Below are 56,398 nucleotides of genomic sequence, written 5' to 3'. Positions count from 1 at the left end.
TGCCGTCGCGGCTCAACCCGCGCAGCCAGCCCAGGTGGTTCAGGCCCACGTAGTCCGGCGAGGTCCGCTCCGGGTCGTACCCGAGCGCGCGGGCGGCCCGGCGGGTCAGGCCGGTCGGCGAGTCGCAGATGCCCACCACGCGGTCGCCCAGCACCTGCTGCATCGCCTCGGTGATCATGCCGGCGGGGTTGGTGAAGTTGATGACCCAGGCCCGCGGGCTCACCGCCGCCACCCGTTCGGCGATGTGCACGGCCACCGGTACGGTGCGCAGACCGTACGCCAGGCCACCCGGCCCCGTCGTCTCCTGGCCGAGCAGCCCCAGGTCGAGCGCCACCCGCTCGTCGGCGGTACGGCCGGCGAGGCCGCCGACCCGGATAGCGGAGAACACGAAGTCGGCGCCGCTCAGCGCCTCGTCCAGGTGCGCGGTGGCGGTGACCTCGGGCGCGCCCGGGTAGCCGGCGGCCATCTGGCCGAGCACGTGCCCCATCGCGGCGAGCCGGTCGTGCGCCGGATCGTGCAGCGACACGGAGTCGATGCGCCGATCGCGGGCGTCGGGCGACAGGGTGTCGCGCAGCAGGGCGCCGTAGACCAGCGGTACCCGGAACCCGCCGCCGCCGAGGATCGCGAGCTTCACACGCGGAGACCCTAGCAGCGCGTTATTGGTTGCGGTCGATTTGCCGGGTCGGCAGGATGAGGTGAGTTGATGTTCCTGCCGAAGGGCGCACGCCGTGGGGGACGCCGTGTACGACCCGCTCGCCGGTCAGCGGACGGCGGACGGTCCCGACTTCGACGTGCTCCTCAGCGGCACGGTCTTCCTCGACATCATCTTCACCGGCCTGCGGTCCATGCCGTCGGCCGGTACCGAGGTGTGGGCGGACGGTATGGGATCCTGCCCCGGCGGCATCGCGAACCTGGCCGTCGCGTCCAGCCGGCTGGGCCTGCGCACTTGCCTGGCGGCGGCCTTCGGTGACGATGACTACGCCGACTTCTGCTGGCGTACCCTCGCCGAGCAGGAGGGCGTCAACCTCTCCCGGTCGCGTCGCTTCTCCGCCTGGCACTCACCGGTCACCGTGTCCCTGGCGGTCGACCGTGACCGCAGCATGGTCAGCCACGGCCACCCGCCGCCCGTCTCCGCCGACGACATGATCGGGGTGCCGCCCCAGTCGCGCGCGGTCATGGTCGAACTCGGCAACGGCGCGCTGGCGGAGCCCGCCTGGGTCGAGCCAGCCCGCGCCCAGGGTGCGCTCGTCTTCGCCGACGTCGGCTGGGACCCCACCGGCGATTGGTCGCCCCGGGTCCTGGACCAGCTCGCCCGGTGTGACGCCTTCCTGCCCAACGCCGCCGAGGCGATGGCGTACACCCGGACCGAGACCCCCGACGACGCGCTCTACGCCCTGGCGGACCGCGTACCGCTGGCGGTGGTGACCAACGGCGCGCAGGGCGCGCTGGCGATCGACGGGACCACCGGGGAGGAGGCGCACGTACCCGGCCTTCGGGTCCAGGCGCTCGACCCGACCGGGGCCGGCGACGTCTTCGGTGCCGGGCTGGTCGTCGGCACGCTCGCCGGCTGGTCACTGCGCGACCGGCTGGCCTTCGCCATCATGTGCTCGGCACTGGCCGTTCAGCAGTTCGGCGGCTCCCTGGCCGCCCCGGGCTGGGGTGACATCGCGGACTGGTGGCACGAGCTTCGCGACACCCCCGGCGGCAACTCCTACCGGGCGGCGCTGCGCCGCCGGTACGAGTTCCTCGACGAGATCGTGCCCACGGTGCCGGTCGGTGCGGTCCACCGGGCCGCCGCCACCATCGCGCGGCACGCGGACGTGGCGGGGCAGGGCGCCGCGACCCAGCCCGTCCACCAAGCAGGACGAAGGAGTATGGCATGAAGTCCTTCAGGTCGAGGACACTGCTCGCCGTCGGCACCGTCGCCGCCCTCGCGGTCACCTCGTGCACCCCCGGGTCAGGCTCCACCAACCCCCAGCCGGTCCCCACCGGCGCGGTCAGAACCGACGCGGCCGCGCTGGGCAACGTCACCCTGACCGTCTGGGACCAGGAGGTACGCGGCGGTCAGGCCGCCCAGATGGAGCAGCTCAACAAGGAGTTCCAGGCGAAGTACCCGAACATCAGGCTCCAGCGGGTGTCCCGCTCCTTCGACGACCTGAAGACCACGCTGCGGCTCGCGCTCAGCGGCAACGAGGCGCCCGACGTGGTGCAGGCCAACAACGGCCGCTCCGACATGGGCGAGTTCGTCAAGGCCGGTCAGCTGCTGCCGCTCGACCGGTACGCCGCCGCCTACGGCTGGAACGGCCGGTACCCCGAGACGGTGCGCCAGTACTCGTCCTACAGCGCCGACGGCAAGGCCTTCGGCAAGGGGAACCTGTACGGGCTGCCGCAGGTCGGCGAGGTGGTCGGCCTGTTCTACAACACGTCCAAGCTCGCCGCGCTCGGCCTCCAGCCGCCCAGGACCTGGCCGGAGCTGGAGAGCGCGATGGCCGCGGCCAAGGCCAGGGGCGAGGTACCGATGATGTTCGGCAACCTGGACAAGTGGCCGGCCATCCACGTGTTCGGCACGATCCAGGGCCGCACCTCCCCGCCCGGCGACATCACCACGCTCGCCTTCGGCCGCAAGGGCGCGTCGTGGAAGAGCGCCGGCAACCGGCAGGCCGCCCAGCAGCTGACCGACTGGGCCGGCAAGGGCTGGCTCGAGCCGGGCTTCAACGGGATGGGCTACGACCCCGCCTGGCAGGCGTTCAGCAAGGGCACGGGGGTCTTCCTTCTCGGCGGGACGTGGTTACAGGCCGACCTCGCGGGCGCCATGGGCGCAGGCGTCGGGTTCATGCTGCCGCCGCCGGCGAAGGCCGGTGACAGGCCGATCGCCACCGGCGGCACCGGGCTGCCGTTCGCGGTCACCGCCAAGAGCAAGCACCCCGACGCCGCCGCCGCATACATCAACTTCATCACCAGCGAACACGCGATGAGTGTGCTCACCAGCACCGGGAACCTGCCGGTCGCCGACACCTCGCGGCAGAGCGCCGGCGCCGGCCTGGCGAAGGACGTCCTCACCGCTTTCGGGGACGCGGCCGGCGCGGGCGGGCTCGTGCCGTACCTGGACTACGCGACGCCGACCATGTACGACACCCTCACCGCCTCGCTCCAGGACCTGCTGGCCAGACAGAAGACGCCGGACCAGTTCCTGGACTCGCTGCAGAAGGATTACGGCGACTTCTCCACGTCCAACGGATGAAGGCGCGGACAACGAGGGGGAGCGGCCTCGGGTACCTCTACGTCGCGCCGGCCCTCGTCGTGTACGCGGCGTTCCTGCTGTACCCGCTGGGCCGGTCGGTCCAGCTCTCGTTCTACGACTGGGACGGGCTGACCCTCGGCCGCTGGGTCGGCCTGGCCAACTACGCGGACGTGCTCACCGACGACGGCCTGCGGGGCGCCTTCGGGCACGCGCTGGTCCTCATCGTGTTCTACGCGCTCGTACCGTTGTGCGTCGGGCTCGTCCTCGCCTCGATCCTCAACCGCGCGAAGGTACGGGGACTGCCGTTCTTCCGTACCGTCGTCTTCCTGCCACAGGTCGTCGCCGCGGTGGTCATCGCCGTGGCGTGGCGGCGGATCTACGCCCCGGACGGTCCGCTGAACTCGCTGCTGCACACCGTCGGTCTCGGCTCGCTCGCCCGGGCCTGGCTGGGGGAGTACGACGCGGCCCTGCCGGCGGTGGGCTTCGTCGGCACCTGGTTCGAGACCGGGCTGGTCACCGTGCTGCTGCTCGCCGGCGCGAGCCGGATCTCCCCGGAGCTGTACGAGGCGGTCCGCCTCGACGGCGCCGGTCCGGTACGGGAGTTCTTCGCCGTCACGCTGCCCTCGGTGCGCGGCGAGGTCGCCGTGGCACTGACCCTCACGGTCATCGCCGCGCTGCGGACGTTCGACCTGGTGTACGTGACCACCCGCGGCGGCCCGGGCACGTCCACGTCGGTACCGTCGTACGAGGTGTACCACCGGGCCTTCGAGCTGGGGAAGGTGGGCTCCGCCGCCGCCGTCGGCGTGTGCCTGACCGTCGTCATCTTCGCGATCTCGCTGGCGATCACCCGCGTCGGTGACCGGGACGCGACGTCATGATCTCCCGTGCGGAACGCTCCGCGAACTACGCCATCCTGGCGCTGTTCGCCGTGTTCGCGCTCGCCCCGATCGGTACCGTCCTGGTCACCGCACTGGGCCCGGATGACGCCTCCAACGGCGGCGGGATCGCGAACTTCGCCCGGGCCTTCGGAGCCGGGCACTTCGGCACGTACCTGCGGATGAGCCTGCTGGTGTCGGTGTTCGTCGTGACGGTGAGCGCGGTCCTGTCCATCCTCAGTGGATTCGCGCTGGGCACGATGCGGTTCCGCGGCTCGACGGTGCTGTTCTACGTCTTCCTCCTCGGCATCATGATGCCCAGCGAGGCGATCGTCGTGCCGCTCTACTTCGACCTGCGGGCGCTCGGCCTCACCGACACGTTCTGGGCGGTCGCCCTGCCGCAGGTGGCGCAGTCGGTCGCGTTCGGCACGTTCTGGATGCGGGCGTTCTTCCGTACCAGCAGCCGTACCCTCGTCGAGGCCGCCCGCCTGGACGGGGCCGCCCCCCGCACCATCCTGTGGCGGGTGCTGGTGCCGGTCGCCCGGCCCGCGGTCACCACCCTCGTCGTGCTGACCTTCATGTGGACCTGGAACGAGTTCCTCATCCCGCTGGTCATGGTGACCGCCGAGGGTCTGCGCACCGCGCCGCTCGGGCTGGCGTTCTTCCAGGGCCAGCACACCCAGGGGTTCACGCTGCTGGCGGCCGGCGCCGTGATCGTCGCGACCCCGGTCGTCGCGCTCTACCTGTTCCTGCAGCGCCAGTTCATCGCGGGCATGCTCGGCGGCGCGGTCAGGGAGTAACGAGGCCCGCACCCAACCAGGGAGGCAGCTCATGAAGGCTTCGCGCAGGCTCGCTGCGCTGGTGACCGCCGCTGTTCTCGCACCGCTGACGGTGGTGGCGTCTGCTCCGGCTGCGAACGCCGCCGGGACCGGGACCTACCACGCGGACCGGAGCGTCAAAATCAACGTCATGGGTGAGTGGGCCCACCCCGACGACGACACGAGCATCATCGGCCCGTGCGGGGTGTGGCCCCAGCGGTACGGCGTCAAGTGCGGGATCATCATGGTCACCCGCGGCGAGGGCGGCGGGAACGCCGTCGGCCAGGAGCTCGGCCCGGGCCTCGGGCTGCGGCGCGAGAACGAGGACCGGGTGGCGCACTACCGCTCCGGTACGGTCGACATCTTCAACCTCGACCGGGTGGACTTCTTCTACAACCAGAGCGCCCCGCTCACCCAGTACTTCTGGGACCACGACGAGACGCTGCGCCGGATCACCCGCATCATCCGGATGACCCAGCCCGACGTGTACGTAGGCTTCACCCCGACCCTCGCCGCCGGTCACGGCAACCACCAGCAGGCGGGGCGCTACATCTGGGAGGGCGTGCTCGCGGCGGCCGACCCGAAGATGTTCCCCGAACAGCTTCGCGGCCCGAACGCGCTGAGCACCTGGCAGGTCAAGAAGGTCTTCTCCGGTGGCAGCACGGCCGGCACCGGAGGCACGACGACGGCCGCCGACTGCACCACGGGTTTCGTCCCTGCCGCCCTTGACACTGTGGCGGGCGTGTGGACCGGGTACGACTCACCGTACAAGTGGCCGGCCGGAAACCTGCAGGGCAGGCCCGCGGGCAGCCCGAAGAGTTGGCAACAGGTCGCCGACGAGGGGCGGCTCGCCTACCCCACCCAGAGCAGGGTGATGTACCAGGGCAGCTCGAACCCCGCGTGCCCGCGCTTCGGCATGACCGAGGCGTTCGTACCGTTCCAGCCGAACCTGCGCGCCGACGGCTCGCCCAACCCCCTGGCCGGCGCCGACGACGCCGCCCTGCTCGGCGCGGCCAGGCCGGACCCCGGCGGCCTGCCGCTGGGGACCCTGGAGTACCTGACGTTCTCCCGCTTCTACAATGTCGCGTCGACGCCGTTCCAGGCGACGTTGCACCTTCGCGCGCCGCGGGGCAAGGCGATCAAGGGTGGCCGGGCGGCGTTGACCGTACCGAGCGGCTGGACCGTCGACGGCCCGAAGACCGTCGGGACCGTCTCGGACAAGGCCGAGACCACCGTCAGCTTCACGGTCACTCCGGTGGCAGGTGCCGCGCCCAACCAGAACGCCCGGATCTCGGCGCTGTTCACCAGCGGCACATCCACCGGGTACACCGACAACGTCGTACGCATCGTCACCCCGGTCGAGGGCCGGTTCCAGCGGTGGGGCAACTGGGCGGAGTACGACGGCTGGCTCGCCGATACCGCCCCCCAGGCCGCGCGACTCGGCCGCTCGCCCGCCGTGCAGAGCATCGGCGTCGGCGCGACGCAGCAGGTACCGGTGGTGGCGCACAACTGGTCCGCCACGCCGCAGAGCGGGTCGGTCTCCCTGACGCTGCCCGCCGGTCTGACGGCCGACGCGACGGCCAAGCCCTACGGCCCCCTCGCCCCCGGCGCGGAGACCACCGTGACCTTCACCGTGACGAACGCTTCGCTGCCGGCGAGCCAGGCCGTCGATGTCCCCATCACGACGACGTACGCTTCACCGGCGGGTACGGGCAGCGAGACCCTCAGCCTCAGCAGCGTGCCCTCGACCACCATTCCGGCGGTCGCCGCGGCGCCGGCGGTGGACGGTGTCGCGTCGGCGGCGGAGTACCCGGGGCCGCGGCTGGACCTCGGCCGGATCTGGCAGGGCGCCTCCGGGTGCAGCGGCGCCGCCGACTGCGGCAGTGCCGGCAACTACGCACAGGTCAGTCGGTCCGACGACGCGCTGTACGTCTTCGTCCACGTCCGCGACGACTACCAGTCGTACGCGGTGACGCCCGCCGAGTGCGTCGGTCACTGGCAGGCGGACTCCGTCGAGATCCTGCTGGACCCGCGGGGGACCGCCTCGCAGGACCGAAAGGACACCGCCAACACCTTCAAGCTCGGCGTGTTCCCGTACACCGACGACCCGCAGAACACCAACGGTAACGGCGCCAACGGGCCGTGCTGGTCGCGCGACGCCGACAACCACCAGGGCTACTCCACCGGCCCCCTGGTCAGCGACGCGCCCAACGCGCCCGGCGTCCAGGTGGCCACGACCGCGCGTTGGGTCGGCTCCAACAGCACCACCGTCGACCACGCGTACGCCGGCGGCGGGTACGACCTCGAGGTGAAGATCCCTCTGGCCGACCTGCCGGCTGCGGTCGACCCGTCTCACCTGGGGCTGAACATCACGCCGTACGACAACGACAACACCGCCGCGGTCGGTACGACCACGCTCCGGCACATCGACATGAGTACCCGGCTCGGCTGGTCGGCGTTCGGTAGCGTCCAGTCCGACCCGTACCGGTGGGGCCGGGCGACCCTGCCGGGGTACACCCCGCCCGCCGGGCGGCCGGTGACGGCGCCCCCGCCGAACGTTTCCAACCCCAACCTCAACGGCGCCGAGTCGCCGCAGACGATCTGGCAGTCGGCCCGTGACGGCGTTCCGATCTCCGGACGGGTACCGGCGCCCGCCGGCGACCGGATCAGGATCGGCCGCCCGGTGCTGACGCCGACCGCTGCGACGTTCGACATCACCGCAACCGGGCCGGGCACGGCGCGGGTGTTCCTGTGGACCGGCGACGTGGGAGCGATCCCGGTGTACCTGACGAGCTGTTCGCCCGCGGCCGACCCGCCGCCGGACTACGGCCTGACCCCGTGTGCCGTGTCGGACGGTGGCATCCCGCCGTGGTCACCGGATCTGAGTGGCCACCTGGTCAAGCAGGTCACAGTGAATGTCCATGATGGACGGCAGCGGGTCAGCATCCCGTTGACGGCAGGGGCGCCGGCCCCCGAGCGGGTGCTGGTGTCGTTCGAGACGCCGAAGGACGAGGTCCAGGCGCTGGACGTACCGATGCGCCGGTGATCCCGTACCCGACGGCGTCCCCTCCTGATCACCGGGAGTCTGCGGCGTCATGGCGCCGCAGACTCCCAGTGATCACGAAGAGCCGAAGTGCTCCAGGGCGACGTGGCTGGACCAGCTGATGTGCTCGCCGACCAGCTTCGCGGCGAGGTCGCCGTCCCGGTCGCGGAGCGCGTCGAGGATCGCCCGGTGTTGCTGGTTGGCGGCCTTGATCTGCTCCGCGCGGTAGGCGTAGTGCGAGCGGTAGCTCGCCGTCACGGCGAGCACCTGACGCGAGATGGTCTGCAGGAGGTCACTGCCGGTGGCCACACTGATACAGCTGTGGAAGTGGAGGTCGGCGTGTGCCTGGTCGGCGGCGGTGGCCCGGGCACCGAGCCGGCGTAGCCGCGCGTACGCCTCCTCCATCTGCTCGAGATCACGCTCCGTATGACTCTCCGCGGCCATCCGGGCCGCGTGCGCCTCGATGACCGCGCGGAGCGCGTAGATCTGGGCGATGTCACGGGCGGTGACCGCCCGCACCGTGGCGCCGCGGTTGGGGATGAGATCGACCAGTCCCTCACCCTGGAGGATGAAGAGTGCTTCCCGGATCGGGGTACGGCTGATGCCGAGCTCCTCCGCGAGAAGTCTCTCCCGGAGCGGCTGCCCGGGCTTCAACTGCCCGGCCAGGATGGCGTCTCGCAAGATCCGCGCGACGCCCTCGCTTGTCCGCTGGGCCAGGGGCGGGGTCGCCGCCGACAAGTCCATAGGGTTGCTGCTCTCCATCCGTAACGGCTCGGGGTCGAACGGTGCCCTCGGTGCCACGTCAGCATCAGGATACGGGCTGGTAGCGCGGCGGTGGTGCCGTAGTGACGAGGGCAGCCCCGGAGGACCGGTCCACCGGCCCTCCGGGGCGTGCTCGTGCTACCCCGCAGAGCCGACGGGCTGTGGTGCCACGTGAACCGCTGCACCCTCACCCGGTACCGGGATCGCCGGCGGGTCCAGGTCGTCGCCGAAGTTGGTGGTACCCCAGTGGGCGGCGTCGAGGCCGATGACCTCGGTCTCCTCGCTGACCCTCAAACCCCCGAAGCGCTCGAAGACCAAGCACATGATCAGGCACGGGATGCCGGCGGTGGCCATGGCGGCGAGGACGCCGACCAGCTGCCACCACGGGGTGATGACCGCGTGGCCGAGCGCGTACTCGCCCTCCAGCCCGGGGAAGCCGCCGGTCGGAGTACCCCACGCGATGAAGCCGGTGAGGATGGCGCCGACGATGCCCGGGCCGAACGCGAGCGGGAGGACCTTGGGCTCGTCGATGCGCAGGCGGCGCAGGACGGCCGTGGTGCCCAGGCCGACCAGCGGCCCGAGCAGGCCGACGAGCAGGCACTTCAACGGCGTGCCGACGTCGAACAGGGTGCCGTTGATGACCATGCCGGCGATCGGGCCGAGGAACGTCCAGCTCGGTTCGCGCCGCTTGTACGCGATGGCCGCGCCCATGAGCCCGCCGCCGATGAGGCCGGCGATCACGTTCGTGACGACGAGCCCGAAGCCGCTCTCGGTGTAGGAGATGCCGAAGAAGCCCTTGCCCGGCACCGCGTACCCGGAGCCGAGTGCGACGAACGGGGCCGCGAAGGTGATGAGCAGGACCCCGGCCGCCACGAAACCGACGTTGTGCGGCACCGGCTTCGCGCCGCTCGCGTGCGGTGTGAACGCGCCGAGACGCGGGCCGATCCGCCACGCCATGACCAGCACCCAGGTACCCGCGAAGACGTACAGCGGGAAGACGCCGTCGAAGTCGTGCACCCCCCGGTTGGTCAGCGGGGACACCGAGCCCCAGCACAGGTAGCCCACGAGCGGCGACAGCACCGCGCCGACCACGAACGACATGATGTACAACGGCCTGGCCTTCGCGCGCTCCACCACGCCGGTGTGGATGAGCGCCATCGCGGCCATCGAGAACGTCACGAAGAAGACCAGGAAGACCTGCAGGACATCGGCCTCGGGCGCGATCTTCGGATCAATGTGGACGGCCGGCGTGGACGCGAGGCTCCCCGCGATCCACCAGTCCTTGACGGCCGTCCTCAGCGGGTCCGGCACGCCGAAGGCCTGGTTGAACGACCACTGCCAGATCGCGTATCCGCCCAGCAGGGTACCCACGCCACCGATCATGGCGGCCGTGATCTTCTGAACCCAGGTGTCGAGCACGTTGCGCCGCCGGACGAGCCCCATGTCGATGAGGCCCAGCCCCAGGATGACGACGATGACAGCGAATGCGGCAAGCGTGTACAGGAAGGCTAAGAGTAGGACTTCCGTTGACACCTGCTCCGGGAATGACTTCATTGCTCTCCCTCAACGAGGCGGCGCCCGCTTCGTGCGGGCGGGGGGTGAATTCGGGCGTTGGCCGCGGTTGCCGAACTCGCCAAGGTATTGCCTGGTGCCGTGCCGGTTCTCCGTTCTCCCAGGGCCCGGTGCGAGCTCTCCGAGGGCTCCGGGCGAGACCGCGACTCGCTGGAGATCCCTAGACAACGATGTGGGCGGACGGTATACATGCATGCCATCGGGTCGCAATACTTTCGATCAATTCACTTCCAGGAGCACCCCGTGGTGGACCCTGAAACGCTTGCCACGTACGACCGCGCCGGGTTCGGTGCACCGGTGCGGCGTGGAGTGCGACCGGCCGTTCTGGTCGTCGACTTCAGCTACGGCTTCACCGATCCGGCCTATCCGACCGGCGCCGACATGAGCGCGCAGATCGATGCGACGCGGCAGCTGCTCGACGCCGCGCGCGACAAGGACGTTCCGGTCGTCTTCACGACGATCGCGTACGACAAGGGCCAGCTGGCCTCGGTGGAATGGCTCAAGAAGGCCCGCGGCATGGCGGCCCTGGAGGCCGGCAGTCGCCTGGTCGAGATCGATACCCGGCTGTCGCCTCGGGAGGACGAGGCGATCGTTGTCAAGACCGGCGCTTCGGCATTCTTCGGTACGCCGCTGGCGTCGATGCTGGCCGGTCTGCGGATCGACACCCTGATCGTCACGGGCGCTACAACCAGCGGCTGTGTCCGGGCCAGCGTCGTGGACGCCGTGCAGAGCGGCTATCCGACGCTCGTGCCGCGGCAGTGCGTCGCCGACCGGGCGCAGGCGCCACACGACGCGAACCTGTTCGACATGAACGCGAAATACGCGGACGTTATTGATCTTGATGAGGCTCTCGCGTACGTGCGGGGCCTTCCGACCTCGACCCCTTCAGACGCGGAGGTGCCGGCATGACCGTCACGAACGAGAACCCATCAGGGGCAGGGCAGGACGACGCTGCCCGGTTCACCAGTCCCTTCGACATCGAGGCCCCGGCGGGTGCGGAGGGCTGGGAAAGCCTCTACCCCTACTACGCGCTGCTGAGCGAGGACCGCCGCGCCCGGGACGACGGCAAGTTCTGGTTCTTCGACGGGATGCACAACCCCGAGCCGCTGTACCCGTTCGACACCATCATGACCGAGAACTGGTGGGTCGCGGTCAGCCAGATGTCGACCCGGGTCTGGCCGGTCCCGCCGGCCCTCGGCATCGATCACCGCATCATCAACGGCTACCTCTACGTCAGCCCCAACGCGGTCACCGACCCCGAGGAGATCGCACGCCGGGCGGAGGTGTTCGGCGTCCGCGCCGGCCACTACTACGGCAACTGGGACGAGATCTATGACAAGTGGGAAGTCAAGGCCAAGGACTGCATCGAGCGGCTGAAGGCGATCGATTTCGCGCCGCTGCCGGACATGGAGCCCGAGAGCAGCGTGTTCGAGCACACGGGTACGTACTCGTCGTACCGGCTGCTCACCAGCTATGGCGACCTGATCCACAACCTGTTCGAGATGGGCTCGTACCACTTCGAGATGCTCAACCTCGGGTACGGCGCCTACCTGACCTTCCGGGAGTTCTGCCAGCAGGCGTTCCCCGGCATCACCGACCAGACCGTCGCCAGCATGGTGTCCGGCATCGACATCCTGCTGTTCCGTCCGGACGACGAGGTCCGCAAGCTGGCGAAGCTAGCGGTCGAGCTGGACCTGGCCGAGGTGATCACCTCCCACGAGGACCCGCACGCCGCGCTCGCCGCCATCGGCGCGCACGCGAGCGGCGAGCAGTGGCTGGCCGCGTTCGAGCAGGCCAAGGAGCCGTGGTTCTGGTTCTCCACCGGCGCCGGCTACACCCACAGCGACCGGGCCTGGATCGACGACCTGCGCCTGCCGTTCACCGCCATGCGCGGCTACATCGAGGCGTTGACCCGCGGTGAGGACATCCGCCGTCCGCTCGACGCGATCCTCGCCGAGCGCACCCGCGTCACCGGCGAGTACCGCTCCTACCTGCCGAGCGACGAGGACCGCGAGGCCTTCGACGGCCTGGTCGAGATCGCGCGCAAGGTCTTCCCGTTCGTGGAGAACCACAACTTCTACGTCGAGCACTGGCACCACTCGCTGTTCTGGTCGAAGGTGCGTCAGCTCGGCGAGGTCTTCGTGGCGCACAACTTCTTCGACGACCACGAGGACATCTTCTTCCTGCACCGCAACGAGGTGTACAGCGCGCTGTACGACCTGATCATCGGCTGGGCCACCGGTACCGAGGCCCGCGGCGTCACCTACTGGCGCCCCGAGATCGCCCGCCGCCGGGCCATCCGCGAGACCCTGTCCACCTGGTCGCCGCCGCCGGCGCTGGGCGTACCGCCGGAGGAGATCACCGAGCCGCTGACCGTCATGCTCTGGGGCATCACGCCGGAGAGCGTGCAGGAGTGGCTCGGCGTCGGCGCCGACGGCGAGGGCAGCGGTGTCCTGCGGGGCGTGGCCGCCTCGCCAGGCAAGGTGACCGGCCGGGCCCGCGTCATCACCGACCCGGAGCAGATCCACGAGGTCGAACAGGGCGACATCCTGATCTGCCGCATCACCGCGCCGAGCTGGGCACCGGTGTTCTCCAAGCTCGGCGCCGCGGTCTCCGACGTCGGCGGCATCATGGCGCACACCGCCATCGTGTCCCGCGAGTACGGCCTGCCGGCCGTCGTCGGCACCGGGTTCGCCACGATCACCATCAAGACCGGCCAGCTCGTCGAGGTCGACGGCAACCAGGGCACCGTGCGGATCCTCGAGGAGGCCGAGAAGTGACATCCCCCCATGTTCTGTGGATCGACGACCCGGCCGCTCCGGGCAGTCGGCTGCTGGGCGGCAAGTTCGGCAGCCTGGCGGAGATGACCGAGGCCGGCTTCGCGGTACCGCCCGGCTTCGGTATCACCACCACCGCGTACCGGCACTTCCTCGAGGCGGCGGGGCTGGCCGATCGGGCCCGGCAGGTACGGGAGCAGGCGGCGACCGCCGACCTCGCCACGGTCAGCGCGCTCAGCGCCGGGTTCACCGCCGAGATCGAGGCCGCGCCGCTCCCCGCCGATCTGGAGGAGGCCGTGCGCGGGGCGTACGCCGAACTCGAGCGGCGTACCGGCATCGAGGCGCTGCCGGTGGCGGTGCGCTCCAGCGGCGAGTCCGAGGACCTGGCCGGAGCGAGCTTCGCCGGCCAGTACGACACCTACCTGTGGGTGCGGGGCGCCGACGAGGTGCTGACCTACCTGCGCAAGTGCTGGGCCGGCATGTTCGGCACCGCGGTGCTCACCTACCGGCCCGACGGCGGCGCCTCCGTCGTGACCGCCGACCACGGCATCTGCGTCGGCGTGCAGCAGATGGTGGACGCCCGCTCGGCCGGGGTCATGTTCACCCTCGACCCGGTCACCGGTGACCGCTCGAAAGTCGTGATCGAGGGCTGCTGGGGCCTCGGGGAGGGCGTCGTGAAGGGCGACATCACCCCGACCCGGTACGTGGTGGACAAGGTGACCTTCGAGGTGGTCACCCGGGCGCTGAGCCGGCAGGAGGTGCAGTACCGCTTCGACCCGTCCACCAAGGCCGTCGGGATGGTGCCGGTGCATCCCGACCGGTGTGACGCGCCCTGCCTGGAGGACGAGCACATCGATCAGCTCGCGCAGCTCGCCAAGCGGATCGAGCGGCACCGGGGCGCACCGCAGGACATCGAGTGGGCGATCTCCGAGGCCGGCGACGTGCACGTCCTGCAGGTACGGCCGGAGACGGTCTGGAGCCAGCGCAGGCCCGAGGCGCCGATCCTGGAGAAGAAGTCGGCCGTCGACCACGTCCTGATGCGATTCTCCGGCGGCAAGCTCGCCACGAAGGCCGGGTCGTGAAGGCTCCGTACTTCCAGTACCACCGGCCGTCGTCGATCGGCGAGGCCGTCACCTTCCTCGACGAGTACGGTGGCGGCGCCCGGGTGATCGCCGGCGGTCAGAGCCTGGTGCCCATGATGAACATGCGGCTGTGGCGTCCGCTCGCCCTGGTCGACATCAACGGCATCGACGAGCTGGCCCGGATCCGCGAGGACGGCGACCGCACGATCCTGGGTGCGCTGGTGCGCTACTCGGAGATCGAGCGGTTGCCCGTCATCGCCGAGCGGTTGCCGGTGCTGGCACACATCGTCCGGTACATCGGCGACCGCCAGGTCCGCAATCGCGGCACCATCGGCGGCAGCCTCGTGCAGGGCGACCCGACCGGCGAGATGCCGCTCGCGTGTCTCGTGCTCGGCGCGACCGTACGCGTGGTCGGGCCGGACGGGGTACGCGAGATCCCGCTGCCCGAGCTCTACGAGAGCTCCTACGCCGCCACCCTCGACGTCGAGGAGCTGTTGACCGAGGTCGTCTTCCCGAGGGCGCCACAGCACTTCGCCTTCACCGAGGTCACCCGGCGGCACAACGACTTCGCCGTGGTCAGCGTCCTCGCCACCGGAGACCGCGACGCGGACGGCCGCTGGCGCGACGTGCGGATCGGGCTCGGCGGCGTCAACGACACTCCGGTGCTCGCTTCCGGTTCGGGCGCCGCGCTGGAAGGCAGCGACCTGTCCGACGACGCCATCCGGGCCGCCGCGGAACTGGCCGTCGAGGCCATCGACCCGCCGACGGACATCCGGGCGTCGGCCGAGTACCGCCGCCACCTGGTCCCCATCCACGTCCGCCGGGTGCTCACGCAGCTGCGCGAAACCCCGCTGCGCGACGCCCCGCTCCGAGGAGATACAGCATGAAGCTTCGCGAGGAGTTCCAGGTCGCCAAGCCGGTCGGCGACGTATGGGACTTTTTCGAGCAGCCCGAGCGGGTCGCGGCGTGCCTGCCGGGCGTCGAGAACGTGACCGTGGTCGACCCGGACAACGTCAACGTGCGGGCCACCCAGAGCCTCGGCCCGATGAAGGCCACGTTCGACGCCAAGATCAAGATCAATGAGCGGGTGCCGGGTGAGCTGATCGCCTTCACCGCGACCGGGCGTACCGTCAAGGGCGCGCTCGGCAACGTGCGGGCCGGTGTCAGCGTGCAGCTCGCCCCGGCGGGCGGCAGCGCCACGGGGGTCGTCGTCGAGGGCGACGTCGTGCTCGCCGGTGCGCTCGGCAGCGTCGGGCAGAAGGTCGTCTCGCGCCAGGCAGGCAAGGTCACCGCCGAGTTCGCCCGCAACCTCGACAGCGCGCTCAACGGCAGGCCGGTCGAGGTGGCGGCAGCGGCTCCGGCCGCCGCCCCGTCCCCGGTGAACAGCGCGGTTCCACCGGCCGTAGCGTCCCCGGCCGCCACGGCGACGCAGCCCGTCGCGCCGCCCGCCGCCGCTGCGGTGCCGCAGGTCGTCGTCGCCCCGACCGACCCGTGGTCCCGCGCCGCCGCCGCGCTGAGCCTCGTCTCGGTCCTGGTGAGCATCCTCGTCCTGGTCTTCGTCCTGCGGGGTGGCCGGTGAACGGGGTCGAGCTGCCGGTCGCGCCGGAGGTGGCGCTCGCCACCGACCTCGAGCGGGCCGCGGCCGAGTGGATCCACCCGTACAGCCAGGCCTGCCACCTGATGCGGGCCCGGGACTGGCTGGTGCACATCGCACCGGACGCGAGCCTGGAGATGCGGCTCGCGGCGATGGTCCACGACATCGAGCGGATGTTCCCCGGCAGCCCGGCGATGAACATGGCCTCGCAACCCTGGGACGACCCGTACTACCTGTTCGCCCACTCGCTGCGCTCCGCCGAGTCGGTCGGGGTGTGGCTCGCCGGCCAGGGCGACGCCGCCGCCGGCGTCGACGAGTACGAGGTCCGCCGCCTGGTCGCGTTGCACGAGCTCGGCGGCCTGCGCGGCGCGGACGAGGTACAGGCCGGCGACTCGCTGTCCTTCCTTGAGACGCTCGCCGAGCTGACCCGGACGTGGGTCCGCACCGGCGTGTGCAGCAAGGCGAAGGGCGCCGAGAAGCTGCATTACATGGCCGACCGGATCCGGATCCCGGCCGCCATGAAGCCGGCCGCGGAGCTCCTGGAGGCTGCCCTGGAAGGGCTCGACGAGATCGACGAGGAAACGAAATGACTACTGGCACCCCGTACCGGGTCGGGCTCATCGTCCCCAGCTCCAACACGACGATGGAGACCGAGATCCCCGAGCTGCTGCGCCGCCACGGCGAGCGGTACGGCACCTCCTTCACGTTCCACAGCAGCCGGGCACGGCTGCACACCGTCGACGCCGAATCGCTGGCGAAGATGGTGGCCGACAGCGACCGGTGCGCCGACGAGCTGGGCGACGCCGAGGTCGACGTCGTCGGGTACGCCTGCCTGGTCGCCGTGATGGCGCAGGGCAACGGCGCGCACGTCGGGATCGAGGAGCGGCTCCAGTCGGTCCTGACGGCCAGCCGGTCGGCGAAGGCCACGATGACCAGCAGCGCCGGCGCGCTCGTCCGTACCCTCACCGCGCTCGGCCTGCGCCGGGTCGCCGTGGTCGCGCCGTACATGCCGGCGCTGACCGAACTGGTCGTCGGCTACCTCGAGGACGGTGGGGTCAGCGTCGCCGACAGCGTGAGCCTGTCGGTCGCCGACAACTGCGCGGTCGGCCGCCTCGACCCGCAGAACCTGCCCGAGCACGTCAAGCGGCTCGACACCAGCGGTGTCGACGGCGTCGTGCTGTCGGCGTGCGTACAGATGCCGTCACTGCCCGCGGTGCAGGCGGTCGAGGACGCCCTCGGGCTGCCCGTCGTCACCGCCGCCACCGCGACCACCCGCGAGATCCTGCTCGCGCTCGGGCTGGAACCGGTGGTCCGCGACGCGGGCGCCGCGCTGTCGACGAGCGCCGCGGTGGCGTCGTGACCGTCGAGCTCGCCGGCCGCAGCGTCGAGGTCGAAGCCAACGGACTGCGCCACCACGTCCTCCAGTACGGCGGGAAGCACCAGCCGGACCTGCTGATCCTGCCCGGCATCACCAGCCCCGCGGCCACCGCGGACTTCCTCGCCACCGAGCTCGCGGAGCTGGGCTTCCGGGTGCACGTGCCGGACATCCGCGGCCGCGGCCGCACCGACCGCGCCCCGGCGGGGGAGTACCGGCTGACCGACTACGCCGCCGACGTCGCCGGTCTGGTCGACGCGCTCGGCCTGAACCGGCCCGTCGTGCTGGGCCACTCGATGGGCGCCCGGATCGCGATCGCGTACGCCGTGCTGCACGCGGGTGCCGACCACAACCTGCTGATCCTGGTCGACCCGCCGGTCTGCGGCCCCGGCCGGGGCCCGTACCCGACGACCCGTGAGTCCTTCCTCGAGCAACTCCACGAGGCGTACCGCGGCACCACCGCCGACGAGGTGCGCCGGTTCTACCCGAAGTGGCCGCAGCGAGAGCTGCAACTGCGCGCCGAGGTGCTGGCCACCTGCGACGAGACGGCGGTCCTGGAGACGCACGCCGGCTTCGAGTCCGAGGACATCTTCGGGTACTGGCGCGAGGTCACCCAGCCGGCCGTGCTCATCCGCGGCGGTGACAGCCCGGTGGTGCCCGCCGCGTCCGCCGACGACCTGCGGGCTGCGAACTCACGGATCGAGATCCTCACCGTTCCCGACGCCGGCCACATGGTGCCGTGGGACAACCTGCCCGGTTTCCTCGACGCCGCCCGTCCCTACCTGCAATCAGCCGTCACCCACTAGGAGGTCACCGTGGACCAGAGCATCCTCAACGACATGTGCCGGCGGCAGCTCGAGCTGTCCGGCGTACACGAGGGTGAGACCGTCGTCGTCCTGTCCCAGGGCGACGAGCGCATGGACTACGCGAACGCGTTCCTGTTCGCCGCCCGCAGCCTGGGCGCCAAGACGTACCACATGCGCCTGCAGGAGCCGCGCCCCACGACCGGCGCCTGGGCGGTCGGCGTCTCGGAGCTGGCCGGCAACGACGAGGCCGTCGAGGCGCTCAAGAAGGCCGACATGGTCGTCGACCTCATCTTCCTGCTGTTCAGCAAGGAGCAGTTCGCGATCCAGGCCGCCGGCACCCGCATCCTGACCGCCGTCGAGCCGGCGCCGCTGCTGGCCAAGCTGTTCCCGACCAAGGAGCTGCGCGAGCGGGTCGAGTTCGGAGCAGAGCTGCTCAGCAAGGCGCAGTCGATGCGGATCACCAGCCCGCACGGCACCGACGTCACGTACTCCCTCGGCGTCTACCCGACCATGAGCGAGTACGGCTACACCGACCAGCCCGGCCGCTGGGACCACTGGCCGGCCGCGTTCGTGTTCACCGGCGGCGCCGACGACGGCGTGGACGGCCAGATCGTGCTCGCGCCCGGCGACGTGCTGCTGCCGTTCAACACGTACGTGCAGACCCCGGTGACGCTGACCATCGAGAAGGGCTTCATCACCGACATCCGCGGCCAGCTCGACGCCGACCTGCTCAAGTCCTACATCGAGTCGTTCGCCGACCCCCGCGGGTACGGCATGTCGCACGTCGGCTGGGGCCTGGACGAGCGCGCCCAGTGGCACGGCCTCACCCAGTTCCCCGGCGGCATGGGTATGGAGCTGCGGTCGTTCTTCGGCAACGTCATGTTCTCCATCGGCCCCAACAACGAGCTGGGCGGCCCCAACGACACCCCGTGCCACTTCGACATCCCGATGCGCGGCTGCAGCCTCTTCCTCGACGACGAGCCCGTCGTCGTGGACGGCGACGTCGTCATCAAGGACATGTGGCCGACCGCTCGCCGCAAGGGCTGAGCTTTCCGGAAGTGGAGGGAATGCGATGACGGACCAGGTCGTCGTCACCGTCACCGTCAACGGTGAGACCGTCACCGAGCAGGTACCGGCCCGGATGCACGCCGCGGACTTCCTGCGGCACCGGCTCGGCTTCACCGGTACCCACATCGGCTGTGAGCAGGGCGTGTGCGGCATGTGCACCGTGCTCGTCAACGGGGAAGCGGTGAAGGCGTGCCTGATGTTCGCCGCGCAGCTGGACGGTTGCCAGGTGGAGACCGTCGAGTCCCTTGCGACCAATGACCGGCTCAACCCGCTGCAGCAGGCGTTCAAGGACGAACACGGGCTGCAGTGCGGCTTCTGTACGCCCGGGTTCCTGATGACCGCCACCGCGCTGGCCCGGTGCGGGCGGCGGCTGTCCGAAGGGGAGATCCGGGAGGAGATCGCCGGCGTGCTGTGCCGCTGCACCGGCTACGACGGCATCGTCAAGGCTATCGCCCGCCACCTCGACGAGGCCGCTGCCGCCGGTGCTGTCCCAGCGGGCGGCACCAGCCGGTGACGCGGGGGCGGTGCTACGGCACCGCCCCCGCACACGCCAGACGCCGGTCGTACGCACGTGTGAGATGAGGAACGGTGACGGAGACACTGGAACGCAGGCCCCACTCGGTCGAGGTGCCCAGCGCCTCGCTGATCGGGACGAGTACCGCGCGCAAGGAGGATGACCGGCTGCTGCGCGGCGACGGCCGGTTCACCGACGACATCGAGCCCGTACACGTCCTGGAGATGGCGGTCGCGCGGTCGCCGTACCCGCACGCCCGGATCCTCGGCATCGACATCAGCGCGGCGCTGGAGTTCGAAGGCGTGCGCCAGATCCTGGTCGGCGCGGACGTCCGCAAGATGTCCCAGCCGCTGACCGTGCTCCGGCCGGTACCCGGCGCGCCCAAACTGCCGTACTACGCGCTCGCCGACGACGTGGTCCGCTACGAGGGCGAGCCGGTCGTCAGCGTCGTCGCGACGAGCCGGGCCATCGCCGAGGACGCGCTCGAACTCATCGACATCGAGTACGAGCCGATCCCGCACGTCTCCGACGTCCTCGACGCGCTCGACCCGGACGCCCCGCAGATCCACCCAGGCCTGGTCGAGGGCAACCTCATGGTGACCAACCCGGAGGGTACGGGCGATCCCGAGGCCCACATCCGCTCCGCCGACGTGGTGGTCGAGGGGCGCTTCCGCATCAACCGGGTCACCGGCCTGCCGATGGAGACCCGCGCCGTCGTCGCCGAGTGGCGGCCGGGGGCGCGTGAGCTGACAGTGCACAGCTCGACCCAGGTGCCGCACCTGGTCCGCAAACAGCTCGCCGAGGTGCTGAGCCTGACCGAGAGCGACATCCGCGTCACCGCTTCCGACGTCGGCGGCGCGTACGGTCTCAAGCTCGGCATCTACCCCGAGGACGTCCTCGCCTGCCTGCACGCGATGGCGCTGCGGCGGCCGGTGAAGTGGGTCGAGGACCGGATGGAGTTCTTCCGGGCCACCACGCACGCCCGCGAAGCCACCCACGACTACCGGATCGCCGCCCGCTCCGACGGGCGGATCGTCGCGATCACCAACCGGTACGCCACCGACATGGGCGGCTGGAACTCCGGCTTCGGCTCCGCCCAGCTGTCCAGCGTCGTCTTCACCGGCCCGTACCGGGTGGAGGACGGCTTCGTCGAGCGCCGGGTCGTGCTCACCAACAAGACGCCGATCGGGGCCTACCGGGGCTACGGCCAGCCCGAGGTCAACTTCGCGCAGGAACGGCTGATGGACCAGCTGGCCCGCAAGCTCGGCATCGACCCGCTCGAACTGCGGGCGCGCAACATGCTCAGGCCGGAGGACCTGCCGTGGCGCAACCCGGCCGGTGCGGTCTACGACAGCGGCGACTACGAGCGCTGCCTGCGGATGGCGGCGGAGGCCGTCGGGTACGACGCGCACCGGGCCGCCGGACGGGGGCCGCGCGCCGACGGCCGCTACGTCGGCATCGGCCTGTCGTCGTTCGTCGAGCGCACCGGGTACGCCAGCGCCCGCTTCCTGGCCAAGCGCGGCTCGCAGTACGGCGCGCACGAGAGCGTCACCCTGCGCGTCAACCGGTCCGGCGGCATCGACCTGTACACCGGGGTCTCGCACATGGGACAGAGCAGCGAGACGGCGTTCGCCCAGATCGTCGCGGAGGTCTTCGGCTGCGGCTACGACGCGGTGCGGGTGCACGGGGGTGACACCGCCTCCTCGCCGCTCAACACCGGCGCGTTTGCTTCCCGTACGCTCATCGCGGCGTCCGGCGCACTCAAGGCGGCGGCCGAGAAGCTGCGGGACAAGACGCTGCGGCTGGCGGCCTGGTGCCTGGAGGCTCCTGTAGAGGAGCTTGAGGTGAACGGGGCCGTGGCGCGCCGCCGCGACACCGGCGCCACCGTGACCCTCGCCGACGTCTTCACCCGGGCACTCACCGGTCAGGGCATCCCCCCGGACGAGGATCCGGGCCTTGAGTCCACGGCGCACTACGAGCCCACCGACGCGGCCTACTCCTTCGGTACCGCAGCGGCAGTGGTCTCGGTCGACCCGGAGACCGGCGACTTCGACGTCGACCGCTTCGTCATGGTGCACGACTGCGGCGTGGCGGTGAATCCGAAGATCGTCGAGGGCCAGGTCCGCGGCGCGCTGGTGCAGGGGCTCGGCGCCGCGCTCGGCGAGGAGCTGCGCTACGACGCCGAAACCGGCCAGCTCGTCAACGGCACGATGATGGACTACTTCGCCCCGGCCGCCCCGGACATCCCGCCGATCGAACTACTGCACACCGAGGTGCCGTCACCGGTGACGCCCTTCGGGGTACGCGGGGTCGGCGAGGTCGGCACCATCCCGCCGGCGGCCGCCATCGCCAACGGCCTCTGCGACGCGCTCGCCGACTTCGGCGTCGAACTGGACAGCCTGCCGCTGACCCCGGAATCCGTATGGCGTGCGCTGCGGGGGTCGACCGGCTGACGACGTACGGCACCGGTTCCGCTCACGCACCGTCGGTCTCGACGGCGGCGGCGCGAAGGGCCTCGGCGAGGCGGGCCGCCGGATCAGGCATCCTGAGCACCGTGAGCGATGGGTACATCCGTCTGATCCCGGCCGACCCGACCTGGCAGCCGACCCCCGAGGCCGCCGCTGCGGCCGTGGCCTACGTCGCGCGGCTCTTCTCCGGGCCCACCGACGACGTCGAGCATGTCGACCACGAATTCTACGACCGGGTTACCCTGATCGACGCAGGTGAGAACACCACCCGGATCACGTGCTCCAGATGCGAGGGTGACATCGATCTGGAGTGGTTCTACGACCTGATCGAGGAGAGCGGCGAGAGCTTCGACAACCTAGACGCCAGGGCACCGTGCTGCGGCGCGGTGGTCTCGCTGGATACCCTCCGCTACGACTGGCCGGTCGGCTTCGCTCGATTCGAGGTGAGCGCCATGAACCCGACTCGCGCGAAGTACGAACTCGACGCCCAGGAGCTCGCCGACGTGGCCGCCCTTCTCGGCCACCCGGTCACGCAGATCCTGGCCCACTACTGATCGCGTACTTTCGTGCCGCTGGTCGCGTGCGGCACACCAGACGGATACGGCAGGATGATCCTGTGACCGCGAACTCGCCGACCTTCCTGGTGCTCTACACGTACGTTCCGGACATGGAGCAGCGGCGTGCGCCACACCGGCAGGACCACCTCGCATGGATTCGCGACCTGGCTGACAAGGGCACGTTGCTCGTGGCCGGGGCGGCGCAGGAACCGGTGGACACCGGTGTGCTGGTGGTGCGCGCCGCCGACGCCCACGAGGTGCGCCGGTTGCTGCTCGACGACCCGTACGCCCTAGCCAATCTCATCACCGGGGTCGTCGTGCGGCCGTTCGGGCTCGTGGTGGGCGGCTAGCGGGGTGAACTGAACTGCAGGTGGGAGCGCTGCCGCAGTCGAATGCTGGAGTTCGCCACCACCAGCGCGGTGAGGACGACGGCGAAGGTCGCCCCGTGGATCAGGCCGCGCTCCAGGTACCCGCTGTCGGTGTGGTCGACCGCGTAGGTACCGATCTCGCGGCTGAACCAGAACGGCAGGATGCGGGAGGACGTGCCGGCCGGGTCCATCATCATCTGCAGGCCGATCACCGTGAGAAGTACCAGGGTTCCTTCGAGTTCGCGGGGCAGCGCCGCGCTGAGGGCCAGCCCGAACGGCGCGGCGACGACCACCGTGATGGCCATGATCAGGGCGACCGCGCCGTACCGGACGTCGTGCTGGTCGAACCGGATCAGCAGGAAGTACGGCAGCGACAACGTCGCTCCGACCGTCCACAGTGCGGCGAGCCGTCCGAGGACGAGGTGGTGGCCGCGGTATCCGCACAGCCGCAGCCGGGGCTCGATGGCGCGGGCGGCGCTGCCGGCGAACAGGGCCGCGGTACTCAGCGCCCACCCCAGCCCGAGGCATAGGAACCGGATCGACTGGCCCAGGTGGTCGCCGCGCCGGCTGAGGTAGAAGGTCAACGGCAGCAGCAACAGCATCACCAGGACGGAACGGCGGCGCGCTATCTCCCGCAGCGCCATCTCGGCTACCGTGCACGTCTTGGTCATGCCACCCGCTCCTTGGTCGAGGTCAGGTCGAGGACGATGTCGACCCGGTCGAGTTGGTTGAGCAGATGGGTGACGACGACGATCGCCTTGCCGGCGTCGCGCCAGCGCCATACCTCGTGCCAGAAGTCGAGGTAGGTGCCCCGGTCGAAGCCCTGGTACGGCTCGTCGAGCAGCAGCACGTCGGGCTCGCCCATCCGAGCCATGATCAGGTTCAGCTTCTGGCGGGTACCGCCGGACAGGTGCCGGGCCTGGGTTGCGCTGACGGGAGACCAGTCCAGGGCGGCGGCGTTCGCGCGACCGGTTCGTAGGGCCGCCGTCCGGGGCATCCCGCGGCCCGCGCCGATCAGGACGAAGTGCTCCTCGGGGGTGAGGAATCCGCAGGTACCGCTGTCCTGGGGGCAGTAGCCGACTGTTCCGTTGACGTAGACCTTCCCGCGGTCGGGACTGGCCAGCCCGGCGCAGATGCGCAGGAACGTGCTCTTGCCGCACCCGTTGGCGCCCACCACGGCGGCGATCTCTCCGGCCCGTACCGTCAGATCCACGCCGGTGAGGACCGGCCGGCGCCGGTACCGCTTGGTCACCCCTCGCACGTTGAGGCGAACGGCTCCGGGTACTCGCCGGGGCGGCCTCAGATCCGGTCCGCCGACACTGTCCGCGACCGCGGCCGCGTAGGCCGCAGGCGGACCGAAGGCCGACAGTGGCGCCTCGCCACTGTCGCGCAGATGGGCGGCCGCCTCGGCGACCACGTGCCCGGCGAGATCCGGGCCGATCCCGTGCCGGCTCAGCTCACCGGCCAGGGCTGCGAGCCACACCTGCGGGTTCACTGAGCCGCCACCTCCCGTAGTACCGCGCCCACCCCACCGGCGAAGGCGTTCCAGTCATTCGCGGTCAGCCGCAGCGTCTCGCTCCCGGCCGCACTGAGCCGGTAGTACTTGCGGGCGGGTCCGGCCACGCCCTCCCGCCAGTGCGCGGTGACAAGGCCGGACCGCTGAAGCCGCAACAGCACCGGGTAGAGCGTGCCGCCCTGGATCGGCCCGAGTCCGGCCGCCTCCAACGACTGGGCCAGTTCGTACCCGTAGGACTCGCCCCGGGCGAGGATCGCCAGGACGCACAGGTCCAGCACACCCCGAAGCCACTGGGCCCGCCGCTCCTGGTTCACGCGCACAAGCTAGCACAGCAATCTAGATAGCACGACGACATAGATAGACGGAGTGTCGACGTTCGACATTTGGGTGGCGGGCAGGTAACGGCTTGCCCGATCAGGGCCCGATGACCTCAGCCGCGCGCAGTCACCGGCGCGCGACCGTCACAGCGCGATGTCGAGGGCGCCGCTGACGCGTTCCATGCGCAGGCGGCACAGCAGTTCACCCTCGACCGCGTTCCGCTCGCCGTACTCCCGGGCGCGCCGGGCGGGCACGTACCGTTCGGCCAGCCGCGTCGCCCAGTCCAGCAGGTCGGGAGCGCGGCCGTCGAGGCTGACCGTGCCGCGGACCACCACGAAGTCGTACGGGTACTCCGACACGTCGACCGTCAGCGCCGCCCGTGGGTTGGCCCGCAGGTTGCGACCCTTGACCGTGTCCTCGCCGGTGGTGAACACCAGGTCCTCGCCGTCGATCAGGAACCAGATCGGGGCCACGTGTGGCACTCCGGTCGGCGACGCCGTGGCGAGCTTGCCGGTACGGCTACCCACGGAGATGAAGTCGATCGCGTCCTGCCGGGTCATCGCTCCCACCCCGCCAGCCTGCCGCAGATCGCTCCGGTCCGCAGCCCGACCACGGCGAGCGGCCTCGGCTCAGACGAGGCGTCGCGCCCCGGCCAGTTCCGGTCGGGTGGCGCCGGGCCGGCGCACCGGAAGCCGCGGCTCTACCGCAGGCTCAGCTTCATGCCCTCGTGGCTCGAGACGAAGCCGAGCCGGGCGTAGAACCGGTGCGCGTCGAGGCGCGACTTGTCGGTGGTGAGCTGCACCAGCGCGCACCCACGCTGCCGGGCCTGCTCGATGACCCAGGTCATGAGCTGCGCGCCGAGCCCCTGCCCGCGGCGGTCGGATCGGACGCGGACGGATTCGACGAGGGCCCGTTCGGCGCCGTGGCGCCCGAGCCCGGGGATGTACGTGACCTGGAGGAACGCCACCACGTCCGCGTCGTCCTCGGCGACCACGAGAAGGTTGCGCGGGTCGGCGTCGATATCGGCGAACGCCTGCTCGTACGCGCTGTCCACCACGGCGTGGTCCCGCGCCTTGCCCAGCACGTCGTCGGCGAGGAGCGCGACGATCGCGGGCAGGTCGGCGCGCACCGCTTCACGGAAGACCACGTCGTAAGCCTAGACAGTCGTCACGAGGCCGCCGATTACGCGATCCACCCCAATTGCGCCGCACCGGGGACCCGTGCGCCCTCCGGGCGAGGTGACCCACGGTGGGGCGGAGTCACCGAGAATGGAGACCTCTGAATATCCGGCCCGGCCGACCGATCGAGGACCCCATGGGATTTCTGAGCCCCACCCTGCCGGAGGTCGGCGACGTCGCCGCCTGGCAGCGGCAGCCTCGTGCCGAGAGGCTGAAGACCGCGACCCGACACTGGGTGGAGCACGGCTTCGGCAGCCCTACCGCGGTGTTTCTGCTCTACGCCGTCAAGTGCGTCGGGTACGTCGTGGGCGGCGCGGCGGTCATCGCCATGACCCCGGGCCTCGGCGGCCTCGCCGACGCGGCCTCCTGGTGGACCGAGCCGATCGTCTACCAGAAGCTCATCGTCTGGACCCTGCTCTACGAGGTCATCGGACTCGGCTGCGGCTCCGGGCCCCTGAGCTCCCACTTCATCCCGCCGATCGGCTCGATCCTGTACTGGCTGCGGCCCGGCACCATCCGGCTCCCGCCCTGGCCGGACCGGGTGCCGCTGACGGCCGGTGACCGGCGTACGCCGGTGGACGTCGCGCTCTACGTCGTCGTGCTGGTCTCGGCAAGCTACCTGCTGACCCGACCGGGGGGCGACGCCGGCCTGCTGGACCCGCGCGCGGCGCTGCCGTTGATCGGGTCCCTCGCCGTCCTCGGCCTGCGCGACAAGACGATCTTCCTGGCCGCCCGGGGCGAGCAGTACTGGCTGTCCCTGCTCATCTTCTTCTTCCCGTACCCGGACCAGATCGTCGGGTTCAAGCTGGTGATGCTCGCCCTCTGGTGGGGCGCGGCCACGTCAAAACTCAACCACCACTTCCCGTTCGTGGTGGCCGTGATGATGAGCAACTCGCCGTTGCTGCGGGTGACGTCGGTCCGGCGGGCGATGTACCGCAACCCGCCGCACGACCTGCGTCCGTCGCGCCTCGCGGCCCTGCTGGCGCACGTCGGCACGGCGACGGAGTACCTCGTGCCGCTGTTCCTCGTCTTCCTCGGCCGGGGCGGGTTCTGGACCTGGGCGGCCGTGCTCTACATGGTCCTGTTCCACCTCCACATCCTGTCGACGGTACCGATGGGGGTGCCGCTGGAGTGGAACCTGTTCTTCATCTTCTCGCTGTTCCACCTGTTCGGCGCGTACGGCGACATCACCGTGTACGACCTGCGCACGCCCGCGCTGCTGCTGGTGATCCTGCCGCCGCTGGTCCTGCTTCCGCTGCTCGGCAACGTCCGGCCCGACCTCGTCTCCTTCCTGCCGGCCATGCGCTACTACGCCGGCAACTGGGCGACCAGCGTCTGGATCTTCACCCGCGACGCCCTGACCCGGATGAGCGAGGGGCTGGTCACGTCGAGCCGGCTCACGACCGGGCAGCTCGAGGCGCTGTACGGCGCCGACACGGCGGTCCTCCTCGCCCACAAGGTCCAGGGGTGGCGTGGCCTGCACTCCCACGGCCGGGCGCACAATGGGCTGATCGACCGGGTGGCCGCCGGGGAGGACGACGTCGTGACGCTGGACGGCGAGCTCGTCGCCGCTTACGCGATCGGCTGGAACTTCGGCGAGGGCCACCTGCACGACGACCAGCTTCTGCGGGCGATCCAGGCACGCTGCGGTTTCTCCCCGGGCCAGGTGCGGGTCATCACCCTGGAGGGCCAGCCGATCCAGCGGCAGGACCAGCGGTACGAGGTGCACGACGCGGCGCTCGGGCTGGTCGAGCGAGGAAGAGTGAAGGTACGCGACATGCTCCAGCGGCAGCCCTGGCCGACCGACGGGCCGGACTACCCGGTGTACGACGTGGAGACGTTCCGGCCGGCCACCATTGAGCCGACGCCGGAGAAGCGGACCCCGGAGACCGCGTGACCCGCGCCGTCGTCGTCGGCGGCGGGCCCAACGGCCTCGCCGCCGCGGCTCTGCTCGCCACCAGCGGCCTGAAGGTGACCCTGCTGGAGGCCGCCGACGAGGTCGGCGGGGGTACCCGCAGCCGCGAGGCGATCCTGCCCGGCCTGCTGCACGACCACTGCTCGGCGATCCATCCGATGGCGGTGACCTCCCCGGCCCTGGCGTCGCTGGACCTGGGGCGGTACGGGCTGCGGTGGCGGCTGCCGGACGTCGACTGCGTCCATCCGCTCGATGACGGCACCGCCGGCGTCCTGGTGCGTTCGGTCGATCGGACCGCCGAGTTGCTGGGTACGGACGGGGCGCGCTGGAAGACGCTGCTCGGCCCCTCGGTCGCCCGCTGGGACGAGTTGTCCCGGGACGTGATGGGGCCGCTGCTCGCCATCCCCTCGCATCCGCTGCTGCTGGCGAGGTTCGGACTTCCCACGCTGCTGCCCGCCACCGTCCTCGCGCGGAGCTTCCGGACCGAGCAGGCCCGCGCGCTGTGGGCGGGCGTGGCCGCCCACTCGTTCCGGCCGCTGACCGCACCGCTCAGCTCCGCGATCGGGCTGGGGATCCTGACCGCCGGCCACGCGGCCGGGTGGGCGGTCGCGGAGGGCGGCTCCCGGTCCATCGCCCGCGCCCTGGAGAAGGCGCTCCTCGACCACGGCGGAGTGGTCGCCACCGGCGTACGGGTGACGAGCGCGAGACAGCTTCCGCCCGCCGACGTCACCCTCTTCGACCTCGACCCGGGGCAGGTGGCGGCGATCCTCTCCGACCGGCTGCCGGCCCGTACCCGCAGGGCGTACACGCGGTTCCGTCGGGGCGCGGGCGCGTACAAGATCGATCTTGCGGTCGAGGGCGGGGTGCCCTGGACGAACGGGTACGCCCGCCGGGCCGGCACCGTCCACCTGGGCGGAACCATGGCGGAGGTGGTCCGGGCCGCGCGGGAGGTCCACGCCGGCAGGGTACCGGAGAGACCCTTCGTCCTCGTCGGTCAGCAGTACCTCGCCGACCCGTCCCGGTCGGTCGGCGACGTGCATCCGGTCTGGGCGTACGCCCACGTACCCCACGGCTACGACGGCGATCTCACCCACGCCGTGCTCGCCCAACTGGAGCGCTTCGCCCCCGGTACCCGCGAGCGGATCGTCGGCCTGGAGACCACCACGCCGGCCCAGTTCGCGGACGCCAACCCGAACTTCGCGGGCGGTGACATCCTCACCGGCGCGAAGACGATCCCGCAGCTCGTCCTCGGCGCCCGACCGGCGCTCGATCCGTACAGCACCGGCGCGCCGGGCGTGTTCCTCTGCTCCGCGGCCACCCCGCCGGGGCCGGGCGCCCACGGCATGTGCGGCGCCGGGGCGGCCGCCTCCGCGCTGCGGCACCTCGGCATCACCCCGCGGTGGTACGGGGCACCCGCGACCTGAGGCCGACACCGCTGAGCGCGGGGGCCATGGCCCGCAGGTGCTCCAGCTGCTCGCGGGCGGTGGCCGTCACGGGCTGGACGCAGACGTGGTCCGCGCCGGCGTCGTGGTGGGCCCGGACCCGGTCAGCGATCGTCTGCGGCTCGCCCCACACCACGATCGTGTCCACCAGGGCGTCGCTGCCGCCGTCGGCGAAGTCCGCGTCGCCGAAGCCCAGTTCCCGCAGGTTGTTGACGTAGTTCGGCAGCCCCAGGTAGAACGCCATGTACTCGCGGGCGGCCCGGCGTGCCCGCACGGGGTCGGTGTCGAGCACGAAGGCCTGCTCCGGCGCCAGTACCGGGTCGGGTCCGAGGACCGCCCGGGCGCGGGCGGTGTGCTCGGGCGGTACGAAGTAGGAGTGGGCGCCGTGGCTGCGCTGTGCGGCCAGCTCCAGCATCCGGCGGCGCAGCGCCGCCAGCATCCGAGGTGGCGCCTCGGGTACCGGGAAGTCGTGCTCGACGGCGTCCATGGCGTCCAGGTAGGCGCGCATGTGCTCCACCGGGCTGCGGTACTCGGTGCCGCGCGGCTTCACCAGGGGCGCATGGCTGACCCCCAGCCCTAGCAGGAACCGGCCGCCGGCCGCCTCCGCCAGGGCGTTCGCCCCGTTCCAGGCGGCGGTGGGGTCGCGGCCCCAGATGTTGGCGATCCCGGTCGCGACCACCAGCCGCCGCGTCCCCTCCAGCAGGAGAGCGGAGTGCACCAGGGCCTCCTTGGTCCACGGGGCCTCACCGAGCCACAGCGTCCCGTAGCCCAGCTCCTCCAGCTGGGCGGCGGCCGCCCGCTCGGACGACGCCGGCTCCCGGCCCAGCGCGAACGTCCACACGCCGACCCGGCCGATACGCTGCTTCAACTCGGCGGTGCCGAGGGAGCGCTCCTGCTGGCTCACCGGATCCAGCTACCCGGGCGGGTGGGCTTCATGCCGGTCAGGGCACGGTCAGGGTCCCGGGCCGGCGCTGGCAGCGCAGCACGCCGTCGTCGATCCGGCCGTGCCGCAGCCTCAGCACGTCGTGGGCGTAGCTCATGCCGAGCCGCGCCCGGGGAGTGCTCCATTTCGATGGCGAAGAGCCGATCGACATCGAGGTCATCGAGGGCGCATGCTGGCCGTACCGTACGGAGGAGCACGAATGGCGCAGTTCTACCTCAACGGCTACAAGATCGGTGACCCGTTCCTCGAGGATCCGCACCCGTCCGTCGCGGAGCGTCGGGAAGGCCTCCCTGAGGAGGTCGACGTCCTGATCGTGGGATGTGGGCCGGCCGGTCTGGTGCTGGCCGCGCAGCTGGCCAACTTCCCTGACATCAGGACCGCGGTCATCGACCGTCGGGACGGGCCGCTGGAGGTGGGCCAGGCCGACGGCGTGGCCTGCCGCACCGTGGAGATGTTCGAGGCGTTCGGTCTGGCCGACCGACTGGTAGGCGAGGCCTACTGGGTCAACGAGGTCTCCTTCTGGCGTCCGGATCCGGAGGACCGCACGAGGATCACGCGGACCGGGCGCGTCCAGGACACCGAGGAGGGCTTGTCGGAGTTCCCGCATGTGATCGTGAACCAGGCGCGGATGCTCGCCTATCTCCGGGACCACATGGAGCGGTCCGCCAGCAGGTTGCGGCCGTTCTACGGGCTCCACGCCAGTGACGTGCAGATCGACAGCAGCGGCTCGTCGGAGTACCCCGTGACAGTCACCCTCCATCACGTCAAGGAGTTCCAGGAGACCGGGGAGACCTCGACGGTCCGGGCCAAGTACGTCGTCGGCTGTGACGGCTCGCGCAGTGGAACCCGTACCGCGATCGGCCGGGAACTCGTCGGCGACCCGATGAACCAGTCCTGGGGCGTCATGGACGTCCTGGCGGTCACCGACTTCCCGGACATCCGGCTCAAGTGCGCCGTCCACTCCGCGAATCAGGGCAACATTCTGATCATCCCGCGAGAGGGCGGGTACCTGGTGCGGCTCTACATCGAACTGGACGCGGTCAGCGACAAGGAGATGCTCGAGGACCGCAGTGTCACCCCGGAGAAGTTGGCCGCGGTCGCGAACCGGATTCTGCACCCCTACACCCTCGACGTGAAGAACGTCGGCTGGTGGTCGGTCTACGAGATCGGCCAGCGTCTGTGTGACAAGTTCGACGACGTGCCGGTGACGGAGACGGCCACCAGGCTGCCCCGGGTGTTCATCGCCGGCGACGCGTGCCATACCCACAGCGCGAAGGCCGGCCAGGGCATGAACGTGTCGATGGCCGACACCTGGAACCTCGGATGGAAGCTCGGGGCCGTTCTCCGGGGCACGGCCAGGCCCGAACTCCTGCACACCTACTCCGAGGAACGGCAGAAGGTCGCCGAGGAGCTGATCGCGTTCGACCGCGAGTTCGCCAGGATGTTCAGCGCCGCCCCGAAGGACTCGGGTCACGCCGGCGACGCGGGCGTCGACCCCGAGGAGTTCCAGCGGTACTTCGTCCAGCAGGGCCGCTTCACCGCCGGGGTCGCGACCCGGTACACCCCGTCGATGATCACCGCTGAGGCGACCTACCAGCACCTGGCGGAGGGTTTCACGGTGGGGATGCGTTTCCACTCCGCCCCTGCCGTACGGTTGGCCGATGCCAGGCCGATGCACCTCGGCCACGTCGCCCGGGCCGACGGTGCCTGGCGCATCTACGTCTTCGCCGACCGGCACGCCCCGACAAGCCCTGACTCCCAGGCCCGGCGGCTGTGCGAATTCCTGGCGTCGGCCTCGTCACCGATCACGCGCTGCACGCCGGCCGGCGCCGACCCCGACTCGGTCATCGACGTCCGCGCCGTTTTCCAGCAGGGGCATCGCGACCTGACCGTCGACGAGATGCCGTCGGTCCTCCTGCCGAGGAAGGGCAAGCTCGGGCTGATCGACTACGAGAAGGTGTTCTGCCCCGACCCGAAGGCCGGCGACGTCTTCGACCTACGGGGCGTGGAGCGCGAGACGGGCTGCCTGGTCGTCGTCCGCCCGGACCAGTACGTCTCACACGTGCTGCCGCTCGACGCGTACGAGGCCCTGGCCGACTTCTTCGCCGGAATCCTGGTGGACGCCCGATAGGGCAGCCGCGTCCGGGCGGGGAGTCCCACCGCCGAGGTCAGACCAGGGTGGACTCGAGGGTCTCGGGTGCGAACAGCTCCGCGGGCTCCAGCCTGCGGGCGGCCAGGCCCTGGTCGTAGGAGTAGCGCAGGAAGGTGCGCAGCACCGCGAGGTTCTTCTCCAGACCGTACGGCCAGTAGTCCGCGCCGAGCACCGCGCGGGTGCGGGCGACCTCGTCGTGCAGCCACGGCAGCAGGTAGCGGGCGGCGGCCGTCTCGTCGATGCCCTCTGCGCACAGCGTTTTGGCCTGCTCGAACGCGTCGTGGAGCGAGCGGGCCAGCCATCGGTTTCGCTCGTAGACGTCTCGGCGCAGGACGACCACGTGCATGATCGGGAAGATCCCCGTCCGACGGAAGTAGTCCTCCTCGGCCGGACGGGACGGGTCGAACAGTCGCCGGACACCGCTGTCGCCGCGGGTGAAGCTCTCCGGCGTGCGGGGCGTGTACACCGCGTCGATCTCGCCGGTGGCGAGCATCTCCGATAGCGTCTGGCGTGGCCCGATGGGCTCGACGCGCACCGCGGGTGGCAGGTGGACCTTCAGCTTCTCGGGGCGTCCGGGCTGGTGCAGGCCGCCGGTGCGGTAGGTGACGGATTCGACCGGCACGCCGTACTCGTCGGCGAGGATGCCGCGGATCCAGACGTTGGCGGTCAGTTGGTACTCGGCGACCCCTACGTGTTTGCCGATCAGGTCGGCCGGCTCCCTGATTCCGGAGGCGGCGGAGACGTAGATGCCGCTGTGCCGGAACAGACGCGACGGGAACACGGGGATCGCGATGAACGGCGCGTCGCGGGTGAGCGTGATGACGTAGCTGGACAGCGACATCTCGGCGGCGTCGAACTCCCGGAACCGCGCCATCCGGAAGAACGTCTCCTCCACCTGCTGGGGAAGGTACGTCAGGTCCACGCCGGCCGGTCGGACACGTCCGTCCCGGAGGGCCTCGGTGCGGTCGTATCGTTCACAGGCCAGGGTGATCGGAATGCGCACGTCGGCTCCCCGGATCGGTTCGGTGGTTGGGCTCACGGTAGCCCGCTTTTCGGGATCAAATTACGTATAGGTTGACACAATCAGGGTCCGCCCCTGGAGGAGGCTGTTCATGTCGCTGCGGCACGCGCTGCTGGCCCTGCTCGACGCGGGCGCGATGACCGGCTACGAGCTGGCCAAGCAGTTCGACGTCTCGGTGGCCTATCTCTGGCACGCGCCGCACTCGCAGATCTACCCCGAACTGCGCCGGATGGAGGCGGACGGGCTGATCGAGGCCGAGGCTCTGCCGCGCGGCGAGCGCGGCACCAAGCGGGCCTACTCGCTCACCGTGGCAGGCGCAGCGGAGCTCATGCGCTGGGTGGCCGAGACGGAGACCTCCCCGCCGGTGCGCGACCCCGCCTACCTGAAGGCCACGTACTACGAGTACGGGTCATTCGACCAGGCGCGACGGCAGTTCCGCGAGCATCGGGACCACCACCGCGCGATCATGGAGCACTGGCAGCGGCACATCGCCCGGCTGCAGCGCCGGGACACGCCACTCCTGCAGAAGCGGCTCTCGCTGGCCCCGGCCGCCGCGCACGAGGCCATCGTCGCCTACAAGGTGCATGCCTACGAGGGCCTCGTCGAGCGCGCGCGCGCCGAGGTGGCGTGGGCCGAGCGCGGGCTCTCCCTCATCGACCGACTCGAGCACAACAGCGCCGTGCCGCCCGATGCGCCAGCGACGCTGCCGCAGGTGCTGACGGGCGGCACGGAGTAGCGCCAGGGCTATCTGAAATATGTATGGGTTGACCTAAAGTACGGCGTGTGGTCTAGTGGCGCGCATCACGCCGTCTTCAGGGAGGACCTGTGAAGTCACCCGGGCTGTCTCCACCGCGGGCCGGCTCCGCGGCCACCGTCGCCGGTCGTCGAGGGGGCGCGGCGTGACCGCCGCGGCCGAGGACCTGCCGGGCCAGCCGATCGGGGCGCCGGGGGCGCAGACGTCGGCGGCGGGCGCCCCGTCGCCCGTACGCGAGACCAACGGGCCGGCCGCCGTCGCGATCCTGATCTACCTCGGGCTGAGCCTGCAGCTGTTACAGGTCGGAATCATCCCCCTGTTACCGCAGATCGGCAGGGCGGTCGGCACTACCCCGGCGACCACGTCCTGGCTGGTCACCGGTAGCTTGCTGGCGGGCGCGGTATTCCTGGCCGTGCTCTCCCGGCTCGCCGACCTGCTCGGCAAGAAGCCGGTCGTCGTCATCGCGCTGGCGCTGGTGCTGGTCGGCTCACTGATCGGCTGCTTCAGCAGCAGCTTCTCCGGGCTGGTGGTCGCGCGGGTCCTGATGGGCGCCGTCCTGCCGATGTTGGCCCTGCCCGAGGCGATCGCCTCGGACACCATGGCTCCGCGCCGGGCGCAGTTCACCATCGGCGCGATTCACACCGGTACCGGCGCGGGCATCTCGGCCGGTCTGCTGCTCGGCGCGCTCGCGGCGACCGGGCACGCCTCCTGGCGGGCGTTCTTCGTCGTCGGTGTGGTCGTCTCGGCGATCGGCCTGGCCGCCGTGCTGGCGGGAATTCGCGACTCCGACGTCCGCGCACCGGGCCGGCTCGACGCGGTCGGGGCGCTACTGCTCGCCGTCGGCCTGGTCGGCGTTCTGCTCGCCATCACCGAGGGACCCACCTGGGGCTGGACGTCCGGCCGGGTACTCGCCAGCGGCCTCGGCGGTCTGGTCGTACTCGCCGGGTGGCTGGCACAGCAGCGGCGCGCGACGCACCCCCTGATCAACATCCGGCACCTCCTCAGCCCGGCGGTCCGGCTGCCGTACGCGATGACCTTCCTGGCCGCGACCGGCATCTACAGCGCGCTCTCGGCGGTCACCCGGCTGGCCCAGACGCCGAAGGCGACCGGCGCGGGCTACGGCTGGTCACCGGTCCAGGTCGCCTGGTACGCGCTGCCGCAGCTACTCGGCTCGGTGATGGCGTACTTCGTCATCCGCGCCCTGGTTCAGCGGGGCCGGCACGTGGCAGCACTCGGCGTCGGCACCGCGCTCCTGGTCATCAGCTTCCTGATCTACGGTCCGCTGGTGGCGCAGCCCGGTGCCACACTGACCGCATTGATGATCGACTCCGCCGGACTGGCGATCACGCTCGCGGTCACCCAGATCGTGATCCTGCGCAGTGTGCCGAAGGCGGAGTCGGGTATCGCCGTCGGCCTGTCAGTGGTCCTCTACGCCGTCGGCAACTCGATCGGCAGCGCGATCGTGGCGTCGTTGTTCGGCGCGTACAAGGTCGGCCGGGCGCCGGTCCCGGCGCTGTCGGCCTACCAGCTGTCCTTCCTCGTCTCCGGGCTCGCCGCCCTGGTCGCCCTGGCGCTGTGCGCGCCGCTGGCCCGGCGGTTGCGGGGCAGCCAGACCGGGGTGTGACCGACCTCGACCCCGAGCGGCCGCTCGTCGGTCACCACCTGCCGGGTGCGACCCAGCCGGGTGCGCGCCCGGCAAGCAACGCCGTCGCATGACGGACAAGGCGCGAACGTCAGAGCACACACGCGTGGGTGAGGAGTACGAATGGCTGACGCGGCAGCCCGGGAGGATCTCGTCAAGGCGTGCCATGTCCTGGCCGCTGCGGGGCACAACGACTTCGTCTGGGGACATGTCGCCGTGCGTGCCGAGCACGGCTCAGGCGTGTGGATGAAGCCGTCCGGCCTTGGCATGGAGGAGATCCAGGTCGACGACCTCGTGCTCGTCGGCTGGGACGGCGAGGTGCTCGCGGGTCATCGTCGCCGTCATGTGGAATATCCGATCCACACGAGGATCATGCTGGCACGTCCCGATGTCGGTGCGACGGTACATTCGCATGTCGGCTCCGCTACGTCGTTTTCCAGCCTGCAGACGCCACTCGTCCCCATCTCGCACGAGGGGACGTACTTCGCGCCCGAAGGAGTGCCGACCTTCACGGCAACCTCGGACCTGATCCTCACCGACGAGCAGGGCGACGCTGTTGCCGCGACATTGGGTCAGGCCCATGCCGCGTTCCTCCAGGGACACGGCATCGTGACCGTCGGGGCCGATCTCGTGGCGGCCGTGATGGCCGCGCTGCTGCTCGACCGGGCCTGCCGGAAGCAGCTCGCGGCCATGGCGGCCGGTGGCCCCAAGGTCTGGACCTCTGCCGAAGCGGCGGTCGTCAAGCGAACCCACGTCTACCCGCGTGCCCTCCTCGAGCAGGGCTGGGACTACCTGGTGCGCACCCTCGACCGGGCGTCGAACGCATAGCGTGCCAGTTCGCCAGTCGGGGCGCGGTAGCCGCGCCCGCGGTATGACGACGACTTCTCGCTAGCGATCGTCCGTGCCGAGGGCGACCGTGATCTCGAGGATCGTCTGTGGGTCGTCGAGCCGGTCGCCGTAGAGCTCGCGGAGCTGTCCCATCCGGTACCGCACCGTCTGGGGGTGGACGAACAGCTCTGCGGCGATGCGTTCCCTGCGGCCGTGGTGAAGCACCCAGGCGCGCAGGGTTTCGACGAGCTTGTCCCGGGTGCTCGGGCTGAGAGTCGCCAGCGGGGCGAGGACCTGTGCTCGGAGATCGGTGAGCGCCTCGTCGTCGGCCCGCAGCAAGAGCTCGACCAGCCGTGCGTCCGTGTCGAGCGGCGCTGTCCCCTCCGCAGTCAGGCCGAGGCGGACCGCGCGCAGCGCGCGGGTGTAGGACACGGACACCTGCTGCCAGGGACGCGCCGGGCCCACGACCGCGGCTTTGCCGGCGAGCGCGCGGAGCAGCGCCGGGCGCGCCCGGCCCTCGGTGTCCGGGACGAGCAGCACGGTCAGCTCCGCTGACGCTTCGTGGGGCGCCCTGTCCTCGGGTACCTGGAGGGTGCGCGCGTCCAGGCGCACCAGCGTGTCGCGAGCGCGGGACTGGGGGAGGAGCACCGCGGTGAGGGTCTGCGGTGGCGCCCACTCCGCGTGCTCGGCGGCGGCGCTGACATCGGCCACCGGCGCGCCGGTGATCAGGAGGCTTGCCAGGTGCTCGAGTCGGCGGCGACGGACCTGCCCGCTGTCGGCGAGCTCGTCGGTGTGTCCGGCCGCGCTCGATGCCGAGAGCTGGTCGATGTAGGCGAACACCAGCTCGGCGAACCGGGCCACCGCGTCGACGCCTAGGCCGGCGGCGACAGCTGTGCCGCTCAGGTGTCGCCAGGCGACCCGGGCGCCGACCCGGTACGCGGCCAGCAGGGCGTCCATCGACCGGCCGCTGCGCGCCTCGCCGCGGCCCAGTGCGTAGGCGCCCTCGAGTGCCGGACCGATCGGGGTACCCGCATCCGTCCCGCCGCCGGCCGCGGCTAGCTCGAGAAAGCCGCCGAGCGCCACCCGGACGGCGTTCTCGATTTTCCGGCCCATGTCGCCGCTGAAGGCGTCCGCGTAGCTGGGGACCTCAACGACGACGGCGGCCACCGTGCGCTCGGCGACGGACGGCAGCTCGGCCCGCACGGCCTCTGCCACGGCGGCAGGAAGAGTCAGGTGATCGGACGCCATCAGGCCTCTCTTGTGCGCACGGAACAAAAATAGCCTTGGGATTCACGCTGAGCGGTCAGGTCTTCACTCGTCCGGATCACAATTATGGAGGCATGACCGCGATCGTCAAGAGTTCGGGCCGCCCGCGACCGGTGCTGTCCGCGCTGCGCGCGCAGGCGCTGCGGCTGGTGGAACTTGCCACGACGCCGCTGCTGCCGGCCGACTACCTCGACCTGGTCCACCCGCTGCGTGCCGGCGCGGACCTGCGGGGCCGCATCGAGGCCGTGCACCGGGAGACCCGCGACGCAGCGACCCTGGTCATCCGGCCCGGCCGGGGCTGGCGGCCGCACACCCCGGGCCAGTACGTACGCATCGGTGTCGACGTCAACGGGGTCCGGCAGTGGCGCGCCTACTCGATCACCTCTGACCTGACCCGGTCCGAGGGCTGCATCAGCATCACCGTCAAGGCCATCGCCGACGGCAAGGTCAGCAACCACCTCGTCCACCGCGCGCGGCCGGGCACCATCATCCAGCTCGACCAGGCCACCGGTGAGTTTGTGCTCCCGGCCGAACGCCCGGCCAAGGCGCTGTTCGTCACGGCCGGCTCCGGCATCACCCCGGTGATGGGCATGCTGCGTAACCACCTGGCCGAGCTGACTGACGTCGTCCTGGTGCACTCGGCCCCCACTGCCGACGACGTCATCTTCGGCACCGAGCTGCGGGCCCTGGCCGCGGCCGGGCGGATCCGGGTGGTCGAGCAGCACACCGACACCGCCGGGCTGCTCGACCCCGCGGCGATCGCCGTCCACGTGCCTGACTTCGGTGAGCGCACCACGTGGGCCTGCGGCCCCGTTGGCATGCTCGAGGCGCTGGAGGAGCACTGGAGCGCGGCGGGGATCGCCGACCGGCTGCACACCGAGCGGTTCCGTCCCCGCGTGCTGGTCACGGGTGAGGGCGGCACCGTGACCTTCACCCGGACGGGCACGTCCGTCGAGGCCGACGGCGCGACGCCCATCCTGGACGCCGCCGAGGAGGCCGGCGTCCTCATGCCGAGCGGCTGTCGCATGGGCATCTGCTTCGGCTGCGTGCTCCCGCTGCGCGAGGGCGCCGTGCGCGACCTGCGCAACGGTGAGCTCACCGTCGCCGCCCCCGGGGACGGCGTCCTCGTCCAGACCTGCGTGAGCGCCGCTGCCGGCGCGTGCGACCTCGACCACTGACCCGAAGGGAGCCCATCCGCATGACCGTGCTGCAGAAGAAGGCAGAGAACCCGATCGCCCACCTGTCCGCTGAGGACATCGAGGTCATCGGCAAGGAACTCGACGCGATCCGGCAGGGGGTCCTCGACGCCCGCGGCGAGGATGACGCACGGTACATCCGCAAGGTCATCGCCGTCCAGCGGTGGACGGAGCTGGCCAGCCGGGCCGTTCTGCTGGGCTCGATGTTCCCGCCGGCCTGGCTGCTCGGGACGGCCGGCCTATCGGTGGCCAAGATCCTCGAGAACATGGAGATCGGGCACAACATCCTGCACGGCCAGTGGGACTGGATGCGCGACCCGAAGATCCACTCGACCAGCTGGGAGTGGGACAGCGCCAGCCCGGCCGAGCAGTGGAAGCACTCGCACAACGAACTGCACCACACGTACACGAACGTGGTCGGCAAGGACAACGACCTTGGCTACGGGATCATGCGAGTCGACGAGGACCAGCCGTGGCACCCGATGCACCTCGGGCAGCCGCTGTGGAACTTCGTGAACGCGTGCTTCTTCGAGTACGGTATCGCCGCCTACGACCTCGAGCTGGGCACGGTGATCGCCAAGAAGGAGACCGGCAATCCCGAGTTCCGGGCGCGGGCCAAGGCGGTGCTACGCAAGATCCGTAAGCAGGTCGCCAAGGACTACGTCATCCACCCGCTCCTGTCGGGCCCGTCATTCCTGTCCACGCTCGCGGCGAACGTCGTGGCGAACATGGTGCGCAACCTCTGGGCGCATTCGGTGATCATGTGTGGGCACTTCCCTGAGGGCGTGGAGACCTTCGAGAAGCGGTCCATCGAGGGCGAGACCCGCGGTGAGTGGTATCTGCGCCAGATGCTGGGCTCGGCGAACATCTCCGGCAGCACTGCCATGCACATCATGACCGGCAACCTGTCGCACCAGATCGAGCACCATCTGTTCCCCGACCTGCCCAGCAACCGGTACGCCGAGATCGCGCCCAAGGTGAAGGACCTCTTCGATCGCTTCGGGCTCAACTACCACTCCGCGCCGCTGCCCAGGCAGGTCGCCAGCGCCTGGCACAAGGTGTTCCGCCTCTCGCTGCCCAACGGCTGGCTCGAGGAGACCACGGTGAAGAACGCGCCGGCCCAGCTCGTCAAGCTCTTCAGGATGACGACCGGCGGTCCGAAGGTTCGTCGGGCGCTGCAGGACGCCTAGAGCGGTACTCAACCAGGAGAAGCGGCTGTAGAGCCAGCGGTATGGCCGAGCCGGTCGATACGTGCCGCAGCGGAGGTGACCAGGGCCGGCAACTCGTCCAGGTCCGCGGCACTGGCTGACGGGGACACGCTGCCGCCGGCCCGTCGGTCTCGGGCAGTTGGTCGAGCCACGTGTCGTACCAGTCGCCGCGGATGCGCCAGGTTCGGTTGGGCAGCTGAATCATCTTCGGCGCGACTCCGCGCTGGCGCCAGTGGTCGAAGGTGCCGCGGTCGATGCCGAGCTCGTCGAGGATGTACGGGATGGTCAGCCAGACGCGCTGGCGGGGGTTCTTCGGACCCTCGGCCCCCTGATGCCCCGACGGCGCGACGTTCGGCCGATACCGGCGCGACCCGTACGGCCAGCAGACGACCGGACATCGGCCCCGCAGGCAAGGGCGGCTTCGACAAGGCCGACCACCTACCGCGGCGAATACCACCTGCCGATCACTTCGGCTGGGAAGCGCAAGGCAGCCGGCGCCGACGTCGGCGGCGGCCATGCGATCTTCCCGGTTTCATGGAGTCTTTGGCCTGCCCCGGATCAGCGGACTCGGGGCGCCGGCGGCCGGCCCTGCCGCTCGATCACCGACAGTGAGATGGACCGCCTGACGTCTGCTACGGGCTCGCCAGGCCGCCCTGGTCGATCCGGCGGTGGTTGCCGGATCGACCAGGGCGATCGAGGAGTGCCTGCCACCGCGTGCGGGGGTGCCCCCACCGGTTGCGGGGGGTCAGGAGGTGACCGGTGGCTGCTCGAGGGTGGGGGGCAGTGGCTGGGTCGGCTCAGGCTTGTCGGGGTTCGTCGGCTGGGTGGCGGGGGTGGGGTCGGCCCGGCCGGGGGTGTAGCTGGTGGGCGGCGGGGCGGGGGTTTGGGCCTGGTCGACCGGGGCGCGGCCGGTGACCGTGGGCGCGGGCGGCTCGGCGTCGGGACGGGCGGCGTTGTATGCCTTGGCGTGTTCGGCGATGGTCTGTGACTGCTCGGCGGCGCGTTCCAGCCAGCCGTCCCAGCGCTGCTGCATCGGTGCGACCAGGCCGCCGCCGACGCCGACGATCAGGATGCCGGCGATCGTGGCGAGCACCGCGATCAGGATCGGGGTGGTGACCGTGGTGGCGACGCCGATCTGGTTGAGCGCGGCGATGATGCCGAGGCCGATGAGCAACCAGGAGGCCAGGTTGGCCAGCGCCCGCCCGTAGGGCAGGCCACCCAGGGCGTTGGTGACGATGTCGCGCACGGTGCTGGCGATCGCCGCGGCGACCACGATGATCAGGATGGCGACGAAGGCCTTGGGCAGCCAGGCCACAATGGATGTGATCAGGTCGGAGACCGGGTTGGGGCCCCAGATACCGAACGCCAGTTGCAGGGTGACCAGCAGGACCGCGTAGTAGACCAGTTTGGCGATGATGTCGCCGGCGGTGTAGCGGCTGCCGGCGAGCGCGGTGTGGATGCCGCCACGCTCGACGAGCCTGTCGAACCCGGTGCGCTGCAAAATCGTGTGCACGACCTTGAGTAGCAGCCGGGCCACCAGCCAGCCGGCGATCAGGATCGCGATGAACGCAATCATCTTGGGTAGCAACAGCACGACGGCACGAAGCATGTCGGTGAACGCGGCGGTCGCGTTCGCTGTGGGCGCCGCGAGGGGAACGGGCATGTCGTCTCCATCCGGGGGCTATTGAATTCAGCGGATGGCTACCCCTGTGGACAGTGCCGAAAACGGCGCCTGCTCGGCTTGATCGACGCGCCGCGCGGGTCGGGTCCCGGGCCAGGGCGAGTGCGGTGCTTTGGCAGCCGTCTCGCCGGCGAGTTCCTCGGTGCCGTCGGGTCGGGTCAGCGCTGCGGGCCCATATCTGGCCCGGCCACCACGAACGTGCGCTTTAAGGCACCAGTCCGTCGCCATCGACGGCGAGTCGGCCAAGCTCGACGCCCATGGCTGCCGGCCGTGTGATGACGTTGCGTCGTGACGACATTCCGTTGGGTTCACCCTGCCGCCCAGGGGCGGGAGGGGAGTGGGGAGAGCATGCGCGAGGAGTTCCGGGTCGACTCGGTGAGGTCGGCCAAATGCTGGTGATGATGGCGCAGGGGGTGCGTGAGGCGATGCGACGCGCGAGCGGCGCCCTGCTCGCCGCGGACCGCACCGAGGCCGAGCGGGTGATCGACGGCGACGCGGAGTTTGACACGCTCTATCGAATCGTTGAGGACCGCGTCTACGACCTGATCGCCCGCCAGCAGTCGGTCGCTGGCGACCTGCGAGTGGTCCCGACCGCGTTGCACGTGGCCGCTGACCTGGAGCGCATGGGTGCCTGGCCGAGCACGTGGCCGGCACCGGCACCGGCATCCGGCGCCGGCGGTCGCCGGTGACCTATTCGGTCAGTGCTCAGATGCGGCGCTCGGCGTCCACACATGGCGGCTGCGGAGGTCTCTGATCGGGTCCACGCTCATGCCGCCGTCCATGCGCGCTGGCCGGTCGAGGCCATCACGCTCGGTAGCTGGCCCCTGAGTCGAGCGGGCATCCTGAACTGCCGAGATGAGGGCGTTAGTAATCGCGAGTGCCTGTCGCCGTGGCCCTCATCGTGGGGCTTCAAAGGGATCTACGTCGAACATATGGCGGACCATCCGGAAAAGCCGCGAACAGCGAATGCGGCGTCATGGCCGGCACTGAATCGCTCTCGGCTTCGAGCGTGGTCAGGTGGTCGGCGGACAGGCTGATGTCCAGTGCGTCGAGATTCGCATCGAGCTGTTCGACGGTGGTCGCGCCGACCAGGGTGCCAAGGACCCCCGGTCGGGTGGTGACCCAGTTGAGCGCGACCTGCGCCGGTGTTCTTTCCACGTCTGCGGCTATCGCATTCAGGGCGTCCATGATGCGCCAGTGGCGGTCGGTCAGGGTGACGGCCATGGGCCATTGACGGTCGGGAGCGAGGCGTCCTTCTCCGATGCTGAGGGTCGGATTGCGGCGGTATTTACCAGTGAGGAAACCGTTGGCGAGCGGAGACCACGGCACCACTGCCATGCCCAGGTTCAGTGCCGCCGGCAGATGTTCCCACTCGATGCTCCGCTCGGCGAGGGAGTACTCCAGTTGCAAGGCGGCGACCGGCTCCCATCCGCGACGGTGGGCCAGCGTCTGGGCTTTGGTCGCCCACCACGCGGGGACGTTGCTCAGTCCGACGGCGCGTGTCTTCCCGCTGCGAACCAGCGCGTCGAGGGTGGCCATGACCTCGTCGACGTCGGTGACCTGGTCCCACATGTGCAGCCAGTAGAGATCGATGTAGTCGGTCTTGAGGCGGCGCAGTGATGCCTCGATGGCGCTGAGGATGTGCTTGCGGCCGTTGCCGCGGCCGTTGGGGTCGGACGGGTGGGTCGGGCCGCCGAATTTGGTGGCGATGACGAGCCGGTCCCGATCGGTGGCCTCCCGGATGAGCTTGCCGAGGAGTTCTTCGCCGGCGCCCCCTCCATAGACATCGGCGGTGTCGATGAGGTTGCCGCCGCGGTCGAGGTAGCGGTGAAAGATGGCTCGCGATGCCTCTTCGCCAGCATGCCACCCGCCGCTACCGAAGGTCATCGTGCCCAGCCCGAGCGGAGAGACCCGCAGTCCGCTCGATCCGAGCAGGAAATAGTGGTCGAGGCCGGTCGTGGCCATGGGCGCCCGCCTTTCGTGGTCGTCCTGGCCCACCCTGCATGCTGGAGTGCACTCCCGGTCAAGTCAGTTGACCGGGACCGCACCCCAAGTGCCATGCTCGGCCGGTGCCGTCTCACACGCCGAAGCAGGCCGCCGCGCTCAGCGGGTTCAGCCTCGACACCCTTCGCTACTACGAACGCATCGGGCTGTTGCCCAGGATCGGGCGTTCCGCGACGGGCCGACGCGTCTTCAGTGAGGTCGATCTGAAGTGGCTGGAATTGTTGCGCTGCCTGCGCGACACGGGCATGCCGGTCGCGGAGATGCTGCAGTTCGTGCGGCTCATGAACGACGGCGCGGCGACGGTGACCGAACGCGCCGAAATTCTGACGGCGCATCACCAGCGTGTCGAAGATCAGATCAGCCGACTGCAGGGTCACCTGAAACAGATTCGCAGCAAAATCGATATCTACCGGGACGGCAAGCCCTGGTCATATAACCAATCGGCGTCATAACAAGGTTCTTCGACGTCGAACCACAGCACGTACCCATTTGCCGCGCTCCGCGCGCCCGGCACTCAACTGGTCGGTCCGTCGCCGAAGGCCCGGTAGCCGTACTCGCTAGGCTCAGGGTTGCAATCGTTCACCAGCAGTGTTGCGACGACCGTCAGAATCCGCTCCCGTCCTCGCTGCCTTGGCGTCGCTGAGCGGGCATGCCGGCTGCCACCGCGGCCGTCACGGTCGGTGCCCCAGCGGGATGGACCGACGGCCGGTCATGCCGAGGTGGCGGATACCGAATCAATCCCTTGTTGCGCGCTGGTTCCCGACGATCGTCAGCAGGGCGGCATGCGTCTGCTCGTCGGCGGCTACGACAAGACCACCCGTGCCGGTGTGGATTGGCCGGCCATCGATCCCGGTGATCACGCAGCCAGCCGCCTGGCAGAGGGCGATACCGGCCGCGAAGTGAACGCTGTCGCGCAGGTGGCCATCGGTGACGTAGGCGGCGCGGCGGCCGGCAGCGACCCAAGCCACGGCGAGGGTGGTGGAGACCACGCGTGGGCGGAACTGCTCGATGAAACCCTCGTCAGCGAGCATCCGGGCGGCGGAGAAGACTTCGTTGTTGGGGAATGGCGGGTCGAGGTTGACGTCGACCAGCCTTGACTCGGCCGACGGGGCGAGGGGCTGGTCCATACCACCGCGACGCACGTACGCGGCGATGCCGTCAGTCCAGAACACCTCATTGGTGAACGGGTCGGCAGAGGCGGCCACGGCGATCTGTTCTCCGGCTCGCAAAGCTACGTTTACCGAAGCCAGCATGTTCCTCACGGCATAGTTCAGCGTTCCGCACAACGGGTCGACCAGCCACATGCGATCGTTCTCGCCAGCGCCCGCGCGCCCGCTCTCCTCACCCACCATGAGGTCGTGCGGACGCGCAGCACGCAAGACGTCGAGGATGGCCGCCTCAGCCTCGATGTCGGCGGTGGTGGCGAAGTCGCCCGCGGACTTCTGGAAGCGTGTCAGCGATGATCCGTAGTGAGAGCGGACGACAGCGGCCCCGGCTTCCGCCGCTTCGATGACCAAGTCTTGGTCGGTGATCGACATGCAGGCACCATAGATGCCGCCCTTGACCTGAGCGCGCATGGCGGTCCCGCCGCAGCACGGGAATACCGATCGACATCCGGATCTGCCGCCGAGCGCGCGACTTTGTCGAGAAGCGGATGCCAGAGTGGATCACGACCTACACGGGGCTCCAGATGAAGCGGATGTCTGGCGCCTTCTCCTCGTTGCCGGATCCGTCGGTCCTCTCAGCCTCGGTGAAGCCGTGACGAAGGTAAAACCTCTGCGCGCCGATGTTGGTGGCGAACGTCCAGAGCTGAAGCCCTTCGGGGCGGCGTGACTTGGCAAGTTCGACGAGCTGTGAGCCCAATCCGCGGCCGGTGATCGCGGGCTCGACGTAGAGCTGGTCGATCCAGTCACCGTCCAGAACCAGCGCCGCCAAAGGGCGGCCGTTGTCGTCCTCCGTCAGCCATACTTCCCTTTCGGGGACGACGATGGCGCTGATCCACCCGCGTATCTCAGCATCAGAGTGGACCGCTGCGGGAATCGCGCCGGCAGCGGCGCGGCGGGAACGAATGATGACGTCCGCAACCGCCGGGGCGTCATCCGGCCCGGCGCGACGAGTTGTTGCCGGTTCGCGCCACCCGGTGTTCAAGAGACTCATGGGGGTCATGCCTTTCGCGCCCGAAACGGCGTGCAACCGATTTACCGCATCTGCCGCGACGTGGGCGGCGGCGCCCCAGCCGTGAGGCCCGCGATCGGACAGCCCGTCAGCATTGCCAGAGGAACCCGGCGGTCCTGCATGCGCGGCAGTGAAAGCCTCCGCCACCGGCATGACGTTGTTCGCCTTTACTTCGGCCGTGTCGCCGACGGCGTGCACCGTGCCCTATGCGCCATCACTGAGCGCCTGGCCCAGTTGGATATTCAAGTCTCCGATGAGTCGCAGCTTTCAGCGGCGTACCCGGAGCAGGACCTTGCCGGTGGCGCGGCGCTCGTCGAGTTCGGTGACGGCCGCGGCGGCGTCTTCCAGGGGGTAGGTCGATCCCAGCACCGGGTTCAGCGTGCCGTTTTCTATGTGCGGCATGAGCTCCTGCCACTGCTCCCGTGGGTATCCCGGCTCCGCGAGCCAGAACGCGCCCCAACCGACGCCGAGGAGGGAGATGTTGTTCAGCAGGAGCCGGTTCACCTTCACGGTGGGGATCTCGCCGCCGGTGAATCCGAGCACGAGCAGACGGCCTTCGCGGGTGAGGCTGCGCAACGAGTCGGTGAAGCGGTCGCCGCCGACGGGGTCGACGACGACGTCGACGCCCCGGCCATCGGTGAGTTGCTTGACCCGGTCGCGGAACCCCTCGGCGAGGATGACCTCGTCGGCGCCGGCGGCTCGTGCCACCTCGGTTTTGGGGTCGGTCGATACGACCGCGATGACGTGTGCCCCGTAGACCTTCGCCAGTTGTACTGCGGCCGTGCCCAGCCCTCCGGCCGCGCCGTGAACCAGTACCGTCTCCCCGGCTCGGAGGCGGCCGCGCCGGGTTAGCGCGAAGTGCATGGTGAGGTAGTTCATCGGCAGCGCCGCTGCCTGTTCGAACGGCGTCGAGTCCGGTAGCGGGAACACCAGCTGCGGGCCGACGGCGACCATCTCGGCGAACCCACCGAATGCGGGGAAGGCGGCCACCCGCTGTCCGGGCACGAAACCGCTGTCCTCGGGGGCTCGCCGGACGACGCCCGCGACTTCGCTGCCCGGCACGAACGGCAGTGGGGGCTTGAACTGGTACTCGCCGCGGGTGAGCAGTACGTCGGGGAAGGTCACGCCGGCGATGTGGACCTCGATCTCGACGTTGCCGTGGCCGTCCGGCTCAGGCACTTCGGCGAGCCGCATCGCCCGGGGCCCGTCGAGGGCGGCGATCTGGACAGCGCGCATGAGACCTCCTGGACGAAATGCTGGGTACGGGCCGCAGCCGCCTGGGGTGGGCGTTGTTCACCCCAGGCGGCGAGGCGGCTGTCGAAGTAACGGCGGCGAGCGTGTCGGCCACCGCAGGGGGAAGTGCATCCCAGTAGCGGCAGCGCGTCAAACGGATGCCGGCCGCTTTGTCGTGTCGAATCAAATCTTTGTCGTTCAGGATCAAGACTGGCTATCCGGCGGTCGCGACCACGGTCTTCAAGGCCGAGGTGGCCCCGGATCCGGGTCAGTCGAGGCAGATTCTCGTCCGCCTCTGCCACCAGCACCGATACCACCGGCACCGACGGCCGACCGTTCCCGGCTGGACCGGCGGGTGAACCGCAGCACACCGTCGTCGATCCGGCCGTGCCGCAGCCTCAGCACGTCGTGGGCGTAGCTCATGCCGAGCCGCCACGGAGCCCGTGACCCGGCCTTCGGGAACTCGTCGATGGAGCGCAGCACGTACCCGGCCTGGAAGTCCAGCAGTGGCCGGTCGGTGACGCCCGGGTCGTCGTTGGTCGGCACGCACTGGTCGTAGCCGTTGGCGTCCAGGTGTCGCAGTAGCCGGACGACGTACTCGCTGACCAGGTCGGCCTTGAGGGTCCAGGACGCGTTCGTGTACCCGATGGTGAAGGCGAAGTTCGGCACGCCGGACAGCATCATGCCCTTGTACGCCATGGTCTCCGCCGGCGTGACGTCGCGGCCGTCGATGGTGAGCCGCAGGCCACCGAGCGCCAGCAGTCGCAGACCGGTGGCGGTGACGACGATGTCGGCCTCGAGCTCGGCGCCGGACTCCAGGCGCAGCCCCGTCTCGGTGAACTCCCTGATGCGATCGGTGACCACCGATGCCAGGCCGCTGCGGATCGCGGTGAACAGGTCGCCGTCGGGAACCAGGCACAACCGCTGGTCCCACGGGTTGTACCGGGGGGCGAAGTGGGTGTCGACGTCGTAGCCGGGCGGCAGCTGTTTGAGCGCCGCCTTGCGGATCATCGACTTCACCACGTGCGGGCGCCGCCGGCTGAGCTGGTAGATCAGCGTGCCCAGCGCGACGTTCTTCCACCGCGCGATCGGGTACGCGCGTCGGGCGCCGAGCAGGTGCCGCAGCCGGTTCGCGATCGGGTCCTCGCCCGGCAGCGACATGATGTACGTGGGGGAGCGCTGGAGCATCGTCACGTGCGCGGCCCGATCGGTCAGGGCCGGCACGAGCGTCACGGCCGTCGCACCGCTGCCGATGACGACGACCTTCTTGCCGGTGTAGTCGAGGTCGGCCGGCCAGTGCTGCGGGTGGACGACCCTGCCGCCGAACCGGTCGATGCCGGGGAATTCCGGGGTGTGGCCGGCGTCGTAGCGGTAGTAGCCGCTGCACACGTACAGGAAGTTCGTGGTCAGCCGGACCGGTTCGCCGTCGTGCTCCGCTTCCACCGTCCAGCGCGAGTCCTCAGTGGACCACTCTGCGCGTACCGCCCGGTGCCCGAACCGGATGTGCCGGTCGATGCCGGCCTCGGCGGCGGTGTCACGGATGTAGGCCAGGATCGACGGCCCGTCCGCGATGGCCTTGGCCTGCGTCCAGGGCCGGAACCGGTACCCGAGGGTGTGCATGTCCGAGTCCGACCGCACGCCGGGGTACCGGAACAGGTCCCACGTGCCGCCGATGGCGTCCCGCGCCTCCAGGATCGTGTAGCTCCGGTCGGGGAAGGCCGACTGGAGGTGGTGCGCGGCGCCGATGCCGGACAGCCCGGCACCGACGATCAGTACGTCGACGTGCTCGGTCGTGCTCATCGCGCCGGCTCCTTCTGTCGTCCGCCCGCCGCCGACATCACGCGCGAGATCACGCCGTAGTAGTGGGTCGGTGTGATCCGGGCGAGCGCGTCGAACAGGTACGCGTCCGGGCCGACGAGGATGCGCGCCTTGCCGCGCTCCACCCCGCGGTGGATGATCGCCGCCGCCTTGTCCGGCGATGTCATCGTCATGGCCTCGAACTGCGCCGCCATCTGCTCGTGGGTCCGGCCCAGCCCTTCGGGGTCCTTGCGGATCCGTGCGTTGCGGGCGATGTTAGTGGTGATGCCGCCCGGGTGCACGGTGACCGCCCGTACCCCCGTGCCGCGCAGCTCCTGGCGCAGCGCCTCGGTGAAGCCGCGGACGGCGAACTTCGCGGCGCAGTACGCGCTCTGGTACGGCACCCCCAGCAACCCGTACACGCTGGAGGTGTTCACGATGACGCCGGAGTCCTGCGCGACGAGGATCGGCAGGAACGCCCGGGTCCCGTTGACCACGCCGTGGAAGTTGATGTCGTGCAGCCAGTCGTCGTCCTCGGGTACCGCGTCCAGGACGGACGAGGAGACCGCGACCCCGGCGTTGTTGAACACCGCGCCCAGCGGGGCCGGCAGCCATTCGCGTACCTCGTCGGCGAACCGGAGCTGGTCGGCCGCGTCGCGGACGTCGAGGGCCCGGCTGAGCACGGTCCCGCGCAGCGACTCCGCGGTCTGCTTCAGGCCGGCGGAGTCCACGTCGGCGATCGCCACCGGTGAACCCAGTGCGGACAGTCGCTGGGCGAGGCTGCGGCCGATGCCGGACGCCGCGCCGGTGATGACCACCGGGCGGCCGGCGATCTTAGGAGCTGGTCGAGGCATCGGAACTCCTTGTCGGTGCGTGCCCCTCGCGGCAGCGGGCTGGGTCGTCCTGCCCGCTGCGGGCATGGGCGTCGATGAGGTCGAGCAGGGCCGGCCACGCGCCCGCCGGCAGGTCGTGACCCATGCCGGCGATGGTCTCCAGCCGGGCTCCGGTGATCGCCCGCGCCGTGGCCTCGCCGCCGGTCGGATGGACCATCCGGTCGCGGTCGCCGTGGATGACCAGGGTCGGGGCGGTGATCGCCCGTAGCTGCGCGGTCCGGTCACCGGAGCGGAAGATGGCGGCGAGCTGCCGACCCGTACCCGCGGGCGAGGGGTCACGGTCCCAGGCCACGCCGGCGCGTTCCCGTACCCACGCCTCGTCGAACGGGAAGCCGTGCGAGCCGATGTGCCGGAACATCTGCACGGCCCGCTCGGCCGCCGCTTCCCGGGTCCGCGGCGGGCGGGCCGCCATGCGCAGCCACGTGGACAGCGCGGGCCGGCCGATGCGGCGGGCCCCGGTGGTGGACATGATCGAGGTGAGGGTACGTACGCGCTGCGGGTACAGGGCCGCGACGGTCTGGGCGATCATGCCGCCCATCGAGACGCCCACCAGGTGGGCGTCGTCGTACCCGAGCGCGTCGAGCAGGCCCGCGGTGTCGGTGGCGAGGTCGGCGAGGTCGTACTGCTCCGCCGGCCAGCGCCGCCGCATGATCGCGGCCATACCGGGCGGCCGGAACCGCGCGTGGGTCGACGCGCCGGCGTCGCGGTTGTCGAAGCGGATGACCCGGTACCCCCGTGCGGCGAGCTGTCCGCAGAACGCGGTGGGCCAGCTGTGCAGCTGCTGACCCAGCCCGGCGACCAGGACGAGCGGCTCGGCACCGGCGTCGCCGAGCTCCTCGTACGCCAGCGTGATGCCGCGCCCGACGTCGACCAGTTGCTCGGTCACCGGACCACCTCGCTGTGCGCGCCGGTCGTGGCCGCGCTCGCCCGGTCGGTACGGCGCCGCACGATCGCCTGGCCGCCCTTCCCCGGAGCGTTGGCGATCCCGCGGGAGTGCCAGGGCTCGTCGGGCTCGTCGGTCGGTTCCAGAGTGAAGTCGCGCAGCAGCGTGCGCAGCACGACGCTCATCTCCATGTTCGCAAACGCCGCGCCGAGGCAGCGCCGGGTGCCGCCGCCGAACGGGATCCACTGGTACAGGTCCGGCTTGGCGTCGAGGAAGCGGGACGGGTTGAACACCCGCGCGTTCGGGAAGATCTTCTCGTCGTCGTGGATCAGGGCGATGCTGACGATCACCCCGTACCCCTTGGGGATCGCCCACCGGCCGAGCTGGAAGCCGTCGGTCCGCACCTGGCGCCCCACCATGTCGATGACCGGCCGGGTGCGCTGCACCTCGACGATCGTCGCGTCGCGGAGCGCCGTGCCGCCCGCGTCCACCTCCGCGACCAGGTCTCGTAGGACCGCGGGGTGGCGGCGGATCCGCTCGACCGCCCAGGCCAGCGTGGTGGCCGTCGTCTCGTGCCCGGCGGCGAGCAGGGTGAGCAGTTGGTCGGCGATCTCGCTGTGGCTCATCGACGAGCCGTCGTCGTAGCGGCTCTGCAACATCATCGCGAGGATGTCGTCGCGCTGGTCGAGGTTGCCCTCCTGCTGCGCCTTGGCGATCAGGCGTTCGACGACGGCGTCGTACTCGCGGCGGATCGCCCGGAACCGGCCCCATGGGCTCCAGCGTCCCCAGTCGACCGTCGGAACGGGTATCACGGCCAGTTTGGACCCGAGCGTGACCAGCGCCGGAAGCACCTCGCGGAGCTGGACGAACTCGGTACCCTCGGCGCCGAACACGGCCCGCAGGATGACGTTGAGGGTGATGCGGTTCCACGACGGCAGCGTCGCGAAGACCTGACCGTCCGGCCACGTGGCCAGTTCGCGCTCGGCCTCCTCCTCGACGATGGTCTCGTACGCGGCGAGCCGGCGACCGTGGAACGGTGGCACGAGCAGCTTGCGCTGCCTGCGGTGTTCCTCCCCGGTAAGGGCGAAGAACGAGCCGGGGCCGAGGACCCGTCCGAGATTGCGGTCGGGGGTGTCGGCGACGTCGGGACGGGTCTGGAACAGTTGCTTGATCTCGGCGGGGTCGCTGATGACCACGACGCGGCCGAAGACCGGCATGTACGTGGTGAAGGCGTCACCGTAGCGGTCGCGCAGCCGGGGCATCCCGCGCAGCGGCTGGGTCAGCGCCTGCATGGCCTGTACGAAGCGTGGGGCCGACGGGCCCGGTGGAAGCGTCGCAGTCGTCATTGATCCAGCACCTTCCCGGTGTGGTACGTGAACGTACCACCGCACGGTACGCTGGCGTACCGTGCCATTCAAGGGCTTCACTGGAGGAAGAAAGGTATAGCGTGACCACGGTGGCGAGCGCACGAACCCGCCTCGCGGCGGGCACCTCTGACGATGTCGGCGCGTTCCGCCAGCGGCTGCTCGACGGTCTGGCCGGGTCGATCGTGGAGGTCGGCTACCGCAACACCACGGTCGCCGAGATCGTGCGCCGCGCACGTACCTCACGGCGGACCTTCTACGAGCACTTCTCCGACAAGGAGGCGTGCTTCGTCACGCTGCTCACCGACTCCAACGCCGAGACGGTGCGTCAGATCTCCGCCGCCGTCGATCCCGGCGCACCCTGGGCGAGCCAGGTGCGGCAGGCGGTCGAGGCCTGGATCGCCAGCGCGGAGTCCGCGCCGGCCATCACGTTGAGCTGGATCCGTGACGTGCCGGCCCTCGGCGCACCGGCGCGCCGGCTGCAGCGCGACATGATGGAGGCGTTCATCGTCATGATCCAGACGCTGTGCGACACCGAGGAGTGGCGCGCCGCCGGCGCCGGCCCGGTGTCCCGGCAGCTCACGGTCCTGCTGCTGGGTGGGCTGCGGGAGCTGATCGCGACCACCGTCGAGGACGGCGGACAGATCAGCGACGTCACCGAGGTCGCAGTCCAGGCGTCGATCGCCCTGCTCGGCCCGCGCGGCTGACGTTCCGGACGCGGGGCAGGGGGCAAGATGTCAGTCGACGGATCCCTACCCAACCGGAGGGCGATCGTGGACGAGCAGGCGACGGTACCACCCGACGTGCGGGTCGTCCTGGTCATCCGGCCAACCGTGATCATGGCGCGGGCCTTCAAGCCGGGCGACCCTGCACCCACCTTCGAGCGCTCCGTGGCCGGGCGTCCGGCCTAGCCGAGAGCCATGGAGCCACCGCGCGCGCTGCTGTTCGACGTGTTCGGTACCTGCGTCGACTGGCGGTCCAGCATCATCCGGGAAGGCGAGGCGCTCGGACGCCGCCTGGGCCTCGGTACGGTCGACTGGGCCGCCGTGGCGGACGCCTGGCGGGCGCTGTACCAGCCGCAGATGGAGACCGTCCGCAGTGGCGCCCGGCCCTGGGTGACCCTCGACGTCCTGCACCGCGAGGCGCTCGACCGCGTGCTCGCCGACGCCGGGCTCCAAGGCGTACCCGAGTCCGACCGGGCCGACTTCACGCTCGCCTGGCATCGGCTGGACCCCTGGCCGGACACGGTCGCGGGGCTGCACCGGCTCGGGCAGCGCTTCGTCGTCGCGCCGAACTCCAACGGGCACATCGCGCTGATGGTGAACCTGTCGAAGCGGGCCGGCCTGCGCTGGGACGCGATCCTCGGCGCGGAGCTCGCACGCGCCTACAAGCCGCAGCCCGAGGTGTACCTGCGGGGCGTCGAGGCGCTCGGCCTGGTCCCGTCGCAGGTCATGATGGTCGCGGCGCACAACGTCGATCTGGTCGCGGCCGCCGCGTGTGGGCTGCGGACGGCCTTCGTGCCCCGCCCGACAGAGCACGGCGCCGGCCAGACCACCGACCTGCGTCCGGCGCGGCCGGTCGACGTGGTCGCCACCGACCTCGGCGACCTCGCAGGCCAGCTCGGCGCCTGACCGCAGCGCCCAGGCTCCCGGCCGTTGACTCAGACGAGGGCGGTGCCGATGAGACCCTCCCGGCTGACCAGGGCGGCCAACTCGTCCTCGGTGCGCCCGTCGGTGCCGGCCGGCCGGCGGGGGAGAACCATGTACCGGCTCTCCGCGCTCGCGTCGTGGACCACGATCGTGGTCTCCTCCGGCAGGTGCAGGCCGAACTCGGCGAGCACCCCGCGGGGGTCGCGGACCACCCGGGACCGGTACGCCTCGCTCTTGTACCAGGACGGCGACGGGCCGAGCAGGCCGATCGGGTAGCAGGAGCACAGCGTGCAGACCACGACGTTGTGCGTCGTCTCGGTGTTCGCCACCACGGTCAGCCGCTGCTCCTGCAGGCCGCTGCGCATCGACAGGCCCACGTCGGCGATGGCCGAGTTGGCGTCGGTCAGCAGCCGGGCCCGGAAGTCGTCGTCGACCCAGGCGCGCGCCACGATCCGGGCGCCGTTGAGTGGGCTCGCCCCGGCGAGGAACCGGGTGATGATGCCGTCGAGTTCGGCGTCGTCGGTCAGCCCGGCCGCGATCAGCCGTTCCTCGAGTCGGCGTACCCGCGCCGCGGTGTGCGAGGTGGGGTGATGTGCGGTCATTGCTCCTCCGGGCGCTCCTGTGTGCCGACGGGTTCCAGGTACGACTGCCACAGCGCCACGGTCACCCAGTGGGAGCCCTCGCCCCACAGGTCGTGGGCGGCGAAGCGAACCGTGTACACCGGCTCCGACCTCGGGTCGGGCCGGCCCTGGGCGCGGTCGTCCGCGAGCGGCCAGACGCCCTGCACGTCAAGGACCTCACCGACCTGGCCGCGAACGTACCGGGGCAGGCGGGTGTGGTGCGACGGGTCGACGCTGAGGGCGCGTACCCGGTCACCCGCCGCGAACCGCGTGGCCGGGTCAGCCATCGTCATGCCCGCTGGTCAGGGTCTCGATCGCGGTCAGCCACCGCTCGTAGTAGCCGGCGGCGAGGTAGTCCGCCGGCGGCATCCGCTCGATGGCGTCGCGGAACTGGTCGAGGTTGTACACCCCGCGGCGCAGCATAGCCGCGTTGAGGGCGTAGACCCGGGCCTCCCAGTCCGCGTGGAACGGCGGCTCGTCGGGTTCGACCGTGAAGTCGCCGAATCCCGTCTGCCCGCCGACGTCATTGACTCGGCTCACGACCAGCAGCATAGACGGGCGCTACTGGACCGCGAGGTAGACCGCCGCGCCGACGACCGTACCCGCCAACGCGCCCGCGCAGACCTGGGGCCAGGTGTGGTCCCGTAGCCGTACCCGCGACCAGCCGATCGCGGCGACCAGCACCGCGCCGACCAGGAGCCAGGAACCGAACACGACCGTGAGGACGGCAACGGACGCACCCGCCACGGCGGCGTGCGCCGACAGCTTCCAGTACAGGTTCGCGACCGTCACGACGGCGAGCACGGCGAGCATGACGACCACCATGGCGACCACGGGGCGCGGGGCGCCGAGGACGCTCAACAGCGCCAGGCCGAGCACCACCGAGACGAGGCTCAGCAGCAGCGGCACCTTCCGCTGGGTGCGGTCGCCGATGTGGTGGTCACCGTGCACCGCCCCCCGGCGCATCATCAGCCGGATGATCCCGTACGGGATCGCGGCGGAGAACACGACGGCGAGCAGCGCCCAGCCGAGGCCCGCGAGGACCGAGCCGACCGTGGCGACCCCGAGGATCACCGGCATGGCCGTGGCCAGCACCGCGGGTGCGAAGACCTCCGTGATCGCGCGGGCCAGCCTGGTCACCCGGCCGGCCGGGGCGGGAGCGGCGCGCGGCTCCGGTTGGGTAGGTGTGGTCATCGTCGGTGGCGGGACCTCTCGTCAAACGGTACTGCCGTGCGCCGGCGCCGTGACAGTATGCCTGAATCGTGACCGATGGCGTCCCCGCCCTATCGGCCGCCCTCGATGTCGACTGGGGACGGTCACCGGGGTGCCGCAGCGCCTAGACTGGCGCGACATACGGCACGGGGAGGCGCTGGCATGCGAGTGAACCGAATGGTCTTCCTGGTGGCACTCGTCGGGACGCTGGCCACGCCGTTGCCGGCTGCGGCCGCTCCCACGGCGCCCACGGGCACGGAACCCGTCCATGACTACGGCGCCGCCATCCGCGAACGGGTCCTGGTGGAGACCACGGTGGACAGTGACCGTGACGGCCGCCGCGACCGCGTGGAGGTGCGCGTCATCCGCCCGCGCGCGACGGCGCAGGGGCTGAAGGTGCCCGTGATCTTCCAGCCGAGCCCGTACTACGCCGGACTCAACGACGTGCCCAACCATGACGACATCGACCGGGGCGCGGCGGTGCGCAGCGCGGCCGCACCACCGGGATCCCGGATCGACCCGAGCCTCGTCTTCGCCGGGTACCTCGACAACTACTTCGTGCCCCTCGGGTACGCCGTCGTCTTCGCC

The 56,398-nt window shown here is 70.5% G+C and carries 57 protein-coding genes (2 of these 57 running past the window's edge); 32 read left to right on the top strand and 25 right to left on the bottom strand.

Features of this window, described 5'->3' with window-relative positions; all coding sequences use genetic code 11:
• Positions 1–634, bottom strand: partial view of a 6-phospho-beta-glucosidase gene (locus Pme01_RS15030; RefSeq protein WP_168115881.1) — the beginning only. Its footprint begins 737 nt before the window's first position; the window shows 634 of its 1,371 coding nt (coding positions 1–634); it begins with the start codon at positions 632–634; its stop codon lies off the left edge, out of view.
• Between the two features lie 94 nt (positions 635–728).
• Between Pme01_RS15030 and Pme01_RS15025 the strand changes: the two genes are divergently transcribed.
• From Pme01_RS15025 to Pme01_RS15005, 5 genes are read left to right on the top strand one after another with little or no spacing between them, the layout of a single operon-like run.
• The gene (locus Pme01_RS15025) at positions 729–1,883 is read left to right on the top strand and encodes a PfkB family carbohydrate kinase (RefSeq protein ID WP_168115882.1); all 1,155 of its coding nucleotides are present in this window, start codon (positions 729–731) and stop codon (positions 1,881–1,883) included.
• Positions 1,880–3,241 (top strand): extracellular solute-binding protein, encoded by a 1,362-nt coding sequence (locus tag Pme01_RS15020; protein ID WP_168115883.1) that lies wholly within the window; start codon positions 1,880–1,882, stop codon positions 3,239–3,241. The genes Pme01_RS15025 and Pme01_RS15020 overlap by 4 nt, the downstream gene beginning before the upstream one ends.
• Positions 3,238–4,119 (top strand): carbohydrate ABC transporter permease, encoded by an 882-nt coding sequence (locus Pme01_RS15015; RefSeq protein ID WP_168115884.1) that lies wholly within the window; start codon positions 3,238–3,240, stop codon positions 4,117–4,119. The genes Pme01_RS15020 and Pme01_RS15015 overlap by 4 nt, the downstream gene beginning before the upstream one ends.
• Positions 4,116–4,916: a carbohydrate ABC transporter permease gene (locus Pme01_RS15010; protein ID WP_168115885.1), complete on the top strand. Its 801-nt coding sequence runs from the start codon at positions 4,116–4,118 to the stop codon at positions 4,914–4,916. Before Pme01_RS15015 ends, Pme01_RS15010 begins: the two co-directional genes overlap by 4 nt.
• 31 nt (positions 4,917–4,947) lie before the next feature.
• The gene (locus Pme01_RS15005) at positions 4,948–7,980 is read left to right on the top strand and encodes a PIG-L family deacetylase (protein WP_168115886.1); all 3,033 of its coding nucleotides are present in this window, start codon (positions 4,948–4,950) and stop codon (positions 7,978–7,980) included.
• Positions 7,981–8,052: 72 nt separating this feature from the next.
• Here the strand turns inward: Pme01_RS15005 and Pme01_RS15000 are convergent, their stop codons facing one another.
• On the bottom strand, positions 8,053–8,778 hold the full coding sequence (locus Pme01_RS15000) for a GntR family transcriptional regulator (RefSeq protein ID WP_168115887.1): 726 nt from the start codon (positions 8,776–8,778) through the stop codon (positions 8,053–8,055).
• Positions 8,779–8,877: 99 nt separating this feature from the next.
• Positions 8,878–10,293: an ammonium transporter family protein gene (locus Pme01_RS14995; RefSeq protein ID WP_168115888.1), complete on the bottom strand. Its 1,416-nt coding sequence runs from the start codon at positions 10,291–10,293 to the stop codon at positions 8,878–8,880.
• Between the two features lie 261 nt (positions 10,294–10,554).
• Here Pme01_RS14995 and Pme01_RS14990 point away from each other — a divergent pair, with 261 nt between their 5' ends.
• From Pme01_RS14990 to Pme01_RS14930, 13 genes are all read left to right on the top strand, one after another.
• A complete protein-coding gene (locus tag Pme01_RS14990; RefSeq protein ID WP_275408530.1) occupies positions 10,555–11,220 on the top strand; it encodes an isochorismatase family protein in 666 nt (221 codons plus the stop codon).
• Complete coding sequence (locus tag Pme01_RS14985; protein ID WP_168115890.1) at positions 11,217–13,091, top strand: PEP-utilizing enzyme; 1,875 nt, start codon at positions 11,217–11,219, stop codon at positions 13,089–13,091. Before Pme01_RS14990 ends, Pme01_RS14985 begins: the two co-directional genes overlap by 4 nt.
• Positions 13,088–14,170 carry a PEP/pyruvate-binding domain-containing protein gene (locus Pme01_RS14980; protein WP_203935636.1) on the top strand — a complete coding sequence of 361 codons (1,083 nt, stop codon included), beginning with the start codon at positions 13,088–13,090 and terminating at the stop codon, positions 14,168–14,170. Before Pme01_RS14985 ends, Pme01_RS14980 begins: the two co-directional genes overlap by 4 nt.
• Positions 14,167–15,057 (top strand): FAD binding domain-containing protein, encoded by an 891-nt coding sequence (locus tag Pme01_RS14975; RefSeq protein ID WP_168115891.1) that lies wholly within the window; start codon positions 14,167–14,169, stop codon positions 15,055–15,057. The genes Pme01_RS14980 and Pme01_RS14975 overlap by 4 nt, the downstream gene beginning before the upstream one ends.
• Positions 15,054–15,749, top strand: coding sequence for an SRPBCC family protein (locus Pme01_RS14970; RefSeq protein ID WP_168115892.1), 696 nt, complete (start codon positions 15,054–15,056; stop codon positions 15,747–15,749). The genes Pme01_RS14975 and Pme01_RS14970 overlap by 4 nt, the downstream gene beginning before the upstream one ends.
• Positions 15,746–16,354 carry a hypothetical protein gene (locus tag Pme01_RS14965; RefSeq protein WP_168115893.1) on the top strand — a complete coding sequence of 203 codons (609 nt, stop codon included), beginning with the start codon at positions 15,746–15,748 and terminating at the stop codon, positions 16,352–16,354. Before Pme01_RS14970 ends, Pme01_RS14965 begins: the two co-directional genes overlap by 4 nt.
• Positions 16,351–17,124 (top strand): maleate cis-trans isomerase family protein, encoded by a 774-nt coding sequence (locus Pme01_RS14960; RefSeq protein ID WP_275408529.1) that lies wholly within the window; start codon positions 16,351–16,353, stop codon positions 17,122–17,124. The genes Pme01_RS14965 and Pme01_RS14960 overlap by 4 nt, the downstream gene beginning before the upstream one ends.
• Complete coding sequence (locus tag Pme01_RS14955) at positions 17,121–17,945, top strand: alpha/beta fold hydrolase (protein ID WP_168115894.1); 825 nt, start codon at positions 17,121–17,123, stop codon at positions 17,943–17,945. The genes Pme01_RS14960 and Pme01_RS14955 overlap by 4 nt, the downstream gene beginning before the upstream one ends.
• A gap of 9 nt (positions 17,946–17,954) precedes the next feature.
• Positions 17,955–18,992: a 2,5-dihydroxypyridine 5,6-dioxygenase NicX family protein gene (locus tag Pme01_RS14950; protein WP_168115895.1), complete on the top strand. Its 1,038-nt coding sequence runs from the start codon at positions 17,955–17,957 to the stop codon at positions 18,990–18,992.
• Between the two features lie 25 nt (positions 18,993–19,017).
• Positions 19,018–19,527 (top strand): (2Fe-2S)-binding protein, encoded by a 510-nt coding sequence (locus tag Pme01_RS14945; RefSeq protein WP_168115896.1) that lies wholly within the window; start codon positions 19,018–19,020, stop codon positions 19,525–19,527.
• A 74-nt stretch (positions 19,528–19,601) separates the two neighbouring features.
• On the top strand, positions 19,602–21,980 hold the full coding sequence (locus Pme01_RS14940; protein WP_168115897.1) for a xanthine dehydrogenase family protein molybdopterin-binding subunit: 2,379 nt from the start codon (positions 19,602–19,604) through the stop codon (positions 21,978–21,980).
• A gap of 101 nt (positions 21,981–22,081) precedes the next feature.
• Complete coding sequence (locus tag Pme01_RS14935) at positions 22,082–22,549, top strand: hypothetical protein (protein ID WP_168115898.1); 468 nt, start codon at positions 22,082–22,084, stop codon at positions 22,547–22,549.
• 62 nt (positions 22,550–22,611) lie between these two features.
• Entirely contained in the window at positions 22,612–22,902 is a 291-nt protein-coding gene (locus Pme01_RS14930) for a YciI family protein (protein ID WP_168115899.1), read from the top strand.
• Here Pme01_RS14930 and Pme01_RS14925 read toward each other — a convergent pair.
• The 5 genes from Pme01_RS14925 to Pme01_RS14905 all read right to left on the bottom strand — a co-directional run bounded on the left by Pme01_RS14925 (position 22,899) and on the right by Pme01_RS14905 (position 25,901).
• A complete protein-coding gene (locus Pme01_RS14925) occupies positions 22,899–23,591 on the bottom strand; it encodes a hypothetical protein (RefSeq protein ID WP_168115900.1) in 693 nt (230 codons plus the stop codon). The genes Pme01_RS14930 and Pme01_RS14925 overlap by 4 nt on opposite strands.
• Positions 23,588–24,415 (bottom strand): ATP-binding cassette domain-containing protein, encoded by an 828-nt coding sequence (locus tag Pme01_RS14920; protein ID WP_168115901.1) that lies wholly within the window; start codon positions 24,413–24,415, stop codon positions 23,588–23,590. The genes Pme01_RS14925 and Pme01_RS14920 overlap by 4 nt, the downstream gene beginning before the upstream one ends.
• On the bottom strand, positions 24,412–24,750 hold the full coding sequence (locus Pme01_RS14915; RefSeq protein WP_168115902.1) for a PadR family transcriptional regulator: 339 nt from the start codon (positions 24,748–24,750) through the stop codon (positions 24,412–24,414). Before Pme01_RS14915 ends, Pme01_RS14920 begins: the two co-directional genes overlap by 4 nt.
• A gap of 147 nt (positions 24,751–24,897) precedes the next feature.
• Entirely contained in the window at positions 24,898–25,314 is a 417-nt protein-coding gene (locus tag Pme01_RS14910; RefSeq protein ID WP_168115903.1) for a PPOX class F420-dependent oxidoreductase, read from the bottom strand.
• Between the two features lie 140 nt (positions 25,315–25,454).
• The gene (locus Pme01_RS14905; protein WP_168115904.1) at positions 25,455–25,901 is read right to left on the bottom strand and encodes a GNAT family N-acetyltransferase; all 447 of its coding nucleotides are present in this window, start codon (positions 25,899–25,901) and stop codon (positions 25,455–25,457) included.
• Between the two features lie 167 nt (positions 25,902–26,068).
• On the opposite strand from Pme01_RS14905, the gene Pme01_RS14900 reads away from it, so the two are divergent.
• Entirely contained in the window at positions 26,069–27,829 is a 1,761-nt protein-coding gene (locus Pme01_RS14900) for a DUF3556 domain-containing protein (protein WP_168115905.1), read from the top strand.
• Positions 27,826–29,271, top strand: a complete 1,446-nt coding sequence (locus Pme01_RS14895; protein ID WP_168115906.1) for a phytoene desaturase family protein — start codon at positions 27,826–27,828, stop codon at positions 29,269–29,271. The genes Pme01_RS14900 and Pme01_RS14895 overlap by 4 nt, the downstream gene beginning before the upstream one ends.
• On the opposite strand, the gene Pme01_RS14890 is transcribed toward Pme01_RS14895, so the two are convergent.
• Together Pme01_RS14890 and Pme01_RS14885 are read right to left on the bottom strand one after the other, a co-directional pair.
• On the bottom strand, positions 29,237–30,193 hold the full coding sequence (locus tag Pme01_RS14890) for an LLM class F420-dependent oxidoreductase (RefSeq protein ID WP_168115907.1): 957 nt from the start codon (positions 30,191–30,193) through the stop codon (positions 29,237–29,239). The two genes, Pme01_RS14895 and Pme01_RS14890, sit on opposite strands and share 35 nt — an antisense overlap.
• Positions 30,194–30,230: 37 nt before the next feature.
• Complete coding sequence (locus tag Pme01_RS14885; RefSeq protein ID WP_168115908.1) at positions 30,231–30,392, bottom strand: hypothetical protein; 162 nt, start codon at positions 30,390–30,392, stop codon at positions 30,231–30,233.
• A 39-nt stretch (positions 30,393–30,431) separates the two neighbouring features.
• Between Pme01_RS14885 and Pme01_RS14880 the strand changes: the two genes are divergently transcribed.
• Positions 30,432–32,363: an FAD-binding monooxygenase gene (locus Pme01_RS14880; RefSeq protein ID WP_168115909.1), complete on the top strand. Its 1,932-nt coding sequence runs from the start codon at positions 30,432–30,434 to the stop codon at positions 32,361–32,363.
• A 37-nt stretch (positions 32,364–32,400) separates the two neighbouring features.
• On the opposite strand, the gene Pme01_RS14875 is transcribed toward Pme01_RS14880, so the two are convergent.
• On the bottom strand, positions 32,401–33,387 hold the full coding sequence (locus Pme01_RS14875; protein ID WP_168115910.1) for an ABC transporter substrate-binding protein: 987 nt from the start codon (positions 33,385–33,387) through the stop codon (positions 32,401–32,403).
• Between the two features lie 109 nt (positions 33,388–33,496).
• On the opposite strand from Pme01_RS14875, the gene Pme01_RS14870 reads away from it, so the two are divergent.
• The 3 genes from Pme01_RS14870 to Pme01_RS14860 all read left to right on the top strand — a co-directional run bounded on the left by Pme01_RS14870 (position 33,497) and on the right by Pme01_RS14860 (position 36,629).
• On the top strand, positions 33,497–34,141 hold the full coding sequence (locus Pme01_RS14870; RefSeq protein WP_168115911.1) for a PadR family transcriptional regulator: 645 nt from the start codon (positions 33,497–33,499) through the stop codon (positions 34,139–34,141).
• A gap of 163 nt (positions 34,142–34,304) precedes the next feature.
• Positions 34,305–35,783, top strand: coding sequence for an MFS transporter (locus tag Pme01_RS14865; RefSeq protein WP_168115912.1), 1,479 nt, complete (start codon positions 34,305–34,307; stop codon positions 35,781–35,783).
• Between the two features lie 141 nt (positions 35,784–35,924).
• Positions 35,925–36,629 (top strand): class II aldolase/adducin family protein, encoded by a 705-nt coding sequence (locus Pme01_RS14860; protein WP_168115913.1) that lies wholly within the window; start codon positions 35,925–35,927, stop codon positions 36,627–36,629.
• A 60-nt stretch (positions 36,630–36,689) separates the two neighbouring features.
• Here the strand turns inward: Pme01_RS14860 and Pme01_RS14855 are convergent, their stop codons facing one another.
• Positions 36,690–37,877: a PucR family transcriptional regulator gene (locus tag Pme01_RS14855; protein ID WP_168115914.1), complete on the bottom strand. Its 1,188-nt coding sequence runs from the start codon at positions 37,875–37,877 to the stop codon at positions 36,690–36,692.
• Between the two features lie 92 nt (positions 37,878–37,969).
• On the opposite strand from Pme01_RS14855, the gene Pme01_RS14850 reads away from it, so the two are divergent.
• Both Pme01_RS14850 and Pme01_RS14845 read left to right on the top strand, forming a co-directional pair.
• Positions 37,970–39,073 (top strand): ferredoxin reductase, encoded by a 1,104-nt coding sequence (locus Pme01_RS14850; protein WP_168115915.1) that lies wholly within the window; start codon positions 37,970–37,972, stop codon positions 39,071–39,073.
• A 20-nt stretch (positions 39,074–39,093) separates the two neighbouring features.
• A complete protein-coding gene (locus Pme01_RS14845) occupies positions 39,094–40,281 on the top strand; it encodes a fatty acid desaturase family protein (protein WP_168115916.1) in 1,188 nt (395 codons plus the stop codon).
• 763 nt (positions 40,282–41,044) lie between these two features.
• Here the strand turns inward: Pme01_RS14845 and Pme01_RS14840 are convergent.
• Positions 41,045–41,962: a mechanosensitive ion channel family protein gene (locus Pme01_RS14840; protein WP_168115917.1), complete on the bottom strand. Its 918-nt coding sequence runs from the start codon at positions 41,960–41,962 to the stop codon at positions 41,045–41,047.
• Positions 41,963–42,369: 407 nt separating this feature from the next.
• On the opposite strand from Pme01_RS14840, the gene Pme01_RS14835 reads away from it, so the two are divergent.
• A complete protein-coding gene (locus tag Pme01_RS14835) occupies positions 42,370–42,669 on the top strand; it encodes a phosphate signaling complex PhoU family protein (RefSeq protein ID WP_239088238.1) in 300 nt (99 codons plus the stop codon).
• Positions 42,670–42,889: 220 nt separating this feature from the next.
• On the opposite strand, the gene Pme01_RS14830 is transcribed toward Pme01_RS14835, so the two are convergent.
• Complete coding sequence (locus tag Pme01_RS14830) at positions 42,890–43,945, bottom strand: aldo/keto reductase (protein ID WP_168115918.1); 1,056 nt, start codon at positions 43,943–43,945, stop codon at positions 42,890–42,892.
• A gap of 104 nt (positions 43,946–44,049) precedes the next feature.
• On the opposite strand from Pme01_RS14830, the gene Pme01_RS14825 reads away from it, so the two are divergent.
• On the top strand, positions 44,050–44,436 hold the full coding sequence (locus tag Pme01_RS14825; protein WP_168115919.1) for a MerR family transcriptional regulator: 387 nt from the start codon (positions 44,050–44,052) through the stop codon (positions 44,434–44,436).
• A gap of 282 nt (positions 44,437–44,718) precedes the next feature.
• Here Pme01_RS14825 and Pme01_RS14820 read toward each other — a convergent pair whose 3' ends face one another.
• The 7 genes from Pme01_RS14820 to Pme01_RS14790 all read right to left on the bottom strand — a co-directional run bounded on the left by Pme01_RS14820 (position 44,719) and on the right by Pme01_RS14790 (position 52,311).
• Entirely contained in the window at positions 44,719–45,522 is an 804-nt protein-coding gene (locus Pme01_RS14820; RefSeq protein ID WP_168115920.1) for an inositol monophosphatase family protein, read from the bottom strand.
• 136 nt (positions 45,523–45,658) lie between these two features.
• Positions 45,659–46,357, bottom strand: coding sequence for a GNAT family N-acetyltransferase (locus Pme01_RS14815; protein WP_203935635.1), 699 nt, complete (start codon positions 46,355–46,357; stop codon positions 45,659–45,661).
• Between the two features lie 69 nt (positions 46,358–46,426).
• A complete protein-coding gene (locus Pme01_RS14810) occupies positions 46,427–47,395 on the bottom strand; it encodes an NADPH:quinone oxidoreductase family protein (RefSeq protein WP_168115921.1) in 969 nt (322 codons plus the stop codon).
• 237 nt (positions 47,396–47,632) lie between these two features.
• Complete coding sequence (locus Pme01_RS14805; protein ID WP_168115922.1) at positions 47,633–49,192, bottom strand: flavin-containing monooxygenase; 1,560 nt, start codon at positions 49,190–49,192, stop codon at positions 47,633–47,635.
• On the bottom strand, positions 49,189–50,043 hold the full coding sequence (locus Pme01_RS14800; protein WP_168115923.1) for an SDR family NAD(P)-dependent oxidoreductase: 855 nt from the start codon (positions 50,041–50,043) through the stop codon (positions 49,189–49,191). The genes Pme01_RS14805 and Pme01_RS14800 overlap by 4 nt, the downstream gene beginning before the upstream one ends.
• A complete protein-coding gene (locus Pme01_RS14795; protein WP_168115924.1) occupies positions 50,024–50,968 on the bottom strand; it encodes an alpha/beta fold hydrolase in 945 nt (314 codons plus the stop codon). Before Pme01_RS14795 ends, Pme01_RS14800 begins: the two co-directional genes overlap by 20 nt.
• Positions 50,965–52,311, bottom strand: coding sequence for a cytochrome P450 (locus tag Pme01_RS14790; protein ID WP_168115925.1), 1,347 nt, complete (start codon positions 52,309–52,311; stop codon positions 50,965–50,967). The genes Pme01_RS14795 and Pme01_RS14790 overlap by 4 nt, the downstream gene beginning before the upstream one ends.
• Positions 52,312–52,421: 110 nt before the next feature.
• Here Pme01_RS14790 and Pme01_RS14785 point away from each other — a divergent pair, with 110 nt between their 5' ends.
• From Pme01_RS14785 to Pme01_RS14775, 3 genes are read left to right on the top strand one after another with little or no spacing between them, the layout of a single operon-like run.
• Positions 52,422–53,036 (top strand): TetR/AcrR family transcriptional regulator, encoded by a 615-nt coding sequence (locus Pme01_RS14785; RefSeq protein WP_168115926.1) that lies wholly within the window; start codon positions 52,422–52,424, stop codon positions 53,034–53,036.
• A gap of 27 nt (positions 53,037–53,063) precedes the next feature.
• Positions 53,064–53,240, top strand: coding sequence for a hypothetical protein (locus Pme01_RS14780; protein WP_168115927.1), 177 nt, complete (start codon positions 53,064–53,066; stop codon positions 53,238–53,240).
• 9 nt (positions 53,241–53,249) lie between these two features.
• Complete coding sequence (locus Pme01_RS14775; protein WP_168115928.1) at positions 53,250–53,960, top strand: haloacid dehalogenase type II; 711 nt, start codon at positions 53,250–53,252, stop codon at positions 53,958–53,960.
• 29 nt (positions 53,961–53,989) lie between these two features.
• On the opposite strand, the gene Pme01_RS14770 is transcribed toward Pme01_RS14775, so the two are convergent.
• The 4 genes from Pme01_RS14770 to Pme01_RS14755 are packed head-to-tail and all read right to left on the bottom strand — an operon-like array spanning position 53,990 to position 55,792.
• Positions 53,990–54,580, bottom strand: coding sequence for a nitrile hydratase subunit alpha (locus Pme01_RS14770; protein WP_168115929.1), 591 nt, complete (start codon positions 54,578–54,580; stop codon positions 53,990–53,992).
• Complete coding sequence (locus Pme01_RS31500; RefSeq protein WP_168115930.1) at positions 54,577–54,891, bottom strand: SH3-like domain-containing protein; 315 nt, start codon at positions 54,889–54,891, stop codon at positions 54,577–54,579. Before Pme01_RS31500 ends, Pme01_RS14770 begins: the two co-directional genes overlap by 4 nt.
• Positions 54,878–55,138 carry an SH3-like domain-containing protein gene (locus tag Pme01_RS31495; RefSeq protein ID WP_168115931.1) on the bottom strand — a complete coding sequence of 87 codons (261 nt, stop codon included), beginning with the start codon at positions 55,136–55,138 and terminating at the stop codon, positions 54,878–54,880. Before Pme01_RS31495 ends, Pme01_RS31500 begins: the two co-directional genes overlap by 14 nt.
• 21 nt (positions 55,139–55,159) lie before the next feature.
• Positions 55,160–55,792, bottom strand: a complete 633-nt coding sequence (locus tag Pme01_RS14755) for a phosphatase PAP2 family protein (protein WP_168115932.1) — start codon at positions 55,790–55,792, stop codon at positions 55,160–55,162.
• Between the two features lie 180 nt (positions 55,793–55,972).
• On the opposite strand from Pme01_RS14755, the gene Pme01_RS14750 reads away from it, so the two are divergent.
• Positions 55,973–56,398, top strand: the beginning of a protein-coding gene (locus tag Pme01_RS14750; RefSeq protein ID WP_168115933.1) for a Xaa-Pro dipeptidyl-peptidase. Its footprint extends 1,428 nt past the window's final position; 426 of the gene's 1,854 nt are visible here — the first part of the coding sequence; the start codon lies at positions 55,973–55,975; the stop codon falls past the right edge of the window.

Source organism: Planosporangium mesophilum, assembly GCF_016863255.1.
Taxonomy (GTDB): Bacteria; Actinomycetota; Actinomycetes; order Mycobacteriales; family Micromonosporaceae; genus Planosporangium; species Planosporangium mesophilum.
Note: the sequence above shows the minus strand (reverse complement) of the source record. Positions and strands in the feature narration are given on the sequence as shown.

What these genes read in the sequence shown, in the direction of transcription:
- Pme01_RS15020 (WP_168115883.1), top strand. Translation starts at nt 1,880, where the DNA reads ATGAAGTCCTTCAGGTCGAGGACACTGCTCGCCGTCGGCACCGTCGCC.
- Pme01_RS15015 (WP_168115884.1), top strand. Translation starts at nt 3,238, where the DNA reads ATGAAGGCGCGGACAACGAGGGGGAGCGGCCTCGGGTACCTCTACGTC.
- Pme01_RS15010 (WP_168115885.1), top strand. Translation starts at nt 4,116, where the DNA reads ATGATCTCCCGTGCGGAACGCTCCGCGAACTACGCCATCCTGGCGCTG.
- Pme01_RS15005 (WP_168115886.1), top strand. Translation starts at nt 4,948, where the DNA reads ATGAAGGCTTCGCGCAGGCTCGCTGCGCTGGTGACCGCCGCTGTTCTC.
- Pme01_RS14995 (WP_168115888.1), bottom strand. Translation starts at nt 10,293, where the DNA reads ATGAAGTCATTCCCGGAGCAGGTGTCAACGGAAGTCCTACTCTTAGCC.
- Pme01_RS14985 (WP_168115890.1), top strand. Translation starts at nt 11,217, where the DNA reads ATGACCGTCACGAACGAGAACCCATCAGGGGCAGGGCAGGACGACGCT.
- Pme01_RS14970 (WP_168115892.1), top strand. Translation starts at nt 15,054, where the DNA reads ATGAAGCTTCGCGAGGAGTTCCAGGTCGCCAAGCCGGTCGGCGACGTA.
- Pme01_RS14960 (WP_275408529.1), top strand. Translation starts at nt 16,351, where the DNA reads ATGACTACTGGCACCCCGTACCGGGTCGGGCTCATCGTCCCCAGCTCC.
- Pme01_RS14945 (WP_168115896.1), top strand. Translation starts at nt 19,018, where the DNA reads ATGACGGACCAGGTCGTCGTCACCGTCACCGTCAACGGTGAGACCGTC.
- Pme01_RS14925 (WP_168115900.1), bottom strand. Translation starts at nt 23,591, where the DNA reads ATGACCAAGACGTGCACGGTAGCCGAGATGGCGCTGCGGGAGATAGCG.
- Pme01_RS14910 (WP_168115903.1), bottom strand. Translation starts at nt 25,314, where the DNA reads ATGACCCGGCAGGACGCGATCGACTTCATCTCCGTGGGTAGCCGTACC.
- Pme01_RS14900 (WP_168115905.1), top strand. Translation starts at nt 26,069, where the DNA reads ATGGGATTTCTGAGCCCCACCCTGCCGGAGGTCGGCGACGTCGCCGCC.
- Pme01_RS14885 (WP_168115908.1), bottom strand. Translation starts at nt 30,392, where the DNA reads ATGACCTCGATGTCGATCGGCTCTTCGCCATCGAAATGGAGCACTCCC.
- Pme01_RS14880 (WP_168115909.1), top strand. Translation starts at nt 30,432, where the DNA reads ATGGCGCAGTTCTACCTCAACGGCTACAAGATCGGTGACCCGTTCCTC.
- Pme01_RS14870 (WP_168115911.1), top strand. Translation starts at nt 33,497, where the DNA reads ATGTCGCTGCGGCACGCGCTGCTGGCCCTGCTCGACGCGGGCGCGATG.
- Pme01_RS14860 (WP_168115913.1), top strand. Translation starts at nt 35,925, where the DNA reads ATGGCTGACGCGGCAGCCCGGGAGGATCTCGTCAAGGCGTGCCATGTC.
- Pme01_RS14855 (WP_168115914.1), bottom strand. Translation starts at nt 37,877, where the DNA reads ATGGCGTCCGATCACCTGACTCTTCCTGCCGCCGTGGCAGAGGCCGTG.
- Pme01_RS14850 (WP_168115915.1), top strand. Translation starts at nt 37,970, where the DNA reads ATGACCGCGATCGTCAAGAGTTCGGGCCGCCCGCGACCGGTGCTGTCC.
- Pme01_RS14845 (WP_168115916.1), top strand. Translation starts at nt 39,094, where the DNA reads ATGACCGTGCTGCAGAAGAAGGCAGAGAACCCGATCGCCCACCTGTCC.
- Pme01_RS14840 (WP_168115917.1), bottom strand. Translation starts at nt 41,962, where the DNA reads ATGCCCGTTCCCCTCGCGGCGCCCACAGCGAACGCGACCGCCGCGTTC.
- Pme01_RS14835 (WP_239088238.1), top strand. Translation starts at nt 42,370, where the DNA reads ATGCTGGTGATGATGGCGCAGGGGGTGCGTGAGGCGATGCGACGCGCG.
- Pme01_RS14830 (WP_168115918.1), bottom strand. Translation starts at nt 43,945, where the DNA reads ATGGCCACGACCGGCCTCGACCACTATTTCCTGCTCGGATCGAGCGGA.
- Pme01_RS14820 (WP_168115920.1), bottom strand. Translation starts at nt 45,522, where the DNA reads ATGTCGATCACCGACCAAGACTTGGTCATCGAAGCGGCGGAAGCCGGG.
- Pme01_RS14810 (WP_168115921.1), bottom strand. Translation starts at nt 47,395, where the DNA reads ATGCGCGCTGTCCAGATCGCCGCCCTCGACGGGCCCCGGGCGATGCGG.
- Pme01_RS14805 (WP_168115922.1), bottom strand. Translation starts at nt 49,192, where the DNA reads ATGAGCACGACCGAGCACGTCGACGTACTGATCGTCGGTGCCGGGCTG.
- Pme01_RS14800 (WP_168115923.1), bottom strand. Translation starts at nt 50,043, where the DNA reads ATGCCTCGACCAGCTCCTAAGATCGCCGGCCGCCCGGTGGTCATCACC.
- Pme01_RS14790 (WP_168115925.1), bottom strand. Translation starts at nt 52,311, where the DNA reads ATGACGACTGCGACGCTTCCACCGGGCCCGTCGGCCCCACGCTTCGTA.
- Pme01_RS14780 (WP_168115927.1), top strand. Translation starts at nt 53,064, where the DNA reads ATGTCAGTCGACGGATCCCTACCCAACCGGAGGGCGATCGTGGACGAG.
- Pme01_RS14775 (WP_168115928.1), top strand. Translation starts at nt 53,250, where the DNA reads ATGGAGCCACCGCGCGCGCTGCTGTTCGACGTGTTCGGTACCTGCGTC.
- Pme01_RS14770 (WP_168115929.1), bottom strand. Translation starts at nt 54,580, where the DNA reads ATGACCGCACATCACCCCACCTCGCACACCGCGGCGCGGGTACGCCGA.
- Pme01_RS31500 (WP_168115930.1), bottom strand. Translation starts at nt 54,891, where the DNA reads ATGACGATGGCTGACCCGGCCACGCGGTTCGCGGCGGGTGACCGGGTA.
- Pme01_RS14755 (WP_168115932.1), bottom strand. Translation starts at nt 55,792, where the DNA reads ATGACCACACCTACCCAACCGGAGCCGCGCGCCGCTCCCGCCCCGGCC.